Raw genomic sequence first — 57,188 nt, 5'->3', positions numbered from 1 at the left:
GTGGGGCTGCTGCTGGGGGCGGTGGCGGCCGGCGCGGGGGCGCTGGTGGCCTGGCGGGCGGGCGGGCCGCTCGGGGCGGTGACGGCGGTGGGGGTGCTCGCCGGACTGACCCGGGGGCTGCACCTGGACGGCCTGGCGGACGTCGCGGACGGGCTGGGCAGCGGCAAGCCGGCCGAGGACGCACTGCGCATCATGAAGCAGTCCGACATCGGCCCGTTCGGCGTGCTGACCCTGGTCCTCGTGCTGCTGGCCCAGGTCGCCGCGCTGGCCGGACAGTTCGGGTACTCCCCGCTGCGCGGCGCGCTCGCGGTGCTCGCCTCGGCGACGGCCGCCCGGTGCGCGCTCGCCTGGGGCTGCCTGCGCTCGGTGCCGGCCGCCCGGCCGGGTGGTCTGGGCGCGATGGTGGCGAGCACGGTGACGCCCGCCGGGGCGGTCGCCGGGACGGCCTGCGCGGCGCTCGTCCTGGCCGCGCTGGGACTGCTCGACGGGTGGTCAACTCTCCGCCTCCCGCTGGCCCTTGCGGTCGGGGTCGGCTGTGCCGGACTGCTGCTGGGGCGGTGCGTGCGGCGGTTCGGCGGGATCACCGGGGACGTGCTCGGGGCGATGGCGGAGACCGCCGCGACGGGCACGCTGTTCGCCTTGGCATTGCTGGGCTGACACCGGGCGGCGCGTGATCCCAGCATGCGGACTACCATGCCTGGAGCACCGCAGCCCTGCACCGTGGCAGGTCCTGCCCGCCCGGCGCGTACCGAGGAGCCGGGGCCTCTGGTGTGCGCGACCGCCCTGCGGTGGGCGCGCGCGCCAGGGGCCCCGGACCCGGAGGCCCGCCGGGCAGCCGGCCTGCGACGGCGGGCTGCGCCGGTGCGGCAGCCTCGCCGCGACCGGTCGTGGACCGCGAAAGAACAGGACGCATTACGTGACTGCATTGTCTGTGAGCACCTCCTCCGCCGCCTCGCTGCGCGCGGATGCCCTGGTGGTCGGTGTCGCGAAGGGCCCGAAGGGCATCGTGCCGGCCCCCGGCGCCGAGGCCGTGAACGAGGCGTTCGACGGCAAGCTGGCCGAGGTCCTCGGCACCCTGGGCGCGACCGGCGCCGAGGGCGAGGCCGTGAAGGTCCCTTCCCCCGCCGGCCTGAAGGCCGCGCTCGTGCTCGCGGTCGGCCTCGGCGAGGCCGGCGAGGAGGGCTTCGAGCTGGAGGCGCTGCGCCGCGCCGCCGGTGTCGCCGCCCGCACCCTGGCCGGCTCCAAGAAGGTCGCGCTCTCCCTGCCGGCCGAGTCCGCCGCGGAGGTCGAGGCGGTCGCGCTGGGCGGCCTGCTCGGCTCGTACGCCTTCGGCACCTACAAGGGCAACGGCAACGGCAAGGAGCCGGTCGGCGAGCTGGTCGTGCTGGCCGCCCGCAAGGGCAGCAAGGACGCCAAGGCCGCCGTGGAGCGCGCCGCCGCCATCGGCGAGGAGATGAACCGCGCCCGCGACCTGGTCAACACCGCCCCGAACGACCTGAACCCGAAGAGCTTCGCCGCGATCGCCCAGGCGGCTGGCAAGGAGCACGGCCTCAAGGTCGAGGTGCTGGACGAGAAGGCGCTGACCAAGGGCGGCTTCGGCGGCCTGCTGGGCGTCGGCAACGGCTCGGCCAACCCGCCCCGCCTGGTGAAGGTGGCCTACACCCACCCGAAGGCGAAGGCCACGCTGGCGTTCGTCGGCAAGGGCATCACCTACGACTCGGGCGGCATCTCGCTGAAGCCGGCCGGCCACAACGAGACCATGAAGTGCGACATGGCCGGCGCCGCCGCCGTGTTCGCCGCCGTGGTGGCCGCCAAGCGCCTGGGCCTGGCCGTCAACGTCACCGCCTGGCTGGCGCTGGCCGAGAACATGCCGTCCGGCTCCGCCACCCGCCCGGGCGACGTACTGCGGATGTACGGCGGCAAGACCGTCGAGGTGCTGAACACCGACGCCGAGGGCCGTCTGGTGCTGGCCGACGCCATCGTGCGGGCCGGCGAGGAGAAGCCGGACGTCATCGTCGACGTGGCCACCCTGACCGGCGCCATGGTGCTGGCCCTGGGCAACCGCACCTTCGGTGTGATGGCCAACGACGACGAGCTGCGCGACGGCCTGCACGCCCTCGCGGGCGAGGTGGGCGAGCAGTCCTGGCCGATGCCGCTGCCCGCCGACCTGCGCAAGGGCATGACCGAGTCGACCATCGCCGACCTGGCCAACATGGGCGAGCGGATGGGCGGCGGCCTGGTGGCCGGCCTGTTCCTGCAGGAGTTCGTGGCCGAGGGCATCGACTGGGCGCACCTGGACATCGCCGGCCCGGCGTTCCACGAGGGCGCTCCGTTCGGCTACACCCCGAAGGGCGGCACCGCGAGCGCGGTGCGCACCCTGGTCCGCTTCGCCGAGCAGAAGGCGAACGGCAAGGCCTGATCAGGCACCCGCTCGACGGGGCCCGGCGCGTGTGCGCCGGGCCCCGTCGGCGTTCGGGCCCGGTTACCTGCGAGTAGGCCGGGAACAGCCACCGCACCCCTGTTCGCTGCGGGCGAAACTTTGTTCCACACTGCGGAAGAGACGGCGGCGAGCGGGGCGGAAGGCGCCCGTCCGGCGGCTGTCGATACCGCACTGAGCTGCGATGATGCCCATCCGTGGGGGGTATTCCCGCCCCGGTGACCACTCCGTGGGACACCCCTGGGGTGGACCCGGACATCAGCCACCGCGAACAAGTGCGAAGATGTATTTCCGGCACGACTGGGCGCCCCACAAAGGCTTCCGACCCACCGGACCGTACCGGCCCGGCGACCCACCCCATTGCATGGAGGACGTGACGTGGCGAACGACGCCAGCACCGTTTTCGACGTAGTCATTCTCGGAGGCGGAAGCGGCGGTTACGCCGCGGCGCTCCGCGCCGCTCAGCTGGGCCTGAGCGTTGCCCTGGTCGAGAAGGGTGAGCTGGGCGGCACCTGCCTGCACCGCGGCTGCATCCCGACCAAGGCGCTGCTGCACGCCGCGGAGATCGCGGACGAGACGAAGGAGGCCGCCGAGTTCGGCGTGCTGGCCACCTTCCAGGGCATCGACATCAACGGCGTCCACAAGTACAAGGACGACGTCATCGCCGGCCTGTACAAGGGCCTGCAGGGCCTGGTGGCGTCCCGCAAGGTCACCTTCATCCAGGGCGAGGGCAAGCTCTCCTCGCAGACCTCGGTGGACGTCAACGGCCAGCGCATCGAAGGCCGCCACATCGTCCTGGCTACCGGTTCCGTGCCGCGCTCGATCCCGGGCCTGGAGATCGACGGCAACCGCGTGATCTCCTCGGACCACGCCCTCAAGCTCGACCGCATCCCGAAGTCGGCCGTCATCCTCGGTGGCGGCGTCATCGGCGTCGAGTTCGCCTCGGTCTGGAAGTCCTTCGGCGTCGAGGTCACCATCGTCGAGGCGCTGCCGCACCTCGTGCCGCTCGAGGACGAGAACTCCTCCAAGCTGCTGGAGCGCGCGTTCCGCAAGCGCGGCATCAAGTTCGAGCTGAAGGCCCGCTTCTCGGGCGTCGAGTACACCGAGACCGGTGTCCGCGTCTCCACCGAGAACGGCAAGCAGATCGACGCCGACCTGCTGCTCGTCGCCATCGGCCGCGGCCCGGTCTCGGCCGGCCTCGGCTACGAGGAGAACGGCGTCGCGATGGACCGCGGCTACGTCCTGGTCGACGAGTACATGCGCACCAACGTGCCCACCATCTCCGCCGTCGGCGACCTCGCCCCGACCCTGCAGCTGGCGCACGTCGGCTTCGCCGAGGGCATCCTGGTCGCCGAGCGCCTGGCCGGCCTCAAGCCGGTGCCGATCGACTACGACGGCGTCCCGCGCGTGACCTACTCCAACCCCGAGGTGGCCTCCGTCGGCATCTCCGAGGCCAAGGCCGTCGAGCTGTACGGCAAGGAGAAGGTCGTCACCCTCAAGTACAACCTGGCCGGCAACGGCAAGAGCAAGATCCTGAAGACCGCCGGCGAGATCAAGCTCGTCCAGGTCAAGGACGGCGCCGTGGTCGGTGTCCACATGGTCGGCGCCCGCATGGGCGAGCAGGTCGGCGAAGCCCAGCTGATCTACAACTGGGAGGCCCTGCCGGCCGAGGTCGCGCAGCTCATCCACGCGCACCCGACCCAGTCCGAGGCCCTGGGCGAGGCGCACCTGGCGCTGGCCGGCAAGCCGCTGCACGCGCACGACTGATCGCGCCCCACCCCCCTTTTCCGGTACTTCCCGTACGCAAGTACTTCCGTACGCAAGACTTGATAGGAGTCGCTGAAACCATGGCGGTCTCAGTAACACTGCCCGCGCTGGGCGAGAGCGTTTCCGAGGGCACGGTCACCCGTTGGCTGAAGGCCGAGGGTGAGCGTGTCGAGGTCGACGAGCCGCTGCTCGAGGTCTCCACCGACAAGGTCGACACCGAGATCCCGGCCCCGGCTTCCGGCATCCTCTCCTCGATCAAGGTCGGCGAGGACGAGACCGTCGAGGTCGGCGCCGAGCTGGCGATCATCGACGACGGCTCCGGCGCCCCGGCTGCCGCCCCGGCCGCCGCCGAGGCCCCGGCCGCCGCTCCGGCCCCGGTCGCCGAGGCCCCGGCTGCCGCTCCGGCCCCGGTTGCCCAGGCCCCGGCCGCCGCCCCGGCAGCTCCGGCCGCTCCGGCCGGCGACGCCACCCCGGTGCTGCTGCCCGCCCTGGGCGAGTCCGTCACCGAGGGCACCGTCACCCGCTGGCTGAAGGCCGAGGGTGAGACGGTCGAGGTCGACGAGCCGCTGCTCGAGGTCTCCACCGACAAGGTCGACACCGAGATCCCGTCGCCGGTCGCCGGCACCCTGGTGAAGATCCTGGTCGGCGAGGACGAGACCGCCGAGGTCGGCGCCCAGCTCGCGCTGATCGGCGCCGCGGGTGCCGTCGCCGCCGCTCCGGCGCCGGCCGCTGCCCCGGCTCCGGTCGCCGCCCCGGCCCCCGTTGCCGCCCCGGCCCCGGCTGCTCCGGCCGCCCCGGCTCCGGTTGCCGCCGCTCCGGCTGCTCCGGCCCCGGTCGCCGCTCCGGCTCCGGTCGCCACCCCGGCCCCCGTTGCCGCCCCGGCCCCGGTCGCCCCGGCCGCGCCCGCCGCCCCGGCTGCCCCGGCCGCCGACAACGGTGACGCCTACGTCACCCCGCTGGTGCGCAAGCTCGCCGCCGAGCACGGCGTCGCGCTGTCCTCCGTCGCCGGTACCGGCGTCGGCGGCCGCATCCGCAAGCAGGACGTCATCGCCGCCGCGGAGGCCGCCAAGGCCGCTCCGGCCCCGGCTGCCGCTGCCGCCCCGGCCGCTGCGCCGAAGGCCGCCGCCGCGCCGTCCGCCCTGCGCGGCCAGACGGTCAAGATGACCCGCATGCGCAAGGTCATCGGCGACAACATGATGAAGGCCCTGCACGAGCAGGCCCAGCTGACCAGCGTGGTCGAGGTGGACGTCACCAAGATCATGTCGCTGCGCGGCAAGGCCAAGGACTCCTTCCTCGCCCGCGAGGGCGTGAAGCTGTCCCCGATGCCGTTCTTCGTCAAGGCCGCCGCCCAGGCGCTGAAGGCCCACGCGGTCATCAACGCCCGGATCAACGAGGCCGAGGGCACCATCACCTACTTCGACACCGAGAACATCGGTATCGCGGTGGACTCCGAGAAGGGTCTGATGACCCCGGTCATCAAGGGTGCGGGCGACCTCAACATCGCCGGCATCTCGAAGAAGACCGCCGAGCTGGCCGGCAAGGTCCGCGACAGCAAGATCACCCCGGACGAGCTGTCCGGCGCCACCTTCACCATCAGCAACACCGGCTCGCGCGGTGCGCTGTTCGACACCGTGATCGTGCCGCCGAACCAGGCCGCCATCCTGGGCATCGGCGCCACCGTCAAGCGCCCGGTGGTCATCGAGGCCGACGGCGGCACCGCCATCGGCATCCGCGACATGACCTACCTGTCGCTCTCCTACGACCACCGCCTGGTGGACGGCGCCGACGCCGCCCGCTACCTGGTCGCGGTCAAGGAGATCCTGGAGGCCGGCGAGTTCGAGGTCGAGCTCGGCCTCTGACCCCTCCACGGTCCTGCGGAACCCCGCGTCGTCCCCGGACGGCGCGGGGTTCCGCCGTTCCCGCCCGGTGTTTCGCCGTTCCCGCCCGGTGTTTCGCCGGGTCGTGGCATGCGCGCGGGCACACGAACGGGGATGCTGGAGCGGTGATGGACGAGACCGACTTCTGGCAGATCATCGACGACACCCGGGACGCCGCCGACGGCGATCCCGACGAGCAGGCCGACCGGCTGGTCGAGCGGCTCGTCCAGCTGACCCCGGACGACGTGATCGACTTCGCCCGGCTCTTCGAGGCGCGGTTCCAGCGCGCCTACCGCAACGACCTGTGGGGCGCCGCCTACCTGCTGCTGGACGGCGCCTCCGAGGACACCTTCGACTACTTCCGCTGCTGGCTGATCGCCCAGGGCCGGGAGGTCTTCGAGGGCGGACTGGCCGAGCCGGACGACCTGGCCGACCTGCTGCCCGAGTTCGACGAGGAGGAGGACGGCGAGGCCGAGGACATCGGCTACGCCGCCGACGAGGCCTACGAGCAGCTGACCGGGCTGCCGCTGCCCGAGGTGGGCGGGCGGCAGCCCGGACGGCCGTCCGGGGCCGCGCTGGACTTCGACGACCCGGACGTCATGGCGAAGCGGTTCCCCAAGCTCTGGGAGCGGTACGGGGACTGAGGCCTGCGGCCCGTGCCGCCGGCCACGCCCGGCGCTCGGGTCGAACCGCCGACGCTCAGGTGGAGCTGCCGGACGAGCTGTCCTGCTTGATGCCCTTGAGGATCTGGTCCAGCACCGAGGAGTCCGGCGCGGACGGGTCGTCGTCCACGCCGCCCTCGAAGACCACGTAGCCGCCGCCCTTGGCCGGGACGGCGGCCAGCAGGACGTAGCCCTGGGTGCCGTCGGAGGTGCGGACGTGCCAGCGGGTGGCGTAGCCGAGCACGCCGGCGACGCTGACGAAGCCCGAGCCGGAGTCGGTGTGCGTGGTGATCCCGGTGAAGATCTGCCCGGCGTAGGTGGGCATCGCGGCGTCGGCGGCCGCCTTGGGGGTGGTGCCCTGGATGGTGTCCTTCTCGACCGAGAACTGGCCGCGGATGCAGGAGTTGCCGTCCGGGCAGGTGTACTTGCCGGTGCCGAGGTAGACCGTCGAGTGCGCCGGGTTGGGCGCCGCCTCCCAGCCGTCGAGGACCGGGACGGTGATCGCGTGCTGCGGGTCGGGGACAGTGCTCTTGACGACCGGTGCGGGCTTGGGCGCCGGCACCGTGGGGCTGGTGGTGGGGCGGGTCGGAGTGGGGCTCGGGGCGGGGCTGGTGCTCTGGGTGACGGTGACCGTGGGGTTCGGGGTCGGGCCCGCCTTCGGGTCGTCGCCGCCACGGCCGGAGAGCACGAGCCCGGCGATGATCCCGCCCACGGCCAGCACGGCGATCGAGATGCCGATGAGCACGCCGGTGTTGTTCTTGGCGGGGGCCGGCGGCGGGTAGCCCGGCCCGGGGTAGCCGTAGCCCGCGCCCTGCGCCGCCGGATAGCCGCCCTGGCCGGGGTAGCCGCCCTTGGCCTGGTAGGGGTCGCCCGGGTACCCGGCCTGGCCCGGGTAGCCCTCCTGGCCCGGGTAGCCGTAGCCGGGCGCCGGGGCCGCGGCGCCGCCCGGGTACCCGTAGCCGGGCTTCTGGTCGCCGGGCTGCCAGGTCTGCGTCGGCGCGTCGGCGAGCCCGCCCGCGACGCCGCCCTGCAGCGGCCGGACCTCGCTGGTCCAGGCGTTGCCGTCCCACCAGCGCTCGTGACCGGGGGTGCCGTCCGCACCCTGGACCGGGTACCACCCGGGAGGCGTCGAGTTGCTCACGGCCGTACGGTACCCGGCGTGGCGGCGGTCCAGACAGGGCGGGTGTGTCACGACTCTGCACCGCCTGCACACGGCCTCCGCACGGCTTCCCCACGCCGCCCGGGGCCCGGCGATCGCCGGGGTGCCGGCCGGGATCGCGCCGGGTTTTCGAGGCTCAGGCAGCCAGTCGGCGGGCCATCCAGATGTCGTCCACGTAGGAGCCGTCGATCAGGAACTCCTCCGCCAGCGAGCCCTCGACGGCGAAGCCGCAGCTCTCGTAGAGGCGGCGGGCCGGGGCGTTCCAGCCGAGCACCCGCAGGCTCATCTTCCGGGCACCGTCGGCGCGGGCCGCAGCGCAGGCCGCCTCGACCAGGCGGCGGCCGATGCCCCGGCCGCGGACCGTGCCGTCGACGGCCAGACCCTGGATCTGGTGCACGTGCCGGTTGCTCGCCAGCGCGGTGGGCGGGACCTGCCGGATGTAGCCGACGATCCGGCCGTCCAGCAGGGCGAGCAGGAACTGCTCGGGGCTGTGGCGCTCGTCGAAGACCGCGTCCTCGGCGGTCGGCTCCGGAAAAACGTCGGACAGCGGAGACCAGGCGGCGCGCTTGAGGACGGCGAGTTCGCGCTCGTCCTCGGGCTGCGCCGGACGGATGATCAGATCGTCATCGGGCATGCGCGCCATGCTAGGGCCCGTCTTCAAGCGCCCCGCAGACGGCAGCTTGAAGACAGGCCCCGGTGAGGCGCGTGCGAACGTGACAGGGAGATGTGGCCTGCGAGGATGGATCCCATGCGCATCGCTGTCACGGGTTCCACGGGTTTGATCGGTTCGGCGCTCGTCCGCTCCCTGCTGGCGGACGGCCATGAGGTGGTCCGGCTGGTCCGGCACCGGTCCAGGACGGGCCCGCAGCCCGACGGCAGCACGGCGATCGGCTGGAACCCGCTGCTCGGCGAGGTCGAGCGGGACGGGCTGGCCGGGGTCCAGGCGGTGGTGCACCTGGCCGGCGCCGGGGTCGGCGACCACCGCTGGACGGACGCCTACAAGCGGGAGATCCGGGAGAGCCGGGTCTACGGCACCGAGACGCTGGCCGTCGCGCTGGCCGAGCTCAAGGAGCCGCCGCAGGTCTTCGTGAGCGCCTCGGCGGTCGGCTGGTACGGGCAGACCGGCGACCGGGTCATCGACGAGGACTCCCCGGCCGGCGACGACTTCCTCGCCGAGGTCTGTCTGGACTGGGAGGCCGCCGCCAAGCCGGCCGAGCGGGCCGGGATCCGGGTCGTCCACCCGCGCACCGGAATGGTGCTGTCCTCCGCCGGCGGCGCGGGCGGGCGGCTGTTCCCGCTGTTCAAGCTGGGCCTGGGCGGGCGGCTCGGCAACGGACGGCAGTACTGGAGCTTCATCTCGCTGCACGACGAGGTCGCCGCGCTGCGCTTCCTGATCGACCACGACGACCTCTCCGGCGCCTTCAACCTGACGGCGCCGAACCCGGCGACCAACGCCGAACTGACCACCGCGCTCGGGCGGGCGCTGCGGCGGCCGACGCCGTTCCCGGTGCCGGAGGCGGTGCTCAAGGTGGTGCTCGGCGAGCTGGCGGTCGAGGTGGTCGGCAGCCACCGGGTGGTGCCCCGGCGGCTGTTGGACGCGGGGTTCCGCTTCACCCACCCGGACGTGTACTCCGCGGTGCTCGCGGCGCTGTGACGTGCGCGCCACCGGTGGCGTTCGCGCCGCCCGTGGCGTACGCGTGCGCCGAGCCCCGTACGTACCCGTGGCTACGGCATCCGCCCTGGCCAGGGGCATATGCCGGGCGGAGGGCGGGTGGACGCCGGACGGGGCTCCGGGAGGGGGCGCACGGGAGCACACGGCGGGCGCGTCGCACGCCCCCGGTGACCGTACGCGCCCGCCGACCCCCGAAGGCGGCTGCCACGGCGCACTGTCCGTGACCGCGCCCCCTTCCGGTGCCGCACAACCCCGAGCGGCCCTCGAATCCGGCTCGATGCGCTTGTCTGATGCTCACACTGACTGGGCATCACCCTCCTCGGACCGTGTCCCGGCACCCCGCAGCCTGCGTCGGCCGGAGCCCCGGAACCAGGGAGGGAGCACGCCAGTGCCCACGTACGACTTCACCCGCCGCGCCCGTCGGCCGTCCGACCCGGACGTCGTCGTGGTCGGCGCCGGACTCGCGGGCCTGGCCGCCGCCCGCGCGCTCGCCGGCCACGGCCTGACCGTTCAGGTCCTGGAGACCACCGACCGGATCGGCGGCCGGATGGCCACCCGCGAGCTGGACGGATTCCGGCTCGACGACGGCAGTCACCTGCTGAACACCGCCTACCCCGAGCTGCGCCGCGCGCTCGACCTCGACCGCCTCGACCTGCGCCCGCTCGCGCCCGGCGTACTGGTGCACAGCGGCGGCCGCCGGTACCGCACCGGGGACCCGCAGCTCACCGCCGCCCGGCAGGCCGCCACCCGGGCCCCGCTCGGCAGCCCGCTGGACAAGGCCCGGCTCGGCAGCTGGCTCGGCCGGCTCGCCACCACCCCGATCGGCCGACTGCAGGCCCGGCCGGAGACCACCGCCGCCCGCGCGCTGGCCGGCCACGGCCTCGCCCCGCGCACCGTCGACGGCTTCCTGCGCCCGCTGCTCAGCGCCCTGCTCGGCGATCCGGCGCTCGGCACCAGCAGCCGGGTCGCCGACCTGGTGCTGCGCTCGTACGCCCGCGGGCGGCTCTGTCTGCCCGCCGACGGGATCGCGGCGGTACCGGCCCAGCTGACCGCCGCCCTGCCCGTCGGCACCGTCCGCACCGGGGTGCAGGTCACCTCGATCGCCGCGGACGGCGTGGAGACCCTCCACCATGGGCGGATCGGCGCCCAGGCCGTCGTCGTCGCCACCGACGCCCGCTCCGCCGCCGAACTGCTGCCCGGACTGCGGCTGCCGGACTTCCACCCCGTCACGACCTTCTACCACGCGGCCGACCGCGCGCCGGTCGGCGAAGCCGTCCTGCTGCTCGACGGCGACCGGCCCAACGGGCACCCGCCACTGGTCTCGCACTCGCTGGTGCTCAGCGAACTGCACCCGTCCTACGCCCCGGCCGGCCAGGCGCTGGTCGCCACCACCGTGCTCGGGCGGCGCGCCTTCGACGCGAGTGGCCCCGCCGGGCTGGAACCGGCCGTCCGGGCCCGGCTCACCGACCTGTACGGCACCTCCACGGCGGGCTGGCAGTTCCTCAGCGTGCGGCACGTACCGGACGCGCTGCCCGCGATGCCGCCACCGCACAACACCCGGCGCCCGGTGCGCCTGCTGGCCGGGTTGTACGTCGCCGGGGACCACCGGGACACCAGCACCGTGCAGGGCGCGCTGGTCTCCGGGCGGCGGGCGGCGGCGGCGGTGCTGCGCGACCTCGGTGTCCCGGCGGACGCGCGGGAGGCGGAGGCGGCGGCCTGAGGGGCGGCGGCGTGACGGACGCCGGCCTGACGGGCGCCGGCCTGACGGGCTCCGGCCCCTCGCACGCCGACCCGTCGCACGTCGACGCCGCGCACGCCGACCCGTCGTACGCCCGCCCTCCTCGTCGTACACCGCCCTCCGGTGGTCAGATCACCCCCGCCTGGCGGGCCGTCTCCTCGAAGGCGCGGGCCACCGGGCTGCCGCGGTAGGGGGTGAGGCGGCGGTGGAAGTCCCGGACGTACTCCAGCGAGCGGGCCGAGCGCATCTCGCCCGCCGCCCGCAGCGCGTCGGTGGCCATGGTGCACGCCTCGTCGAGGTCCCCCATGCCGAGCCGGGCGGTGGCCAGCACCAGCCGGCAGAAGATCCGGCTGCGCGCGTAGGCGGGCGAGCGCAGCCGCAGCGACTTCTCGGCGTGCTGCGCGGCGGTGCGCCACTGCTGGAGGTCCCGGTAGCAGTGGGCGAACTCGTCGGAGAGCTGCGCCTCGTCGAAGTACCGTGCCCAGGAGGGCAGTTCGTCGCCGGTACGGGACGCCGCCAGCGCCCGCTCGGCGCGCACCAGGGCGGTGGTGCAGGACCGGACGTCGCCCAGCAGGCCGTGCCCGCGCGCCTCGGCGGCGTGCATGAGCGACTGGACCACCGGCGGCACGGCGGTGCCCACGCCCTGCTGGGCGACCCTGGCGAGCTGGACCGCCTCCCGGCCGTGGCCGAGGTGGACGGCCTGCTGGCTCATCGTCACCAGCACGTAGCCGCCGAGCGCGCGGTCCCCGGCGGCCTGGGACAGCCGCAGCGCCTGGACGAAGTAGCGCTGGGCGAGGCCGTGTGCGGCGATGTCGAAGGACGTCCAGCCCGCCAGCCGGGTCAGGTCGGCGACCGCGCCGAACAGGGCCCGGCCGATCTGCTCGCCGTAGCGGCCGCGCAGCATCGGCTCGGCCTCGCTCTCCAGGTAGCGGACCAGCGCCTGGCGGGCGTGGCCGCCACCGTAGGCGTGGTCGAGCGCGCGGAAGAGGTCGCCGACGGCGCGGATGGCGGCGATGTCGCCGCGGCCGACCCGCAGCGCGGGGCGGGACTCGCGGGCCGGGTCGGTGTACGGCGGCTCGACGGCGACCGGCGGGCGACGGCTCTGGGTGGGCACCCGCCCGATGGTGGGGGCAGTGCCGGTCGTCCCGGCCGTGCTGCGCGCGGTGGGCGCGCCGGGGCCGGTGTGCAGGGCGGCGGCACCGTGCGGGCCGGGGGCGCCGGGGGCCGGTCCGCGCGCCGCGCTCGCGGGAGACGCGCCGGGCGCGCTCTGCGCGGGCGCGCCGGTGAGGGCGCCCGGGGTCGCGCCCGGGGTGGTGCCGGCCGTCGACGGGCCGGTGGCGGTGTCCGGGCGGGCCAGGGTGGAGCCGTCCCGGGCGACCCGCTCGTCGGTGCGGCCGATCAGCCAGTCCCGGCTGGGGACGACCAGGCCGGCCGGGGTGAAGGCGATCCGGCGCAGCTCGGACTGCGGGCCGTTGTCCTTGCGCCACATGCTCGCCACGATGTCCACCGCCTCCTGCGGGGTCTCGGCGAACTCCAGCCCGGCGTACACCGGGGCGCAGGCGTCCAGACCGAGGTCCTGGGCGGTGAGGCGGCGGCCGAGGCGGCGGGTGAAGACCTCCGCGATCAGGGCCGGGGTGGCGCCGCGGGGCTGCTGGCCGCGCAGCCAGCGGGTGACCGAGGTCTTGTCGTAGCGCAGGTCGAGGCCGTGCTCCAGACCGAGCTGGTCGACCCGGCGGGCCAGGCCCGCGTGCGAGAAGCCGGCCTCCTCGATCAGCGCGGCGAGCTGTCCGTTCTGCGGGGCAGGGCCGGAGTGCCCGGTGCTCCGCGCGGGGGCGACGGGGGGCTCGTGCCGGTCGGGTGTGGCCTGCGTGGGCATCCGCCGTTCGTCGGCGGTCGGGGCGTCGGCGGTCAGCGTGTCGCCGGTCAGGGCGTTGTGAGCCAGGGTGTCGGGGGCGTCCGGAAGGGTCCGGCCGACCGGACCTCGGTGCTGGCCGAGCGGGTCGAGCGGTCCGTACGCCGGGCTGTCGGTTGCAGGCCGTTGGGGCATGTCTGTCAACACCTCTCGGACGTCGCACCGGGCTCTACCAGCACTTCGGCTGCCTGGGGCGGCGCCCCCTGTCGGGAATCGGCGTGAATGTAGCGAGCATTCGGGCGCTATGGGTGGATCTGACCGAGCAATCCTCCGAACGGGTGAAGCAACCGCGCCCATTGTGGGGAAGCGCGGTCATCATGGGTTTGGCCTTCCGCGGTCGAACCGTCGATCGAGGGTCGTAGTGGTTGCCGCCATAGCCCGGCGGGACGCTGTGGCGGCCCACCACATGGGAGCCGGACCGCCGGATTCCTACCGTTCTCGGCCATGGACACCACTACAGCCCGCCCGCTCGACGGCCGTACGGCCCTGGTGACCGGAGCCGCCTCGGGCATCGGCCGGTCCTGCGCCGAGGCCTTCGCCGCGGCCGGCGCCCGGGTCTACGTCGTCGACCTCGCGGCCGCTCCGGCCGAGGAGCTCGCGGAGCGGATCGGCGGGCACCCGATCGTCGCCGACCTCTCCGACCCCGAGGCCGTGGACGCCCTGCCGGACGACGCCGACATCGTGGTCAACAACGCCGGGCTCCAACACATCGCGCCCGTGCACGAGTTCCCGCCCGACCGCTTCACCCTCATCCAACGCGTCATGGTCGAGGCCCCGTTCCGCATCCTGCGCCGGACCCTGCCGCACATGTACGAGCGGGAGTGGGGACGGATCGTCAACGTCTCCTCCGTCCACGGCCTGCGGGCCAGTGCCTTCAAGTCCGCGTACGTCACCGCGAAGCACGCCCTGGAGGGCCTGAGCAAGACCGTCGCGCTGGAGGGCGCGCCGCACGGCGTCACCAGCAACTGCATCAACCCCGGCTACGTCCGAACTCCCCTGGTGGAGAAGCAGATCGCCGCCCAGGCACTCGCCCACGGCATCCGCGAGGACGAGGTCGTCGAGCAGATCATGCTCGACCGCACCGCCGTCAAGCGCCTCATCGAACCCGCCGAGATCGCCCAACTCGCCCTCTGGCTCTGCTCCCCCGCCGCCTCCTACATCACCGGCGCCAGCCTCCCCGTCGACGGCGGCTGGACGGCCCACTGACCCGTCTCGCCACCTCACTCCCCGCGCACAGCACACCGATCGGCCCGCGCCTCGGACGTACCGGGGGCGCGGGCCGTCGTCGTGAGTGGGCGGTGGGGGGTCGTTATGGGGTGGCCGGTCATAGCCACCCCCCGGACTGTGTGGGTCGGGCACATAGTCCCGGGGGCGCGGGGTTCCTACCTTGTGGCGACACCGTCCCCCATCTGTCCTGGAAGTGGTGGCACATGAACGCCCCTGCACGTGGTTCGGCGGCGACCGGCTCGCTCCCGAGAGTGGTGGCTGCCAGCCTGATCGGCACGACCATCGAGTGGTACGACTACTTCTTGTACGGAACGGCGGCGGCGCTGGTGTTCGGGAAGCTGTTCTTCCCGAACACCGACCCGCTGACCGGGACGCTGCTGTCGTTCCTGACGTACGCGATCGGGTTCGCGGCGCGGCCGCTCGGGGCGCTGGTGTTCGGGCACTTCGGGGACCGGGTCGGGCGCAAGAAGCTGCTGGTGGTGAGCCTGCTGCTGATGGGCGGGTCGACGACGGCGATCGGGCTGCTGCCGACGTACGACTCGGTCGGGGTCGCGGCGCCGGTGCTGCTGACCGCGCTGCGGCTGGTGCAGGGGTTCGCGCTCGGCGGCGAGTGGGGCGGGGCGGTGCTGCTGGTGTCGGAGCACGGCGACCAGCGGCGGCGGGGGTTCTGGGCGTCCTGGCCGCAGGGCGGGGCTCCCGCCGGGAACCTGCTGGCGGCGGGGGTGCTGTCGCTGATGACCTCGGTGCAGTCGGACGCGGCGTTCCTGTCGTGGGGGTGGCGGGTGCCGTTCCTGCTGTCGGCGGTGCTGGTCGCGGTCGGGATGTGGATCCGGCTGGCGGTGGACGAGTCGCCGCTGTTCCGGGCCGCGCTGGCCGCGCAGCAGAACCGGGCGACGGTCGAACAGCCGCCGCTGGTCAGCGTGTTGAGGCACCACTGGCGGGAGGTGCTGGTCGCGATGGGGGCGCGGATGGCCGAGAACATCTCGTACTACGTGATGACCACCTTTGTGCTGACGTACGCGGTCACGCACGCGCACTTCGCCAAGCAGAGCGCGCTCAACGCCGTGCTGATCGCCTCCGCGATCCAGTTCGCGCTGATCCCGGTGTTCGGCGCGCTGTCCGACCGGGTCGGGCGCAAGCCGGTGTACCTGGTGGGCGCGGCCGGGGTCGGGGTCTGGGCGTTCGTGTTCTTCGGGATGGTGGACACGCAGTCCTTCGGGTCGCTGGTGGTCGCGGTGACCGTGGGGCTGGTCTTCCACAGCGCGATGTACGCGCCGCAAGCCGCTTTCTTCTCCGAGCTGTTCGCCACCCGGATGCGCTACTCGGGCGCCTCGATCGGGGCCCAGTTCTCCTCCGTGGCAGCCGGCGCGCCCGCACCGCTGATCGCCACCGCGCTGCTCAAGGACTACGGCAGCACGACGCCGATCTCGGTGTACGTCGCCATCGCGGCCGCGATCACCGTCCTCGCGGTGCTCTGCGGACGGGAGACCAAGGGGCAGGACCTCGCGGAGGTCGAGGCGCAGGCGACGGACACCACCCCGGTCGCGAAGCCCGCCACGGCCTGAGGGCCCAGCCGTTACTATCGCGCTTCCGCCCCACTGCCGATTGGCGGCACGCACCATGACCCACCCTCACGAAAGCGCCGCGCCCGCGCTGCGGCGGCTGCTCGACCTGCTCGCCTCGGGCGCCGCCACCGAGGACTTCGCCGACGTGTCGGCCGACGCCCGCCGCCGCGGGGCGCCGGCCACCGTCCTCGCCGAGATCGACGACGCCACCTGGCAGGCCCTGCGGGTCCACCGCACCCTTCGACAACACCGGCGCCGGGAAGCCGAGTTGACCGCGCTGTTCGACACCGCCGGGGACCTCGCCGCCTCCCGGGAGCTGGACACCGTGCTCCAGGCGATCGTCCGCCGGGCCCGGATGCTGCTCGGCACGGACACCGCGTACCTGACCCTGCCGGACGAGGCCGCCGGGGACACCTACATGCGGGTCACCGACGGCTCGGTCTCCGTCCTGTTCCAGACCCTGCGGCTGAGCCTCGGCGACGGACTGGGCGGCCTGGTCGCGCAGACCGCCCGTCCGTACGCGACCCCCGACTACCGCACCGACGAACGCTTCCACCACACCGGCACCATCGACGCGGGCGTGCTGGACGAGGGCCTGGTGGCGATCATCGGGGTGCCGCTGCTGCTCGGCGGGCAGGTCATCGGCGTGCTGTTCGCCGCCGACCGCTCGCCGCGCGCCTTCTCCCCCGACGAGGTCGCGCTGCTCTGCACGCTCGCCGCGCACGCCGCGATCGCCCTGGACACCGCCAAGTCGCTGGCCGACACCCGGGCCGCGCTCGCCGAGCTGAACGCCGCCAACGAGCTGGTCCGGGCCCACTCCGCCGCCGTCCAGCGCGCCGAGCAGGCGCACGACCGGCTCACCGACCTGGTGCTGCGCGGCGCCGAGGTGCCGGACGTCGCCGCCGCCGTCGCGGCGCTGCTGGACGGGGAGATAGCGGTCCTCGACGCCGAGGGCGAGCCGCTCGCCGGACGGTCCGCGCCCGCCGCCGAGCTGGCCGGGGCGGTCACCGCCTCCCGCACCGAGGGGCGGTCCGTACGCCACGGCGAGCTGTGGGTCTGCGCCGTGCTGGCCGGACACGACACCCTCGGCACCATGGTGCTGCGCGGGCGGCCCGACCTCGACGACGCCGACCGGCGGCTGTTCGAGCGGGCCAGCGTGGTGACCGCGCTCCTCCTGCTGCTGCGCCGCTCGGTGGCCGAGACCGAGAACCGGGTCCGCGGCGAACTGCTCACCGACCTGCTCACCGCGCCCGAGCGCGACCCCGCCGCACTCACCGCGCGCGGCCGCCGGCTCGGCGTGGACCTTGCCCGCCCGCACCTGGTGCTGGTCGCCGAGCCCGCCGCCGGGACCACCGAGCCGACCGGCACCGACCGGGGACGGCTGGCGGGCGCGGCCCGGCGGTACCTGTTCGGCTCCCGGGGCGTCAGCGCCGAGCACGGCGAGGCGGTGGTGCTGCTGGTGCCCGTCGAGGCCGGCGGCACCGACGACCCGGAGGAGACCGCCCGGCAGGCCGCCGAGCGGCTGGCCCGGCTGGCCGGCTTCCCGGTCACCGTCGGCGCCGGCCGCCCCTGCGCCGGCCCGGCCGCGCTGGCCGCCTCGTACGCCGAGGGCCTGCGCTGCGTACGGGCGCTGCGGGTGCTCGGCCGCGCCGGGGAGGGCGCCTCGGCCCGCGCGCTCGGCTTCCTCGGGGTCCTGCTCGGCGACGGCCACGACGTGGACGGCTTCGTCGGCGCGACCCTCGGCCCGCTGCTCGCCTACGACGCCCGGCGCGGCACCGAGCTGGTCCGCACCCTGCGCGCCTACTTCGACTGCGGCGGCAGCCTCACCCGGGCCAAGGACGAGCTGCACGTCCACGTGAACACGGTGGTCCAGCGGCTGGACCGGGTCGAGGCGCTGCTCGGACGGGACTGGAACCACCCGGAGCGGTCGCTGGAGCTCCAGCTCGCGCTGCGGCTGCAGCTGCTCGCGGGCGGCCGAGCGGGCCGACCGGGCGGGACGAACGAGCAGGACGGCTGAAAGATCCGAACGGGCCGGGGCGTACAGTGGCCAGGTTGGTCTCGAACGCCTGGCAAGGAGCGCGATTCGGTGAGCGAGCGAAGCGAGCGGACAATCAAAGGCAGCGCGTCTCGCGAAGTGACTGCCGAGCGCGGCGAGGCGGGCGCATGAGCGAGAACGTGCGTTTTGTACACATGGGCATAGGTGAGCGCACCGTGTCCTACCAGGAGGCGTGGGAGGAGCAGCAGCGGCTGCACGCGCTGCGGGTCGCGGACGAGATCCCCGACACCGTCCTGCTCCTGGAGCACCAGTCCGTGTACACCATGGGCAAGCGCACCAACCCCGCCGACCTGCCGCTGGACGGCACCCCGGTGGTCGAGGTCAACCGGGGCGGCGAGATCACCTGGCACGGCCCCGGCCAGCTGGTCGGCTACCCGATCGTCAAGCTGCCCGACCCGATCGACGTCATCGCCTACGTCCGCCGGCTGGAGGAGGCGCTGATCCGCGCCGCCGCCGAGTTCGGCATCGGGACCACCCGGGTCGAGGGCCGCAGCGGGGTCTGGGTGCTGGGCCGGTCCATCCCGGACGCCGTGGTGGACCCGGCCCAGGTGGTGGACATCGGCAAGCTGACCCTGCGGATGGGTCTGCCGCTGGGCATCGACCCGCGGCTGGCCGGCCCCGAGTACGCGCCCTCCAACGCCGGGCAGCGCGGTGACGACCGCAAGCTCGCCGCGATCGGCGTGCGGGTCGCCCGCGGCGTGACGATGCACGGCTTCGCGCTCAACTGCGACCCGGACATGACCTGGTTCGACAAGATCGTGCCGTGCGGCATCCGGGACGCGGGCGTGGCCTCGCTCTCCGGCGAGCTGAAGCGGGGGCTCTCCGTCGCCGAGGCGGCGCCGGTGGTCGAGCGGCACCTGGCGGAGCTCTTCGCCGAGCTGCCCGAACCGGCACTGAGCCGCTGACCCGGTCGGTGCCAAGCCGGTGAACCGGCCGGTGCCGAGCCGCCGACTCGACCGGCGCTCAGCCACCGAAACCCCTGAGCACTGGGAATCTACTGACCGGTAGCCGTGTTGCCCTGCGATTGCAGGGCGGCAGGCCCGGCGAAGGCCGTACAACCACAGGCGTACCCTGGGGGTACCCCGTCTAGTTCTAGGAGTCGCACGTGTCCGCTGTCGCGCCCGACGGCAGGAAGCTGCTCCGCCTGGAGGTCCGCAACAGCGAGACCCCCATCGAGCGGAAGCCCGAGTGGATCAAGACCCGCGCGAAGATGGGCCCGGAGTACAACGCCCTCCAGTCGCTGGTGAAGAAGGAGGGGCTGCACACGGTCTGCCAGGAGGCCGGCTGCCCCAACATCTTCGAGTGCTGGGAGGACCGCGAGGCGACCTTCCTCATCGGCGGTGACCAGTGCACCCGCCGCTGCGACTTCTGCCAGATCGACACCGGCAAGCCCGCCGAGTTCGACCGCGACGAGCCGCGCCGGGTCGCCGAGTCCATCGCCACCATGGACCTCAACTACGCCACCATCACCGGCGTCGCCCGCGACGACCTGGAGGACGGCGGCGCCTGGCTGTACGCCGAGACCGTGCGCCAGGTGCACGCGATGACCGCCGACCGCGCGGCCGGCCGCACCGGCGTCGAGCTGCTCATCCCCGACTTCAACGCGGTGCCCGAGCAGCTGGCCGAGGTCTTCTCCTCCCGTCCCGAGGTGCTCGCGCACAACGTCGAGACGGTGCCGCGGATCTTCAAGCGGATCCGCCCGGCGTTCCGCTACGAGCGCTCGCTGGACGTCATCACCCAGGCCCGCGCGGCCGGGCTGGTCACCAAGTCCAACCTGATCCTGGGCATGGGCGAGACCCGCGAGGAGGTCAGCCAGGCGCTCGCCGACCTGGTCGGCGCCGGCTGCGAGCTCATCACCATCACCCAGTACCTGCGCCCCTCGCTGCGTCACCACCCGGTGGAGCGCTGGGTGAAGCCGCAGGAGTTCGTCGAGCTCCAGCAGGAGGCCGAGGAGCTGGGCTTCGCGGGTGTCATGTCGGGCCCGCTGGTGCGTTCGTCGTACCGGGCCGGCCGGCTGTACCGGCAGGCGCTGGAGCGGCGCGAGCAGGCCGCGGTCTGACCTGACCGACAGGACTGAGCCATTGGAAGGGCGGAGCGGCGGCTCCGCCCTTTCGCGTTTCACCACGCTTTGACTGCCTGGTCACGGGCTGGTAACACGGGGTGGGGATGATGGACGCCCAGCAGGCGTTCGATTCTTCTCAGCCACACGAGAGGAGCTGTTCGGCATGGAGATGCGGATCCGATCGGTGGGGGCGGCGCTGCGGTTCGCCGAGAGCGTCCTGCTGGCACCCGGCCAGCAGCACGCACGCCGCAACGCCTGGGCGGCGGTGTGCGAGAACCGCCAGTACGCGGCGGACCGCCGGCACGACGCGCCGGTGGCGACCGAGACGGCGGCCGAGGCGGTCGTGGGGACGGCAGGAACCCGGCCCGTACGGCAGTGAGGCCGCGGTCCGTTCGGCGGTGAGGCTGCGCTCCGTACAGCGGTGAGGCCACGGCGGTGACACCCCGAGGTCGGTGAGGCCCCCGATGTCGCTGTGCGCGACGGGGCACGGGCACACGGGTCACGGTTCGGTGCGAACGGGTACCCGGGCTTGGATATCCCGCACCGGTGCCACGTACCATGAGCGTTATGGCGAGGGAAACATCCGAGAACCCCGGGCGACTGAAGCAGATCCGCCTGGCGTACACCATGACCAAGAAGGTCGACACCAAGATCGGCCTGATCATCGCCGGCGTCGGCCTGCTGACCTTCGGCGTGTTCCTCGCCATCGGCTTCGCGATCGACCACCCCGTCTACCTGGGCATCCTGGGCTTCATCGTGGCCGTGCTGGCCATGGCGATCGTCTTCGGGCGCCGGGCCGAGCGCGCCGCGTTCGGGCAGATGGAGGGGCAGCCGGGCGCTGTCGCGGCGGTGCTGAACAACATCCGGCGCGGCTGGAGCTCCAGCACCACGCCGGTCGCGGTCACCCGTAACCAGGACGCGGTCTACCGCGCCGTGGGCCGGGCCGGCATCGCGCTGATCGGCGAGGGCAACCCGAACCGGGTGCGCCAGCTGCTGGCCTCCGAGAAGAAGAAGATGGCTCGTGTCGTCGGCGACGTGCCGGTACACGACATCGTGGTGGGCAACGGCGAGGGCGAGATCCCGCTGAAGAAGCTGCAGATCCACCTCATGCGCCTGCCCCGCGCCATCACCGCCGCCCAGGTCACCGAGACCAACGACCGCCTGCGCGCGCTGGGCGACCTGCTCTCCAAGGCGCCGATCCCCAAGGGCCCGATGCCCAAGGGTGCCCGGATGCCCAAGGGCGGCCAGGTCCGCTGACCCTCCCCCGACCACACCAGAACGGCCCCGCCGCGGAGCTTCCGCAGCGGGGCCGTTCCGACGTTCCGGGGCAGGAGGCGCCCCGGGCGCGGTGACTAGAGGCGGACCTCGACGGTGCCGACCGCCTTGTCGTGCAGGCCGCGGGTGTCGCGGTCCCAGACCAGCGGGGGCACCACCAGGCAGAGCAGCAGGGTGCGCAGCAGGACCTGCGGGATGGTCGCGCGGCCGCCGTCCAGACGGACCACCCGGAGGCCGAACAGCCGCTTGCCGACCGTCGTTCCGGTCGTGGAGAGCAGCAGGGCCGCGACGAGGAAGTACAGCGGGCTGGTCCACAGGTTGGCCTCGGCCTGGTCACCGCGGGCGATCAGCCCGTAGGAGATCATCGCGACCAGCCAGCCGTCCACGAACAGGGCGCCGATCCGGCGGCCGGGGCCGGCGATCGAGCCGGGGCCCTCCTCGGGCAGCCCGAGGCGCTCGCCGCGGTAGCCGAAGTCGGCGCCCATCTTCTCGGCGGCCGCCTTAGGGCCGTCGATCCACGATCCCAACGCTTCTCTGGTGTCCACGAATCCACACTAACCGGGCTCACGTCGCGCACCGCCACCGGCACCCCTCGGGGCGGGGCGCCGTCCACGACCGGGTGAATCCCGCTCGCGGGGCGTTCCCTGGCACTTTCCCAGTGGTCCAGACCACTTGCCGGAGGTCGCCCAGGTCGGCGGGGTGATTTGCCCCGTCCCGTACGTCTTTGCCACCCGCCCGGGGGGCGTGGTTAACATCTAGGAAACGAGCGGGTCACCGATTGGAAACGACCCATTCCTAGGGTGAGCCCCATTCGCACGCCGAGGAGGATGGATGTTCAACAACGCCGCCGAAGTGAAGCAGTTCATCCAGGACAACGATGTGAAGTTCGTCGACGTCCGCTTCTGCGATCTGCCGGGCGTCTTGCAGCACTTCTCCGTACCTGCGGCGACCTTCGACCCGTCCGAGATCCTGATGTTCGACGGCTCGTCGATCCGCGGCTTCCAGGCCATCCACGAGTCCGACATGGCCCTCGTCCCGGACCTCGCCACGGCCCGGCTCGACCCCTTCCGGACCGAGAAGCACCTCAACATCAACTTCTTCATCCAGGACCCGGTCACCGGCGAGGCGTACAGCCGCGACCCGCGCAACGTCGCCAAGAAGGCCGAGGCCTACCTGGCCTCCTCCGGCATCGCCGACACCGCGTTCTTCGGGCCCGAGGCCGAGTTCTACGTCTTCGACTCGGTCCGCTTCGAGACCAGCGCCAACGCGTCGTTCTACCACATCGACTCGGAGGCCGGCGCCTGGAACACCGGCGCCGCCGAGGGCGACGCGCGCGGCTACAAGGTCAAGTACAAGGGCGGCTACTTCCCCGTCCCGCCGGTCGACCACTTCGCCGACCTGCGCGCCGAGATGTCGCTGGAACTCGCCAACGCCGGGCTGGAGGTCGAGCGCCAGCACCACGAGGTCGGCACGGCCGGGCAGGCGGAGATCAACTACAAGTTCAACACCCTGCTGCACGCCGCCGACGACCTGATGCTGTTCAAGTACATCATCAAGAACGTCGCCTGGCGGAACGGCAAGACCGCCACCTTCATGCCGAAGCCGATCTTCGGCGACAACGGCTCGGGCATGCACGTCCACCAGTCGCTGTGGAGCGAGGGCTCGCCGCTGTTCTACGACGAGCAGGGCTACGCCGGGCTCTCCGACACCGCCCGCTACTACATCGGCGGTCTGCTGCGGCACGCCCCCTCGCTGCTCGCCTTCACCAACCCCTCGGTGAACTCCTACCACCGCCTGGTGCCGGGCTTCGAGGCCCCGGTCAACCTGGTCTACTCGCAGCGCAACCGCTCGGCCGCGATCCGCATCCCGATCACCGGCTCCAACGCCAAGGCCAAGCGGATCGAGTTCCGCGCACCGGACCCGTCCTCCAACCCGTACCTGGCCTTCTCCGCCATGCTGATGGCCGGCCTCGACGGCATCCGCAACAAGATCGAGCCGCTGGAGCCGGTCGACAAGGACCTCTACGAGCTGGCCCCCGAGGAGCACGCCAACGTCCCGCAGGTGCCCTCCTCGCTCCCGGCCGTCCTGGAGGCGCTGGAGGCCGACCACGAGTACCTGCTCGCGGGCAACGTGTTCACCCCGGACCTGATCGAGACCTGGATCGACTTCAAGCGCACCAACGAGATCGCCCCGATCGCGCTGCGGCCGCACCCGCACGAGTTCGAGCTGTACTACGACCTGTAGGTCGGCGACAGGGTGTTCCGTAGGGCCCGTACTCGGCGCGCACGCCGGGGACGGGCCCTACGGGCTGTCCGGGTCCTGGGTGTCCGGGGTGAGGGCGAGGACGGCGAGGTCGCCGGCGAGCAGGCCCGCGTAGCGGTGGACGTCCTCGGCCAGGAAGGAGACCAGACGGTCGGGCGCGGTGGTGCCGAGGGCGGCGAGGCGCGGGGCCAGCGGGTAGAAGGCGCCGGCGGCGTCGCGGGCCTCGCTGACGCCGTCGGTGTAGAGCAGCACGGTGTGGCCCGGCGGCAGGCGGCGATGTAGACCCAGACGTGGTGCTGCTCGTTGATGTGTCCCGCGCGCAGGGCCAGGACGAGCTGGAGCGCCAGGGAGCCGCCGGTGGCGGTGGCGGTCAGCACCGGGCCGTAGCTGAACGCGGCCACCACGGGCAGCGCGGTCAGCAGGAAACCGGCCGCCACGGCGTCCGGGACGACGGCCTCCGCCCCCAGGTCCAGCACCAGTAGGACGACCGGGAGCCACGGGACCCAGCGCGGCACCCGGGGCTCCAGCGCGGCAGGGCGCGGCATGGGGGGTGCTGTGGGCACGGCGGGACCTCCTGGGCGGCGGCCGGTCCGGGCGATCGGTCCGGGTGATCAGACCGGTGGTCGGACCAGGTGATCAGACCGGGTGATCGGACGGTGACGGGATCGGGTGACGGGATCAGTCCGGAATCGCCGGGTTCGTCCCTCCCATGCTCTCCCACGGACGGCCCTGCCACGAACGGCCGAACGTCCCGTCCCTCCGGGGCCGCCCGCGGTCAGCGGACGGTCACCGGCAGCGTCTCGTAGCCGCGCAGCACCAGGCGGTCCCGCCGGGTGGCGACGCCGCCCGGGGCGAGCCGCGGGAAGCGGTCGAGCAGGGCGGGCACCGCGACCTCCGCCTCCAGCCGGGCCAGCTGGGAGCCCAGGCAGAAGTGCTGGCCGCCGCCGAAGCTGAGCGGCTGGCTGTCGGTGCGGGTCGGGTCGAACACCTCCGGGCGCTGGTACCGGGCCGGGTCGCGGTTGGCCGCGCCGATCAGCAGGGTCACCTCGCTGCCGGGCGGGGTGGGCATCCCGTCGATGGACAGGCCGTCCTCCAGCGCGACCCGCCCGGTGGCCTGCACCGGGGAGTCGAAGCGCAGCACCTCGTCGGTGAAGCCGGCCGGGGTGAGCGCACCGTTGCGCAGCCCGGCGGCCGCCTCGGGGTGGCGGAAGAGCAGGGCGAGGCCGTTGCCGAGCAGGTTCGTGGTGGTCTCGAAGCCGGCCACCAGCAGCAGCACCAGGTTGGCCAGCAGCTCCTCGGCGGAGAGCCGCCCGCTGTCCTCGGCGGCGATCCGGACCAGGTCGCTGACCAGGTCGTCCTGCGGGCGGGCCAGCCGCTCGGCGGCCAGTTCGGTGAAGTACCGGGAGAGCTCGTCCGCGGCCCAGTCGGCCTCGGTGAGTTCGCCGAGGTCCCCGCTGATCTCCAGGACGGCGGTCAGGTCGGAGGCGAGCCCGCGGAAGCGGTAGCGGTCCCGCTCGGGGACGCCGAGCAGCTCGCAGATCACCCCGACCGGCAGCCGGAAGGCGAAGGCGTCCATGAAGTCCACCGGCGAGCCGTCGGCGCCCTGCTCGGCCATCTCGTCCAGCAGCCGGGCCACCGCCTCCTCCACCGCGGGGCGCAGCGCGGCGACCCTGCGGGCGGTGAACACCGAGGCGATCAGCGAGCGGACCCGGGGCTGGTCGGGGGCGTTGCGCTGGAGGATCGAGCGGCCGAAGAGGGCGATCGAGGAGTGCGCGAGGAACTCCGGGACCACGCCCGCCATCATGTCGGCGGTGGCGACGCCGAAGGCGGGCGTGCGCAGCACCTTGTTGACCGCCGCGTAGCCGCTCACCACGAACACCCCGTCCCCGGCCGCGGTCACCGGGCCGAGCTCGTGCGCCCTCGCGTACAGCGGGTACGGGTCGGTCCTGACCTCCGTGGTCGACAGCAACTCGATGATCGCCGCGCCGTCCATACGGTTCTCCCCTCCCGAGACCACGCTTCCTGATTCGTGAACCGGCCGCGGGGGCAGGGGAGTTCCCGCTCAGGGCGGGGTTCCGGGACCGGGTTCCGGGGCGGGGTTCCGGGGCGGGGTTCCGGAACGGGTTCCGGTACGCAGGCGGGATCGGGCAGCGGATCGGACTCGGCCGGCCGGTCGGTAGGCTGGCGGGCATGGAGATCTGGATCAACCCGCGCTGCAGCAAGTGCCGGACGGCGCTCCACGAGCTGGACGACGCCGGGGTCGAGTACACCGTGCGGCGCTACCTGGAGCAGCCGCCGACCGCGGCCGAGCTGGAGCAGGTGCTGGAGCGCCTGGGCCTGGAGCCGTGGGACATCACCCGCACCGACGAGCAGGCCGCGAAGGACCTGGGGATGAAGGACTGGCCCCGGGAGGCGGGCGAGCGGGCCCGCTGGATCGCGGCGATGGCCGAGCACCCGGTCCTGATCCAGCGCCCGATCATCACCGCGGACGACGGTCACGCCGTCGTGGCCCGCACCCCCGAGGCCCTCAAGTCCGTTCTGCCGTAGGACGCACCGGGCACCGGCCGGTCAGTGGAGCTGCGTCGTCTCCACCGGCCGGCCCGGGTGCCAGTTGTGGACCAGCAGGTGCTCACCCTCCAGGGCGGTGTGGACCACCTGCTCCAGCTCCAGCCGGAAGGCGTGGAACGGGGTGGGCGGCGGTTCGGGCAGATCGGCGGCGAACGCGGCGAGTTCCGTCTCGTCGGTGATCTCGACCGCCCGGCCGGAGACCTTGGAGTCCCCGCCGGCCATGGTCTCGTCCCCCGGGTGCGCGTGCAGGGCGAAGCGGGCGTCCCGCTGGAGGTCGCGCGCCTTCACCGCGCCGTACATCGACCCGATCCACAGGTCGTCGCCGACGAAGTCGACCTCCGTCCCGCTGACCCGGGGCGAACCGTCCTTGCGCAGCGTCGCCAGGACGTGGTGCTTGTTGGCCTCGAAGCGGGCCCGTACCAGGGGCGCCAGATCGGGAGCCTGCTGCTCGAAATCCTGCCAGGTAGCCATGGCGCCAGTCTGGCACCGGGCACTGACGACCGCCGTGCGCGAACCGCCTCCGGGGCACCGGTGGAGACCGGGCCGCTGTCGTACGCCGGTGCCACACTGGCGGGGTGACCACCACGACCACGTACATCGCGTTCCTGCGGGCCATCAACGTCGGCGGCCGCACGGTGAGGATGGAGCGGCTGCGGGCGCTCTTCGCCGAGCTGGGGCTGGGGAACGTCCGCTCGTACATCCAGAGCGGCAACGTCTTCTTCACCACCGACGGGTCCGCCACCGCGCGGGAGCGCGCCGCGCTGACCCGGCGGATCGAGGAGCACCTGGAGCAGTCGCTCGGCTACCCGGTGCCGGTGATGCTGCGGACGGTGGACGAGGTGGCCGAGCTGCTCGCCGCCGAGCCGTTCCGGGGCGTCGAGGTGACACCGGACGTCCGACTGGTCGTCGCCTTCCTCTCCGAGCCGCTGCCCGCCGAGCTCGGCCGTCCGCACCGCTCGCCCAAGGGCGACGTCGAGGTGCTCGGCGCCGATCCGGGGGCCGCGTACGTCGTGATCCACCTGCAGGACGGGAAGTGGGTCACCAAGGACATGTTCGGCAAGGGGTACCAGGGGTCGGTCACCTCCCGGTTCCTGCACACCACGGAGAAGATCCTGGCTGCCGCCCGCAAGGCCTGACGGACCGTCCGGCCTGCGGGAAGCCCGCCGGAGCCGCGGCGGAACCGCAGGGAACCGGAGGCGGAACCGCGCGGCCGGACGGGGCGTCTGGACTCCCGTGACGTACGAACCACGCGCCCGCGAACGGCGTGATCTGGACAGCCCGAGTCGGCCCGGCCGACAATTCGGCCATGACGCCTCCTGAGTACACCACCGGCCGGATCCGGCCCTCCGACGCCGAACGGGACCAGGCGCTCGGGGTGCTCAAGGACGGCGCGGGCAGCGGGCGGCTCTCGCACGAGACCTTCCTCGGCCGGATGGACATCGTCCTGCACGCCGGCAGCCGCGCCGAGTTGGACGCGGCGGTGTCCGGGCTGCCGACCGGCGGGCCGGTCGAGCGCTTCGTGCTGCGCACGGTAGGCCGGGTCTCCGGCCTCGGTGACCGGATCAACCGGGCCTGGCGCAGCGAGCGGCTGCCGGGGCTCAGCCTGCCGCAGGCCGGCGCCGGACTGCTGACGATCGGCCGGATCCCCGGTTCGGGGCTGCGACTGCACGACGCCTCGGTCTCCCGGCACCACGCCGAGCTGCGCCACGAGGACGGCGGCTGGGTGCTGTACGACCTCGGTTCGACCAACGGCACGCACGTCAACGGGCGCCGGATCGCGGGCAGCGTACGGGTCCGGCCGGGCGACCAGGTGCGGTTCGGGAACCTGGAGTTCCGGCTCGCCGCCCTCTGATACCGCCCGGCTCCGACACCGGCCCGATGCCGGCCGGCACGGCCCGGCACGGTCCGGTGCGGTCAGTGCGGGAACTGCCGGGGCGGCCGCTGCCGGGGCAGTTCGTCCTGGAACTCCGCGATGGCGGTGGCGATCTGGCGCATCAGCACGGTGTGCTCCAGCCGGTCCAGGTAGCGGTTCTCGGCGGCCAGTGCCTCGACCGTGACGCCGAAGTACATCGCCATCAGCGGATTCACGAACAGCTCGCTGCCGTCGGTCCGTTCGGTGAACCGGACGTCGCCGAACCGGCCGCGCAGCGCCGCCGCCACCGAGCCGTTGACGATGCTGGGGTGCTCGGGGAGGGCGGCCCGGGCGTGCTCGACGGCGTCCAGGTAGAGCACCGCCTCCCGGCTGTCGCGCGGGATGGAGAAGGCGCCGAGGTAGCCGCCCGCCCGGTCCAGCGCGGCCAGGTTCTCCAGCACCAGGGAGTGGTTGACGCCGTGGTAGGCGTCGACGCCGAAGCCCAGGCAGGCGACCAGCCGCTCGGGCACCTCGGTGAGGCCGGCCACCGCCGCCAGGCTGGCCATGTCCTCCTCGGGGGTGCCGAGTCCGGCCTCGTCGCCGCGCATCAGGATGTCGGTGCCGCCGTCCACCAGCAGGACGGCGTCCACGCCAAGCCTCCCGACCAACCCGCGGTAGGCCTCGCGCAGCGGCTGCACCCCCGTCGTCGGGAAGGCCCACACGGTGTCGGGCATCCCGTGCAGGTTCAGCCACCGGGCCAGGGTGCGCTCCGGGAAGTAGCCCTCGGGAGCCGGGGTGTCCGGCCGGATCCCGGCCACGTCGGGCTCGGTCCACACCTCGAGCGGCAGGCCGTAGAGGTGGGTGAAGGAGAGGTTGGCCAGGTGCACCTCCTTGCCCGCGGCCCGCAGGGCGAGGGCGATCGGCAGCCCGGCGTACACGTCGAAGCCGCCGCCGGCTCCGGCGATCAGGATGCGTTCGGCGGCCAGCAGCCGGGTGATCAGCGGGGGTTGCAGCAGAGAGCTCACCGGCGGACGGTAGCACCGGGCCGCCCGCGCAGCCCGGGCGGCCCGGGCGGCCCGGATCACGGGTCCTAGTCGCGCTCGACGTGCAGCTCGGCGAAGTGGTTGTTCTTCTCCGCCTCGCTGAGGGTGATCCGGACGTTGCCGACGGTGGTCTTGGAGTCCTTGTTGACGGTCTTCTTGTTGTCGCCGATGGTCACCTCGGCGGAGTTGTCGGTGATGTGGGCGACCGTCATGCTCATCGGGTTGTCGCCGCCGAAGACCTTGACCGTCTTGGAGGCGTTCGCGTCGTCGGTCTTCACGCCGACGACGCACTTGTGGTCGTCCAGGCAGAGCGCGACGCCGTTCTCACAGGCGGCCAGTCCGGCGCCGAGCGTCAGGACGGCGCCCGCGGCGAGGATCGCCGGGCCGAACCGGAAGCGGGTGCGGAGGCGGGTGCGGTGGGCCTTGGCAGTGCTGCTCGCTGTGGTCATGTCCTCGACGGTAGCCGGACGGGCACACCCTGCCATCAACCGTCGGCGGTAGGCCCGCCCTGGTGCAGCCCGGATCGGCCGAGGGGGTCGAACCCCGAGACGGATGGGTCGAATCCCCTAGGGGATTCCAGGAGTTGACGGGCAGTCGGCTGTCCGGCCGCCTCCAGCATATGCCAGAGGGCTGTGCCACGCGCGTAGATCGACGGCCCGCAAAAACGCCCGGCGGTCAGTCGGCGGTGATCTCCAGGCCGGCGCCCGGCCCCCACAGCGGCTCGGTGCAGCGCTGGTAGGTCGCCTGCCAGTGCGGCCAGTTGCGGGCCACGTCGTCGTCGCACTCGGCCAACAGCCGCTCCACCGCGGCCGGTTCGACGCCGTCCAGCAGCCAGGCCAGCGCGTCCGCGGTGCCCGGACCGTCCGCCGCGCGCAGCAGGTCCAGCAGCTCGCCCAGGCCGCCGAGCCGGGAGCCCTCGGCGACCACCCGGTCCATCCGGGGCAGCAACTGGCGCTCCTCGATCCGCAGATGGGTCTCCAGCCGGGCCGCCAGGTCCTCCATCGCGTACGCGACCGGCCAGGCGCTGCCGGTGTCCCGGCTGGCGATCCGGACCAGCGTGGTGACCCGGGTGAACGAGTGGTCGAGGTTGTGGTGGTCCGCCTCCAGCCAGTTGAGCAGCAGCCGCAGCTCGGGCGCGAAGCGGCGCACGATCGGCCAGATCCGGGTGTCCTGCTGCTCGTGGTGGCAGGTCAGCATCGCGGTCATGAAGTTCCAGTGCCGCAGCAGCGCCTCGCCCTTGTGCTCCTCCTCGGGCTGGAGCAGCCGCAGGGCGTTGGGCAGCCGGGCGAGGTCCCGGCGCAGCGCGGCGTGCACCAGCCGCAGCCCGGCGAACCGCACGGTGGCCGGGTCGTCGTCCGCGGACCGCCCGTACGCGTCCGCGCCCCGGGGGTCGGCGCCGGGCTGCCCCTGCGCGGGCACGGCGGGGGCGGGCTGGGGCAGCAGGTGGATGGGCATGGCACTCTCTTCACGGCTTGGGGCAGGACGGGTGGTGGCGGCCGGTGAGGACCACCCCAGCCAAGGTGCCCGCAGTCGATCAGAAGCGAATCAATGTCCGATTGACGCGCAGGTCAGGGCGTTTAACCGGGGTGGACGCAACACTCCGCGACCCCCGGCCGCGAGGACGTCCGGGAAGTCACCGTGGGCGCCGAGCCGAGCGTCTTCGTCCTGCACAGGAAGGACGGCGGCACCGTCACGACGGGCCGGCGCCCGGCCGACTGGGCCGACCCCCAGAGCGGCACGACCGTGCCACTGCCGGATCTGCTGAACCTGGCCGGACAGCCCGGTTTCGTGGAAGCCGTCCGGGACGGCTGGAACGACCCGAGCCGGCCGCCGCCGCCCCGCTGACCCCGCCGGGAACACAACAGCCGTGCACGGCTGCCGGACACGCGGTCGCGGCAGCCGTGCACGGCTCGAGGGGGGTCGGGGTGGGCCCGGGAGCGCCAGGACGGGCGCGGGCCTCAGTCGGCCGCCGGCCCCGCCAGGTTCTTGGTCAGCCACTCCAGGGTGTCCGGGATCATCTTCTTGAAGTCCGAGGTCAGGTGCTTGCCGCCGGGCTGCTCGTAGTACGTGATGCCCACCGGGGCGACGGCCTTGGCCACCCAGTTCTTGACCACCTTGGTCTCGTACGGGTTGGCCCCGCCCGCGGTAACCAGCATCTTCACGTCGGCCTTGCCCTCGGTGACCAGCACGTCGGGGTTGTTGGCGGCGCGCTCGGTCTCGTGGCCCTTCCACAGCAGCGAGTCCGGGATGAAGTAGCCGTCGATCGGCACCGCGGCCTTGTAGACGTCCGGGTACTGCAGGGCGAGCTTGGCGCTGCAGAAGCCGCCGGTGGAGGCGCCCATCACGCCCCAGCCGTCGCGGCCCTTCACGGTGCGGAAGTTGGCACGGACGAAGTCCGGGAGGTCCTGGGCCATCCAGGTGCCCATCTTGGGCTGGCCCGGGATGTCGGAGCAGTCCAGCGCGTTCTTCTCGTCGCCGTTGAAGTTCTGCACCGGCATGATCATGATGAACGGGTGGGACTTGCCCTCCTTGACCAGCCGCTCGTTCTCCTCCTGGATCGGCAGCTGGTTGTCGGTCCAGGTGTTGTAGCCGTTGCTCTGGCCGCCCGCGAAGAGGGTGAGCACGGGGAAGCCGGTCTTGGCGAACTTGGGGTCGTTGTACTCGGGCGGCAGCCAGACCCAGACCTTGCCGGAGACGCCGGACTTCGCACCGGTGACGGTGGTCACGAAGATCGGTCCGGCGGCGGTGTCCCGGGCCTTGGTGAGGTTGGCGTTCGGGCCGGTCGGCATCAGCACCTTGCCGGTGGAGGACGCCGGGGTGCCCTGGGTGCCCGAGGCGGTGCCGGTGGCGCCCGGGGTGCCCGTGGCACTGCCGGTCGAGGCCGGGGTGGCGTCCGACTTGGCGCTGTCCCCCTTCCCACCACCGGAGCTCCCGCAGGCCGCGAGCGAGGCGGCCAGGGCGAGCACGGCGGCGCCGGACAGGACGGCACGGGAACGGGACGACTGCCTAAGCACGGTGAGGACTCTCCGACCGATGTCGCGCCCGGTCCGTCTGACCGGGCGGCGGCCCCCCGGTGGGGCCGGACAGGCCCGGGAGCGCGGCGCTGGTACGGCCCCCGGAATGGGCGGCGCCCCGCCCCTCGCGGGGGCGCGCCACCCTGCGATCTTATGACGTGGGCCGGGGTGGGCCGGTTGCGCGTCGGCCACCGGAAATCCAATGTTTGTTCGCGATCAGGTAAAACCCACGACCGCGCCCGTCGAACGGCGGGGGCCGCACGGCGGGGATCACAGCCGCGAGCTCGTTCGGGCGCCGGATTTTGGGTGCTTTCGACCAGTGACGGCGGCCCGCGGATCCGGAACGATCTCTCCCAGGCCCGCCCGGGGTCCGTCCTGGCAGCCGCCACCACCGTCATCGCCACCGACACCGACACCGAGGAGAGCGCCATGCCCCAGCAGATCGCCGTCGTCACCGGAGCCGGGAGCGGCATCGGCCGGGCCGTCGCGGTGGAGCTGGCCGCGGCCGGGTGGCTGCCGGTACTGGCCGGTCGCCGGGCCGAGGCGCTGCAGGAGACCGCCCGGCTCTGCGGCGCCCCGGCCGAGGTGCTGCCGACCGACGTCACCGACCCCGCCGCCGTGGACGCGCTGTTCGCCGCGGCCGCCGAGCGCCACGGCCGGGTGGACCTGCTGTTCAACAACGCCGGCAGCTTCGGCCCGGCCGTCCCGGTGGAGGAGCTGGAGGTCGAGGCCTGGCGGGCCGTGGTCGACCTCAACCTGACCGGCGCCTTCCTCTGCGCCCGGGCGGCGTTCCGGCAGATGAAGGCCCAGGACCCGCGGGGCGGCCGGATCATCAACAACGGTTCGATCTCGGCGCACGCGCCGCGCCCGCACTCGATCGCCTACACCGCGACCAAGCACGCGGTCACCGGGCTGACCAAGTCGCTGTCCCTGGACGGCCGCCCGTACCGGATCGCCTGCGGGCAGATCGACATCGGCAACGCGGCGACCGACATGACGGCGGCGATGAGCGCGGGCGTCCGGCAGGCGGACGGCCGGATCGCCCCCGAGCCGACCATGGACGTGGCCGACGTCGCACGGACCGTACGGCACATGGCCGCGCTGCCGCTGGAGGCCAATGTGCAGTTCGCCACCGTGATGGCGACGGCCATGCCGTACATCGGACGCGGCTGAGCCTCGGCCCGCGGGCCGCTCACTCGTCGTGCGAATGCCGGTAGCGCAGCACCCCGCCGTCCTCGTCGAGCCGGTAGACGCTGGTGGTGGGCCAGTACTCGCCGCTGTCGGCGGCCGGCAGCTCGGCGCGCAGCACCATCCGCAGGGCGGGCGGCGGGCCGGCGGCGTTGACGCGCTTGCGGTGGCCGTCCCAGCGGCCGCCGCACAGTTCGAGGTCCAGGACGAGGGGGGTGGTTCCCATCCCGCGATGGTGCCAGCGGCCCACCCCCTGGAGGGGTTTGAAACCGTTCGGCCACCCCCACGAGGGAACCCCGTCAGGCCAGGCTGACGGGGTCCCCAGGGGCGCGGCTGCGACTACGGGCGCCAGCTGTCGTTCAGCGTGACGACCCCGCCCGAGGGCACCGTCGCCGTCCGGTTCGCGCCGGACTCCCAGGTCACCGCGCCGCTCGCGTCCTTGCGGACGTACTTGTACTGGAAGGAGGAGCCGGCCGGCAGCGAGAGCGCCAGCGACCACACCGGGTAGCCGGCGGACGAGAGCGGCAGCGCCTTCGCCGGGTCCCAGCCGCCGAGCGCCGCGGTGTCGCCGACCACGTGGACGTCCTGCCCGTACGCGGTGGTCGCGTTGACGTTGAACGAGGCGCCCGAGACGCTCGTACCCGGCTGGACGTACAGCGCGACCGCGTCGCCCGCGCCGACCGTCGCGGTGAACTGCCCGTTGGCGCCCACCTGGTACGTCGGGCCGGTGCAGCCGCCGCCCGCCTGCGGGTCGCCGTGCTGGACGTCGCAGTAGGTGCCGGCCGGCAGCCCGGTCTGGAAGGTCCGGGTGATCGCGCCGCTCTCGTGGTTGATCGCGACGTAGCCCTTGTTGCCGCGGCCGAAGGCGATCGCGTTGTTGCCGTTGGACCACCAGTCGGTCACCCCGGTGCCCGCCACGGCGTTGCGGAAGCCGACCATGTTGGCGACCTGCCGCCAGGCGTGGGTGCAGTTCCAGCCGTCCTGGTAGCAGGCGTTGACGGTGCCGCCGTTCGGCGGGCCGTCGTCCTTGTTGGTGAAGGAGTAGCCGGAGTAGATGTTGGGCGAGCCGTAGGTCGAGGCCAGCAGGAAGACGTTCGCCAGTGTGTAGGTGTTGCCGTAGGTGTAGTTGAGGGTGGAGCCGTTGCGCTCGGTGTCCCAGTTGTCGAGGAAGCTGCGCGCCTGGTTGCCGGGCAGGTAGCCCCAGGAGGCGCCCCAGCCGTTGAGGTTGGCGAGCTTGTCGCTGGTGAACATCCGCTTGAGGTCGGTGCCGACCCGGAACTCGTCCACGTCGCCGTTGCCGGTGTACTCGCCAGGCTGGATGGGCTCGCCGGCGCCGTAGATGACCTCCTGGACCCAGTAGGCGCCGGGGTTGGCCATCTTGGCCTTGATCGCGGCGAGGTCGGCGGCGGCGATGTGCTTGGCGGCGTCGATCCGGTAGCCGTCCACGCCGAGCGAGCCGAGGTCGTCCAGGTAGTGCGCGATGGTGGTCCGGACGGACGCACTGCCGGTGTCCAGGTCGGCGAGGTTCACCAGCTCGCAGTTCTGGACGTTCGTGCGGTCCTGGTAGTTCGTGATCGGCTGGCGGCAGGAGTGGAAGTCCTGGTCCTGGTAGGTGCCGGGGTAGTTGTACTTGGTGTAGGCGGTGCCGCCGGTGCCGGTGCCGGAGCCCGCCGACATGTGGTTGACCACCGCGTCGGCGATCACCTTGACCCCGGCCGCGTGGCAGGTGTCGACCATGTTCTTGAAGGAGGTGCGGTCGCCGAGCCGCCCGGCGATCTTGTAGCTGACCGGCTGGTAGGAGGTCCACCACTGCGGACCCTGGATGTGCTCCTGCGGCGGCGAGACCTCGACGAAGCCGTAGCCCTTCGGGCCGAGCGTCGAGGTGCAGGCCTGGGCGACGGAGTCGAAGCGCCACTCGAAGAGGGTGGCGGTGACGTCCTTGCCGTTGTTCGCGGGCGGGGAGGCCTGGGCGGCGGGGGCGCCGAGGGTGGTGCCGAGCGAGAGCGCGAGCGCCGCCGAGGCGGCGAGCGCACCGGCCGCGCGGGCGGCTCTGGCGGTCCTCCCGGCCGAAGGCTGGGGGAGGGTGGGGGCGGTGGTGACCACGTCGTCTCCTGGGGGTGGCTGGGGTGGGGCAGCCGGAGGTGAAGCCTGCAGGAAGTTTCTGTAACTTGCCGGAAACTTGCAGCGCCGAACCTAGGGTGACCGGGAGACACCGTCAAGACTTCAGGAAGATACGTTTCTGCATCGCCGGAGCAGAAACCGGAGCGGCCATCGGAGGCGGCACCGGAGCGGGCGTCGGAGCACACACCGGAGCAGGCACGGCAGGGGCCCGGAGCAGGGCGTACGACAAGGGCCCGGCAGCCGTAGCCGCCGGGCCCCTCACCTGTCCTGGTTCACCGGTCCCTCAGGGGAGCCGGTCCGGGCTCAGCCGGTCTGGACGGAGGTGTCGTCGATCACGAAGCTCGTCTGGAGCGAGGAGTCCTCGACGCCGTTGAACTTCACGGTGACCGTCTGGCCCGCGTAGGCCGACAGGTCGAAGGTGCGCTGCTGGTAGCCGGCCGCGGCGTCCACGTTGGAGTAGGTCTTCAGCGTGGTGCCGTTCACCGACACGGTCAGCTTGTCGTAGACGGTGCTGCCGGTCTCCGCGGTGTCGATGTGCAGCCAGAAGCTCAGCGTCGCCTTGCAGCCCGCCGGGATGCTCACCGTCTGCGAGAGGGTGTCGGTGTGGGCGGAGCCGTAGCCGTTGAGCCACGCCTTCCAGGAACCGCCGTGCGCGGCCTGGCTGGAGCTGTTGTCGACCACACCGGAGGTCGCCGTCCACGGCGAGGCCGTGCCGGTCTCGAAGCCCGCGTTGCCGAGCAGCTGCGCCGGGGTGCAGCTGCCGCCGCCACCGGTGGTGACGGTCCAGGTGAAGCTGGTCGAACCGGTCTTGCCGGCCGAGTCCTTGGCCGTCACGGTGACGTTCGAGGTGCCCGCGGCGGTCGGGGTGCCGGTGATCACGCCGGTGGTGGCGTTGATGACCAGGCCGGCCGGCAGGCCGGTGGCCGAGTAGGACAGCGGAGCGGTGCCGCCCGAGGCCTTGATCTGCAGGTTGACCGCGGTGCCGACGGCGGTCGACTGGTTGCCGGGGCTGGTGACGGTGACGCCGCCCGGGTTGGGCAGCGAGCCGACGTTGACGGCGGCCCAGGCGGTGGCGACCGCGTTGTACTCGGCGCTGTTCGCACCGTACAGGTCGGTGGCCGCGTCCAGGGTCGCGGTACGGGCGGCCGCGTAGTTGGTGGTCGAGGTCATGTGCGCGGTCAGCGCCTTGTACCAGACCTGCGCCGCCTTGTCCCGGCCGATGCCGGTGACGGTGATGTTGTTGACCGTCGGGCTGTTGTAGCTGACGCCGTTGATCACCTTGGCGCCGCTGCCCTCGGCCAGCAGGTAGAAGAAGTGGTTGGCGACACCGGACGAGTAGTGCACGTCCAGGTTGCCGACGCCCGAGTACCAGGAGTCGGCCGACTGGCCGTCCTTGGAGGGCTTGTCCATGTAGCGCAGCGGCGTGCCGTTGCCGTTGATGTCGATCAGCTCGCCGACCAGGTAGTCCGGCACGTCCTTGGGCAGGTTGGCGTAGAACTCGACCATGTTGCCGAAGATGTCCGAGGTGGCCTCGTTGAGGCCGCCGGACTCGCCCGAGTAGTTCAGGTTGGCGGTGGCGGCGGTGACACCGTGGCTCATCTCGTGGCCGGCCACGTCGAGTTCGGTCAGCGGGTGGGTGTCGCCCGAGCCGTCGCCGTAGGTCATGCAGAAGCAGGAGTCGTCCCAGAACGCGTTGACGTAGCCGGTGTCGTAGTGCACGCGGCTCATGGCGCCGACGCCGTCGTTGCGGATGCCGTTGCGGCCGAAGGTGTTCTTGTAGAAGTCCCAGGTGGCCGCGGCGCCGAACTGGGCGTCCACGGCGGCCGACTCGCGGTTGCTGGCCTGGCCGTTGCCCCAGGTGTCGGAGGACTTGGAGAACAGCGTGCCGTTGCCGGAGGTGCCGTTCTTCATGTCGGTGGTGTTCTGGCCGCCGCGGCTGCCGTCCTTGAGCGAGTAGGTCGAACCGCTCTGGGTGGTGGTCAGCGGGACCTGGCCGACGAAGACGCCGGTGCCGGTGCCGCGCTGGATGCCGTCGGCCTTGCTGAGGACGTCACCGGTCTTGGCGTCGGTGACGACGTGCAGCTTGCTCGGGGTGCCGTCGGACTCGCGGCCGGAGACGACGGTCTCCCAGGCGAGCTTCGGGGTGCCGTCCGCGGCCCACACCACCAGGCGCGGGGCGGTGTCGACGGCGGAGCCCGCCTCGACGGCCAGCGCGGCGGCCTGGGCCTTCGGCGCGGCCAGGGCCGGGGTGGTCTCGACGCCGGCGAGGTTGGCCTCGCTGGCCTTGGTCACGCTCTTGGTGGCACCGTTCGCGTCCTGGTGGACGATCAGGTCGCCGCCGAGGACGGGGAGTCCGGCGTAGGTGCGCTCGTAGCGCAGGTGGCGACTGCCGTTGGCGTCCTGGACGACGTCCTTGGTGACCAGCTTCTCCTGGCCGCTCAGGTTGAGGGCCTGGGCGAGCGGGGCGGTCTGCTGGTTCGCCGAGGCGATCAGCGCGGCCCGGGTGGCCTGCTGGGTGGCGACGGCGGTCGGCGCGTCCGGCGTGGCCGCCTGGGCGATAACCGGTATGCCGGTGACCAGCAGCGCGGTGGAGGCGGCCATGACGACCGCCGCCTTCCGGGCGTGAGCGTAACGGGACATGCGGACTCCTTTTCCGACCGGCGCTGGGTCGCGCACGGTGGAGAGAAACCTGGGCCGCAGGGTTGCGGCGCAGTGGGGGCCCCCGCCTGGGTACGACGGAGGTGCGGTTGCGGGTTGCGGTGCTCACAACCCGTTGCAGGGTCGGGACGCGCTGCACCTTGGCTGGAACAGCTGCACCGGGAGGTGGGGCCCCCTCGTCTGCAGCCGGAGGAATCGTGGCAGCAAACCGGCCGTTAATGACAGATGCATGCCACGGATTGGCCGATTCATTACCGAAACCGTATGCATGGCGGTCCGTCAGTTGTGTTACCCCTTTGCGAACTCGTGAACACGGTTTTCATGCCCGGAGCAAGGTTTGATCACTATCGGCGGTCACTGACCAGCAGTCGGATCCACGGTTCGTACCCGCCCGGTAGCGCCCAGCGCCGAACGGGCGCGGCACGTCACAGTTCCGGCCGTGCCGGCGTCGCGTTCCGGCCATTCTGTGGCCGGAACGGAACCGGGCCCCGCACCGCCTCGACGGCGGCACGGGGCCCGGCAATCAGTGGGACGGGTGGGTCAGTGCTGGACGAACACCGCCACAGTGCGGCCCGGCACGGTGAAGGTGCCGCTCGCGGCGTCGAAGCCGGACTGCTTCACCACCTGGTCCGCCCCGCCCGCCTGGACCGGGTGCAGCGCCTGGCTCGTCCCCTTCAGCACCGCGACGGTCTGCGTCTGCGCGGTGGGCGTGGCGTTGAAGACCACGGTGATGCCCCGCTCCGCCCCCGTCAGCCCGGTGCCGTCCAGGTGCAGGGTGATCACCCCGGGCGTCTCACCGGCGGTGCCGGAGAGCGGGTACGACAGCCGCTGCTGGACGGCCTCCGGCGTGGGCAGCGAGAACAGCGGCGAGGACTGCTTGATCCGCAGGAACTCCTGGTACTGCGCCGTCGTCGCCCGGATGTCGGCCGCGCCGACGGTCAGCTTCGGATCGGCCAGCAGGGCCTGGGCGGTGGGCCACATCGCCTTGTTGTCGGCCGCCGGCGGCAGGCCGCGTCCCCAGCCGTTGCCGTCCGCGGCGTCCCAGTGGATCGCGTTGAACCAGTCGCCCGAGTCGTAGGCGTTGGAGTCGAGCGACTTGGAGCGCAGCAGGTCGCTGCCCGCCTGGGCGAAGCCCGCGCCCTGGGTGAGCGCGGTGAGCGAGAGCCCGAGTGCCTGCATCCGGGCCCGGTCGGCGGGCGCGGTGCCGGTCGGCAGCTTGTACGCGAGCGCGTCGAAGAGGTCGGTGTTGTCGTGGGCGTCCACGTACTCCACCGCCTCGCCCGGCTTGGCCGCGTACCCGGTCGGGGCGCCGTTGTAGTCGACCTGGGCGCCGGTGACGGTCTTCCCGGAGCTGTCGGTGAAGGAGTACCCGGCCAGGTTGCCGGTCAGGCCTACCTTCAACTGGTCCATCTGGTGCAGCAGTCGGGCCTTCTGCTGGTCCGGGCTGCCGTTCGCGGGCGAGCCGTTCGGGTCGGTGAACAGGCCCGAGGCGAAGCCCTGCTGGGGCGCGGAGTCGAGCATGAAGTTGCCGCCGCGGGCGGCGTCGCGGATCCGGTCGTCGAAGGTGGCGATGCCGGTACCGGCCATGTTGAGCTGGGTGGCCTGCTCGAACCGGGCGTTGTTCGCGACGACGCCGAAGTTCCAGCCCTCGCCGTACAGGAGGACGTTCTTGCCGTCCACGCCGTCCGAGTCGGGCGTCATCTTCCGCAGCGCGGCCTGCACGTCCAGCATGGTGGACTTCGGGTCCAGACCCATCAGGTCGAAGCGGAAGCCGTCCACCTTGTACTCGCGGGCCCACAGGGTCACCGAGTCGACCACCAGCCGGTTCATCATGGCGTGCTCGGGCGCGGTGTCGGAGCAGCAACTGTCCGTCGTCACCTTGCCGTTGGCGTCCAGGCGCTGGTAGTAGCCGGGGACGACCCGGTCCAGCACCGAGTGCTCGGCCTGCCCGCTCGCGGCGGTGTGGTTGTAGACCACGTCGAGCACCACCCGCAGGCCGGCCGCGTGCATCGCCTGCACCATCTGCCGAAACTGCACGGTGCGGGCGACCCCGTTCGGGTCGGTGGCGTAGGAGCCCTCCGGCACGTTGTAGTGCAGCGGGTCGTAGCCCCAGTTGTAGGCGTCGTCGGCGGCGACGGCCGCCACGCACTCCTGCTGCTTCGGACCGTCCGCCGGAAGGGACTTGAGGTCGCAGGCGGGCAGCTTCTGGTCCGCCCGGTTCTCCCGGATGGTGGCGATGTCGAAGGTCGGCAGCAGGTGGATCGTGGTCACCCCGGCCTTGGCGAGGTCCCGCAGGTGCCGCATGCCGGCCGACTGCGACTCGGTGAACGCCAGGTAGGTGCCGCGCTCGGCGGCCGGGACGGTGGAGTCCTCCACCGAGAAGTCCCGGACGTGCAGTTCCTGGATCTGCTGCTGCGCGGGCGGGACGGCCTGCGGGCGGGCGTGGTCGTCCCAGCCCGCGGGCTTCAGCTCCTTGGCGTCGAGGTCGGCGACCAGGCTGCGCCGGGAGTCGGTCGACAGCGCCACCGAGTACGGGTCGGTGACGGTGTTGACCACCACCTGCTGCACCGAGGGCGCCCAGACCTTCACCTGGTACAGGTAGTACTTGCCGTCCAACTCGCCCTTGTCACGGACGACTTCCCAGACACCGGTCTCGTCGTCCCGCTTCAGCGGCAGCGTCTTCGGGGTGCCCCCGGTGGCGCTGTCGAAGACCTGGACGGAGACCTCCAGCGCGGTCGGCGCCCACAGGGACAGCGCCACCTTGCCGTCGTAGTAGGCCGGGCCGAAGTCGACCCTGCCGGTCCGCCCGGCGTACAGGTCGTCCAGCACGCCCGGGGTCTGCACCCCGGTGGCGGCGAGCACGGCGCCGCTGGGCAGGTGTTCGGTGAACAGCAGCTGCCCGCGCAGCGCCGCCGGGACGCGGGCGGTGTCCCGGGCGTCGACGGTGAAGGCCCGGTAGCCCGCCAGGTGCGGGTACTTCGCCTTCTGCGCGTCGGTCAGCCCGCCCTTGACCGGGGTGAGCCGCAGCCACTGGCCGGGCTTGGTCAGCACGCCCTTGTCGGCCCTGATGCCGCCGGCCGGGTCGTACACCAGCTGCGCGCTGGTCCCGCCGGCCAGGGCGGCGTCGCCCGCGCCGTAGTTCGCCGGGACGACGACGGTCCTGGCGTCGATCCACTGCGCCTTGGCGCTGCCGAGGTCGACCTGTGAGGAGGCGGCCGGGTTCTGCGGCAGCAGGTAGCCCTCGCGGCCGCCGAGGATCCAGACCTCCTTGCCGTTGACCGCGAAGTCCAGCGACTGGTCGGCGGGCAGGTCCTTGTCGTTGCCCCGGTGCAGGATGTAGCTGAGGCTGGTCGCGCCGGGGGCGAGCGGCACCTCGAAGACGGCGCCGAAGGCGTCGCGGCGGGCCGGCATCAGCGGCTTGCCCCAGTCGGTGGGGGTGGCGGCGCCGGTCCAGTCGTGCAGGCCCCAGCCGTCGTAGTCGCCGTCGGCCCGGTTGTAGTGGATGACGGCGGTGTTCGCGGGCTGCGTGTTCGCCGGGCCGGGGTCGGCGGTGCGCACCGCCGGGTCGCCCTGCTTCAGCCACACCTCGCTGGTGCTGCCGATGTCGATGTGCCGGTCGGCGTCCACGTCCTTGACGCCGTTCTTCTCCACGATGAACCCGAGGTCCGAGGCGCCCGGCTTGAGCCGCACGTAGGCGAAGGCGCCGTACGCGTCCCGCCCGGTGAAGGGGTGCCCGGCCGGCCACGGGGTGGCTTCGCCGTCGGCGAGGTCGCCCCAGGCGTAGAGGTTCCAGCCGTCGTAGTCGCCGTCCGGCCTGTTGTAGTGGACGACGGCGTACGGGCGGGCGCCGGCGGTGGGCACCGGCTTGGGTGCGGGGGTGCCGGTGGTGAAGCTCGCGGTGGCGGAGCGCAGATGCCCGCTGGAGTCCTGCACGACGGCTTTGTACCGCACGACCGTGCCGGGCGCGACCGCGCTCAGGTCCTGGGTGACGGCGTACTTCCCGGTGTCGGCGGTGCCCAGCGTCTGCCAGGGCCCGTTGCCGATCTGGGCGGCGAAGCTCACCCGGTCGAAGCCGCCACCGTCGACCTTGGCACCGACCGTGACCAGCCCGGTCGAGCCGTCCGCGGGCCGCTGCACCGCGATCTGCGGAGCCTCGTTCACCGCGGCGAGCCTGCCGCCCGCCTTGAACACGACGGAGGACAGCGCCGGCACGGTGACGGTCACCTTGCGGTCGGCACCGGACGTCAGCTTCTCCCCCGCCGCCGGGTGGATCCGGTCGAAGCCCATCCCCGCCGAGAAGGTGTCCAGCGTGACGGTCTTCGCCTCGGTGGCGTTGTTGACCGCCACCAGGTACTCGACCTGCTGCCCGGCGTCGATCCGGGAGAAGGCGTAGACGCCCGCGCCGTCGGCGGCGTAGCGCTCGATCTGGGCGCCGTCGGCCAGCGCCGGGTGGTCGCGGCGCAGCTTGGCGAGCCCCGCGATGCCCTGGTAGAGCTCGCCGCCCTGCCCGTACCGGTCCGCCGGGCCGGAGGCTCCGCCGAGCACCCGGTCGCCGTTGTAGGAGGGCGTCTTCGAGGCGAACAGGTCCTGCCGGGCGTCCTTGTCGCCGCCGGCGCCGGTGAAGCCCTGCTCGTCGCCGTAGTAGACGACGGGCTGGCCGCGGGTGAGGAACTGCAGCTCGTTGCCGAGCCGGTCCTTCCTGAGCAGGGTCGCCTCGTCGGCGCCCGGGTTGTCGGCGAGCAGGAAGGAGCCGAAGCGGCCCATGTCGTGGTTGCCGAGGAAGGTCGGCAGCTCGTACGCGTCGGTGTCGGCGCCGGTGTAGCGGTAGTCCTGGCCGTAGACGTCGGCGAGGGTCTTCGCCGAGCCGCCCTGGGAGACGTACGAGCGGGCGGCGCCCTGGAACGGGAAGTCCAGGGTGGCCTGCAGCCTGCCCTTGGTGACGTACGGCGAGGTGATCGCCGGGTCGCCGGAGTAGACCTCGCCGAACATGAAGAACTTCTTGTTGCCCTGCTTGGCCGCGAAGTCCTTGAGCGCGGGCGCCCACTGCTGCCAGAACGCCATGTTGACGTGCTTGACGGTGTCGATCCGGAAGCCGTCCACGCCGGCGTCCTTGACCCACTGCTGGTAGACCTTCTCGAAGCCCTTCACCACCCGGGGGTTCTGGGTGTCGAGGTCGTCCAGGCCGCTGAAGTCGCCCTCGGTGGCGGACTCGCCGACGAAGGTCGAGTCGCCCCGGTTGTGGTAGAGCGAGGGGTCGTTGAGCCAGGACGGGGTCTTGGCGGTGGCGTCGCCGGGGTTGCGGAACACCGGGGTGTAGGGGAAGGAGTCCTTGGTGGTCCGCGGCCAGGGCGCTCCCGCGTCGGCGACGGCGGTCTCGTCCACCGGGTTGCCGTCCGCGTCGAGCGTCGGGTAGGCGCCCGCCGAGCGGTAGCCGTGCTGCTGCTCGGCGGCGTCGATGACGTCGGCGGTGTGGTTGGTGATGACGTCGAAGAAGACCTTGATCCCGCGGGCGTGCGCCTTGGCTATCAGCTCCTTGAGCTGCTCGTTGGTGCCGAAGTGCGGGTCGACCTGGGTGAAGTCGGTGATCCAGTAGCCGTGGTAGCCGGCCGACGCGTCCGCTCCGCTGCCCTGCACGGGCTTGTTCTTGAAGATCGGCGCCATCCAGATCGCGGTGGTGCCGAGGTCCTGGATGTAGTCGAGCTTGCCGATCAGCCCGGCTAGGTCGCCGCCGTGGTAGAAGCCCTTGTCGGCGGGGTCGAAGCCGTTGTCCAGGCGCCCGCCGGTGATGCCGCCGCTGTCGTTGGCGGCGTCGCCGTTGGCGAAGCGGTCGGGCAGGACGAAGTAGAACTGCTCACGGGTGAGGTCGTGCCGGCCGGCGGTGGCCGCGAGCGCGGCGTCCGAGGGCGGCGCGGGCGGGGCGGCGGCGAAGACCGCGGGGGCGCTGCCGAGGGTGGCGGCGGTCAGTGCGGCGGCCAGCAGGACGGCCGTGCGGCCGGGTCTGCGGGGGGATCTGCTCCGTCGGGGGCGGGGCGGGGCATCGGCCACTGAGGGCTCCCTTAGGGGAAGGGGCGATCGAGTTTCCAGGAAGCTAGCGGGCTGCAATATGTTTCAGCAAGATGCAGAAACCGTTTCGTGCCGGGAAAATCCAGGTCGCGACCGTCTCCGGCCACCCCGATTACTCCCGTGGAGCGACGGGCGTGACAATGGGACGTATGTCCGTCCCACCGGTTTGCCCCAGAACCCCGAGCACCCCCCACCCCGGTGGGAGCCGGCCCCTAGCCCGCAAGGGGGACAGCCGGTGAAGAATCCACTTCCAGAGGATGAGCAGACGGCTACGAGCGATCTGGCAGACTTCTCGTCCATGGGGGAACCGACCGAGATCCAGCGAGGCGACGCCGGGCACGCCGACACGGCCAGCGGTGGCGGTTCCGGAACAGCGGCGGCCGTCCCCGGCAGTCTGCCCGACGGAGCCACCCGTGCCGCCCAGTCCCGTACCGCGGCCCTGCGCAGTCGTTTCCGCGACCAGCGCCGTTCGCCGGCCCGGCCGCGGATCTGGTTCGAGCTGGCCCTGATCGGGATCAGCTACTGGATCTACTCCATCGTCCGCAACGCGGTCCCGGAGCAGGAAGCGATAGCCCAGAAGCACGCGCGCTGGATCTGGGAGCTCGAACAGCACCTCGGCATCGCCGTCGAGCGCTCCGTCAACCACGCGGTGGACGGCGTCGGGTGGCTCATCACCGGGATGAACTACTACTACGCGACGCTGCACTTCGTGATCACGATCGGTGTGCTGGTCTGGCTCTACCGCCGCCACCCCGGCCGCTACGTCGCCGCCCGGACGGTGCTGTTCGTCACCACCGCGATCGCCCTGGTCGGCTTCTACTTCTTCCCGCTGGCCCCGCCCCGGCTGATGACCGACGGCGGCTTCATCGACACCGTGAAGACCCACAGCACCTGGGGCTCGATGGCCTCCGGCCCCGCCGCGCACGTCTCCAACCAGTACGCGGCGATGCCCTCGATGCACATCGGCTGGTCGATGTGGTGCGGCCTGGCGATCTTCTTCCTGGCCCGCCGGACCTGGGTCCGGGTGCTCGGCCTGCTGTACCCGGCCGCCACCCTGGTGGTCATCGTCTCGACCGCCAACCACTTCTGGATGGACGCCGTCGGCGGCGAGCTCTGCCTGGCGGTGGGCTTCCTCGCCGCCCGCTGGCTGTACCACGAGTGGGCCTACAGGCTTCCCAGGGTGCCCGCCCGGGAGACGGCGGCCGAGGAGCCGATCACCGTCCCGGAGCAGTGGAGCGAGCCCGCGGTCAGCACCGCCCGCCGCTAGCCGACAGCCGCAGACGAAAGGGGCCCCGACCAGGGGCCCCTTTCGCGTACCCGGGGGAAATCAGAGCCCGTAGAACAGCCGGTCCACCACCGCCCGCGCCCGCCGGGTGGTCCGCCGGTAGTCGTCCAGCAGCTCCCCGCTGTGCCCCGCGCCGTACCCGAGGTAGCGGGCCACCCCGGCCAGCTCCCTGGCCTCCCCCGGGAAGCTGTCCCCGGGCCGGCCGCGCACCAGCATCACCGCCGCCCGCACCCGGGAGGCCAGCACCCAGGCCGTGTCCAGCACCTCCGCGTCGTCCCGCCCCACCAGCCCGGCCTCCACCGCGGCCGCCAGCGCCGCCCTGGTCCGGGTGGTGCGCAGGGCCGGCAGCTCGTGCCCGTGCTGGAGCTGGAGCAGCTGCACCGTCCACTCCACGTCCGCCAGCCCGCCCCGGCCGATCTTGGTGTGGGTGGTCGGGTCGGCACCGCGCGGCAGCCGCTCGGCCTCGATCCGCGCCTTGATCCGGCGGATCTCCACCAGGTCCCGCTCCGGCACCCCGCTGCCCGGGTAGCGCATCGGGTCGATCAGCTGCCGGAACCGCGCGCCCAGCTCCTCGTCCCCGGCGACCGGCTCGGCCCGCAGCAGCGCCTGGGACTCCCAGGCGTGCGACCAGCGCCGGTAGTACGCCGTGTACGAGGCGAGGGTGCGCACCAGCGGTCCGCTGCGCCCCTCCGGCCGCAGGTCGGCGTCGACCAGCAGCGGCGGCTCGGTGGACGGCGCGCCCAGCAGGCTCCGCAGCTCGTGGCAGACCGCCTGGGCGGCCCGGGCGGCCTCCTCCTCCAGCGAGCCGAGCAGCGGCTCGTGGACGAAGAGCACGTCCGCGTCCGAGCCGTAGCCCAGCTCGTGGCCGCCGAAGCGGCCCATCGCGACCACCGAGATCCGGGTCGGCAGGTCCCCGTGCTCGGCCTCCCAGCCCGCGACGCAGGCGCGCAGCGCGCCCTGCAGGGTGGCGGCGTTGATCGCGGTGAGCGCCTCCCCCGCGGTGTCCAGCGCCTGCGCCGGGTCCTCCCCCAGCCGTCCGAGGACGTCCGCGGCAGCCGTACGGAACAGCTCCCGGCGGCGCACCGAGCGGGCGGCGGCCACGGCGGCCGTGGTGGACCCGGCCCGGCCCACGGCGGCCAGCACCTCCGACTGCAGCGCGGCCCGGCCGCGCGGCTCCAGGCCCTGCGGGTCGCCCAGCATGGCGACCGCCTCGGGGGCGCGCAGCAGCAGGTCGGGCGCGAGCCGGCCGGCCGACAGCACCCGGGCGAGCTGCTCGGCGGCGGCGCTCTCGTCCCGCAGCAGCCGCAGGTACCAGGGGGTGCGGCCGAGCGCGTCGGAGACCTGGCGGAAGTTGAGCAGCCCGGCGTCCGGGTCCGCCGAGTCGGCGAACCAGCCGAGCAGCACCGGCAGCAGGGTCCGCTGGATCGCCGCCTTGCGGCTCACCCCGGAGGCCAGCGCGCTGATGTGCCGCAGCGCGGCCGCCGGGTCCGCGTAGCCGAGCGCCTCCAGCCGGGCGCGCGCCGCGTCCGGGGACAGCCCGGTGGCGCCCGGCGGCAGCTCGGCGACGGCGTCGAGCAGCGGCCGGTAGAACAGCTTCTCGTGCAGCCGCCGGACCTCCACCGCGTGCCGCTTCCACTCGCGCTGCAGCGCGGCCACCGGGTCGGCGCGGGTGTCGTCGTTGATCAGCGTGGCCAGCGAGCGGGCCAGTCGGCGTTGGTCCTCCGCCCCGGTGGGCATCAGATGGGTGCGGCGCAGCCGGTAGAGCTGGATCCGGTGCTCCAGCGAGCGCAGGAACCGGTACGCGGTGTCCAGCGAGGCGGCGTCCGCCCGGCCGACGTACCCGCCCCGGGAGAGCGCGGCCAGTGCCTCCAGGGTGTTGCCGCTGCGCAGCGCCGGGTCGGTGCGCCCGTGCACCAGCTGCAGCAGCTGGACGGAGAACTCGACGTCGCGCAGCCCGCCCGGGCCGAGCTTGAGCTGGCGGTCCAGCTCGGTGGCGGGGATGGAGTCGATCACCCGGCGGCGCATCTGCTGCACGTCGGCGACGAAGTTCTCCCGGGCGGCGGCCTGCCAGACCAGCGGGGCGAGCGTCTCGACGTACGCGGCGCCGAGCTCGGCGTCCCCGGCGACCGGCCGGGCCTTGAGCAGGGCCTGGAACTCCCAGGTCTTGGCCCAGCGCTGGTAGTAGGCGAGGTGGCTGGCCAGGGTGCGCACCAGCGGGCCGTTGCGGCCCTCGGGCCGCAGGTTGGCGTCCACCGGCCAGATGGCGCCCTCGCCGGTGGTGTCCGCGCAGAGCCGGGTGAGGGCGGCGGCCAGCCGGGTGGCGGCCCTGAGCGCCTCCTGCTCGTCCACGCCCTCGCGGGGCTCGGCGACGAAGATGACGTCCACGTCCGAGACGTAGTTGAGTTCGCGGCCGCCGCACTTGCCCATGCCGATCACCGCGAGCCGGCAGGCCGCGGCGGCCTCCGGGTCCTGCTCGGCGGCGAGGTCCAGGGCGGTCTGCAGGGTGGCGCCGGCCAGGTCGGCGAGTTCGGCGGCAGTCCGGGCGAGGTCGGTGGTGCCGGTGAGGTCGCGGGCGGCGATGGCGAGCAGGCAGCGGCGGTAGGCGATCCGCAGCGCGTCGGCCGGGCTGCGGCCGCCGCCGTGCACGCCCTTGACGAGGGCGCGGCGGAAGTCCTCCGGGCCGGGGTGCATGTCGCGCAGCTCGAAGGTGACCAGCACGTGCCAGTCGTGCGGGTGCCGGGCCAGGTGGTCGCCGAGCGCGGTGGAGACGCCGAGCACGCCGAGCAGCCGGTCGCGCAGCGGCTTGGAGGTGGTGAGGGTGTCGCGCAGGGTGTGCCGGTCGGTCTCGTCGGCGGCCTCCATCAGCCGGGCCAGACCGAGCAGCGCGAGGTCGGGGTCGGCGGTGGCGCCGAGCGCGTCCAGCAGTACGGGGTCGTCGGCGAGCCCCTGCAGCCCGGGACCCTCCAACAGCCGCACCGCCCGCGCCGGGTCCCCGAACCCGCGCCGGACCAACCGGTTCTCCGGCCTGCTGACCCGGCTCCCGGCCCGCTGCTCGTCCACCGCCATCGGCCCCTCCATCCGTCCGCTCCAGCAGGTTACGCGCCTGCGCGGCCCGGCGCCGGGCGCGACCACGCACCGGACCCGCCCGGCTCGTGGCGTGGCGTGTCGGCTTGCCCGCCGACTCCCGGACACGGTGGAGTACCCGCATGGCCAGCCAGGACGCCCTCGACGAGGGTTCCCCCACCGCGTCCCCGCGCCGACGCCCCCTCCGGGTCGCGGCCGGTGTGCTCGGCGACCTGCTGTTCACCACCGGCGTGCTGATCGCCCTGCTGGTCGCGTACTCACTCTGGTGGACCGACCTCACGGCCGCCCGCCACGCGAGCGTCGCCACCGAGCAGTTGCGCCGGAGCTGGTCGGCGGCGGCCCCCGCGGCCCCTCCGGCCGACCCGGCGAGCCCCGCGGCCCCTCCCCCCGTCGACGCCGACGGCGGCATCGGCTTCCTGCACGTGCCCGCGATGGGCGCCGACTACCAGGTGATGATCAAGATCGGCACCGACGAGGACACCCTCGCGGAGGGCGTCGCCGGGGTCTACACGGCGCCGTACCCGGCGGCGATGCCCTGGGAGGCGCAGGGCAACTTCGCCCTCGCCGCCCACCGGGACGGCCACGGCGCGATGTTCCACGACCTGGACCTGCTCAAGCCGGGCGATCCCCTGGTCGTGGAGACCCGCGACCGCTGGTACGTCTACCGCGTCGACGCCACCCTGCCCGAGACCTCCAAGGACGACGTCGACGTCATCGCCCCGGTGCCCGCCGGCTCCCCGTACACCGCACCGGGCCGCTACATCACGCTGACGACCTGCACGCCCGTCTACACCTCGCTGTACCGCATGGCCGTGTGGGGCAGCCTGGTCCGGGAACAGCCGGTGGACCCGGGCCGTACGCCGCCCCCCGAACTGCGGAAGCCGGAACCCCCGGCGGGGTGACGCGGGCCGAGCCGATCGACGGACGGCCGCGCACAGCACGCCGCCCCGACCGTTGACCGGTCGGGGCGGCGCCCGCCTGTAGCCACTCAGGACGGCCCGTACGACACTGACCGCCGCAGCGGGGCGAGGGCTCCGCTCACGCGCGCCGGCGGCCGAACCTCATCGCTGCCGCACCCGCCGCGAGGAGCGCGGCCGAGAGCCCGAGCAGGATCGGCGTGCCCTGGGTACCCGTCTCGGCCAGCTCCCCGTGGTGGTGGTGCCCGGCCTGGTGCTCCCCGCCCGACCCGTGCTGCCCGGGCTTCGACTCGCCGTAGCCGCCGTGGTGGGACGCCTTGTGCGGCGGCCGCTCCTCCGCGACGAACTTGACCTTGTTCAGGTTGTGCGCGACGTTGCTCGAGTTGGCGGTGGAGCTGTTGTTCGCGCTGTTGTTGAGGTTGTTCTTCACGATGACGGTCACGTCGACGTGCTGGCTCTGCTGACCGTTCTGCTTCTGCTCGTTGCTCTGCCCCTGCTGCTGTCCGCCGTGGCCCTCGTGGCCCTCGTGGCCACCGTGCTCGCCGTGGCTCTCGTGACTGCCGTGACCCTCGTGGCTCTCGTGGCCCTCGTGCCCGCCATGGCCCTCGTGCCCGCCATGGCCATGGTGGCCGCCGTGGCCATGGTGGCCGCCGTGGGCGCAGGGCTTGTGGCTGCCGGCCCCCGCCCATTCGAGGTGTCCGAGCGCCGACAGCTCACCCGACGGCTGACCGCGCTCGGCGCTGTCCTCGCCCGTCTGAGCCGGCTCGCCCTGCTCGGTGGCGACGTCGGCCAGCTCCGCGGCGATGTCGGTCGTCGGCTCCGCGGCGATGTCGGTCTTCAGCTCCGCGACGATGTCGGTCGTCGGCTCCGCGGCGATGTCGGTCGTCGGCTCCGCGACGATGTCGGTCGCCGGCACCGCAGCGATGTCGGTCGCCGGCACCGCAGCGATGTCGGTCTTAGGCTCCGCGACGATGTCGGTCGCCGGCACCGCAGCGATGACGGTCTTAGGCTCCGCGACGATGTCGGTCGTCGGCACCGCGGCGTCCGACCGTACGACGCTGCGACCGGTGAAGGTCCAGGTGTTGTTGGTGGAGCCGGCGCCTTCCCCAGCCAGGCTCAGCAGGCTGTCGACCCATTCGCCCTGGGCCTCCGCCGACTCGGAGACCTTGCCGTGGTCGACGAAGGTCGAAGCGTAGGCCGTGTGACCGGCGCCCAGCACGAGGGTGGCCGAGGCCAGTCCGGACAGGACCAGGGTGGTGATTCGAGTACGCATGACACTCCAGGATGGATCCGCAAAACGGATCTTCTGAATACGTCCCAGCGCCACCCGGCCACGGTTCGCACCGCTGCAGAGTAATCACATTGGCTCAACGGATTAGCGTGCACGGGGGACGCTATCCGCACGAACGGGGCGGGCCCGCTCCGACCGGAGCGGGCCCGCCTGGTGGTCGACCGACCGTCAGAGCACCTGGAGGTTCTTCCGCAGCTCGAACGGGGTGACCTCGGAGCGGTACTCCTCCCACTCCTGGCGCTTGTTGCGCAGGAAGAAGTCGAACACGTGCTCGCCCAGGGTCTCGGCGACGAGCTCGCTGCGCTGCATCAGGTCGATCGCCTCGCCGAGGTTCTGCGGCATCGGCTGGATGCCGAGGGCGCGGCGCTCGGAGTCGGACAGCGCCCACACGTCGTCGTCGGCGCCCGGCGGGAGCTCGTAGCCCTCCTCGATGCCCTTCAGGCCGGCCGCGAGGGTGACGGCGTAGGCGAGGTAGGGGTTGCAGCCCGTGTCGAGGGAGCGGACCTCGACCCGGGTGGAGCCCTGCTTGCCCGGCTTGTACATCGGCACCCGGATCAGCGCCGAGCGGTTGTTGTGGCCCCAGCAGATGTAGGACGGGGCCTCGCCGCCGGCTCCGGCGGTGCGCTGGGAGCCGCCCCAGATCCGCTTGTAGGAGTTCACCCACTGGTTGGTGACGGCGGCGGTCTCGGCGGCGTGCTTCAGCAGCCCGGCGATGAAGGATCTGCCGACCTTGGAGAGCTGGTACTCGGCACCGGACTCGTGGAAGGCGTTGCGGTCGCCCTCGAACAGCGAGACGTGGGTGTGCATGCCGCTGCCGGGGTGCTCGGAGAAGGGCTTGGGCATGAAGCTCGCGTGCACGCCCTGCTCCAGCGCGACCTCCTTCATGACCAGACGGAAGGTCATGATGTTGTCGGCGGTGGACAGCGCGTCGGCGTAGCGCAGGTCGATCTCCTGCTGGCCGGGGGCGCCCTCGTGGTGCGAGAACTCGACCGAGATGCCCATCGACTCCAGCATGGTGATCGCCTGGCGGCGGAAGTCGTGGCCCACCCCGCGCGGGGTGTGGTCGAAGTAGCCGGACTGGTCGGCGGGGATCGGCGCGGTGCCGTCGCCGGGCAGGTTCTTCAGCAGGAAGAACTCGATCTCCGGGTGGGTGTAGAAGGTGAAGCCCAGGTCCGAGGCCTTCTCCAGGGTGCGCTTGAGCACGAACCGGGGGTCGGCGAAGGACGGCGAGCCGTCCGGCATCAGGATGTCGCAGAACATCCGGGCGGTGCCCGGGGTCTCCGAGCGCCACGGCAGGATCTGGAAGGTGGTCGGGTCCGGCTTGGCGATCATGTCGGACTCGTACACGCGGGCGAAGCCCTCGATCGCGGAGCCGTCGAAACCGATGCCCTCCTCGAAGGCCTGCTCCAGCTCGGCGGGAGCCACCGCGACCGACTTGAGGAATCCGAGCACGTCGGTGAACCACAGCCGGACGAACCGGATGTCACGCTCCTCGAGCGTTCGAAGCACGAACTGCTGCTGCTTGCCCATGGGGACAGTCTCACCTCTGCTCTTTACGCTCGTGTTACGCCCGGGAGGCCTCCGCAAGACCCCGGTGGCGAATGCCCCCATCATGGCCGATCAGCGCGGATCACGGCACTGCCGACCCCCTGGCAAGGGCCCGGACCGACCCCCTCGCGGGACATTGCGTCAGATAGACGATTACACTCGGGGACATGCCCAATCTCCGTCTCGCCCTGAGCCAGATCGACCCCTGGGTCGGTGACCTCGCCCGCAACAGCGATGAGGTGGTGCGCTGGACCAAGCAGGCCGTCGAGGCCGGCGCGCAGCTGGTCGCCTTCCCCGAGATGGCCCTCACCGGGTACCCGGTCGAGGACCTCGCCCTGCGCCGCTCCTTCGTCGAGGCCTCCCGTGGCGCGCTGGTCGAGCTGGCAGCCCGGCTGGCGGCCGAGGGACTGGGCGAGGTGCCGGTGGTGGTCGGCTACCTCGGGCGCTCCGAGCACGCCTCGCCGCGCTTCAACCGCCCGGCCGGCTCGCCGCAGAACTGCGCCGCCGTGCTGCACCGGGGCGGGGTGGTGACCCGCTTCGCCAAGCACCACCTGCCCAACTACGGCGTGTTCGACGAGTACCGCTGGTTCGTCCCGGGCGACCAGCTGCCGGTGGTCCGGGTGCACGGGGTGGACGTCGCGCTGGCGATCTGCGAGGACATCTGGCAGGACGGCGGCCGGGTCACCGCGGCCCGCGAGGCCGAGGCCGGGCTGCTGCTGGTGATCAACGGCTCGCCGTACGAGCGGAACAAGGACGACCAGCGGCTGGAGCTGGTCCGGCGGCGGGCGGCCGAGGCGGGCTGCACCCTGGCGTACGTCAACATGGTCGGCGGTCAGGACGAGCTGGTCTTCGACGGCGACTCGATCGTGGTCGGCGCGGACGGCGAGGTCATCGCCCGCTCCCCGCAGTTCGAGGAGCACCTGCTGGTGCTGGACCTCGACCTGCCGGCCGCCAGCAGCGACCACACCGACGGCCTGCTGCTGAGCGACGGGCTGCACCTGGTCCGCGCCGAGCTGGACGGCGAGCCGCGGCCCGCCCCCGCCGCTCCCCTGACCGCCGGAGTCGCGCCGCGGCTGTCCGACGAGGCCGAGATCTGGGCCGCGCTGGTCTCCGGCACCCGCGCGTACGTCGCCAAGAACGGTTTCAAGTCCGTCCTGATCGGCCTGTCCGGCGGCATCGACTCCGCCCTGGTGGCCTCGATCGCCGTGGACGCGATCGGCGCGGAGAACGTGTACTGCGTCTCGATGCCCAGCCGCTACTCCTCCGAGCACTCCAAGGACGACGCCGCCGAGCTGGCCCGCCGCACGGGACTGCACTTCCGGACCGTCTCCATCGCCCCGATGTTCGACGCCTACCTGGCCGCCACCGAGCTGACCGGACTGGCCGAGGAGAACCTGCAGTCCCGGCTGCGCGGCACCCTGCTGATGGCGATCTCCAACCAGGAGGGGCACATCGTGCTCGCGCCCGGCAACAAGAGCGAGCTGGCGGTCGGCTACTCGACCCTGTACGGCGACTCGGTGGGCGCGTTCGGGCCGATCAAGGACGTCTACAAGTCGCTGATCTTCCGGCTGGCCCGCTGGCGCAACGAGGAGGCCGGGCGGCGCGGCGAGGTGCCGCCGATCCCGGAGAACACCATCACCAAGCCGCCGTCCGCCGAGCTGCGGCCGGACCAGGTGGACAGCGACTCGCTGCCCGACTACGACCTGCTGGACAGCGTGCTGGACCGCTACATCGAGGGCGACGAGGGACGGGACGCGATCGTCGCGGCCGGCTTCGACCCGGCCGTGGTGGACCGGGTGGTGCGGCTGGTCGACACCGCCGAGTACAAGCGCCGCCAGTACCCGCCGGGCCCGAAGGTCTCGGTGAAGAACTTCGGCCGGGACCGCCGCCTGCCGATCACCAACCGCTGGCGCCGGGGCTGATCCTCAGGAGGAGAAGCGGTAGGTTGCGGCCACCGGGAGGTGGTCGCTGCCGTCCGCGGGCAGGGTGCGGGAGTCGACCGGTTCGAGCCCGCCCTTGCTCATGATCTGGTCGATCCGCGCCATCGGGAAGGACGCCGGCCAGCTGAAGCCGAAGCCGTTCCCGGCGGCGCCCTGGGCCGAGCGCATCTGCGAGGTGACCGGCGCCAGGCTGCGGTCGTTCATGGTGCCGTTGAGGTCGCCGAGCAGCAGCACCTTCTTGACCGGCTCGGCCTCGATCGCGTCGCCGAGCGCCTGCGCGCTGGCGTCCCGCTGGTTGACGGTGAAGCCGCCCTCGGCCTTCAGTCGCACCGAGGGCAGGTGCGCGACGTACACCGCGACCGGGCCCTGCGGGGTGGCGACCTGGGCCCGGAACGCCCTGGTCCAGCCCATCTTGAGGTCCACCGGCGCGACCCCGCTGATCGGGTACTTCGACCAGAGCCCGACCGTGCCCTGAACCGTGTGGTACGGGTAGGCCTCGGCGAGCCCGGTCTCGTACGAGCGCAGCGGCTTGCCGGCCAGCTCCTGCAGGGCGACGACCTGGGCGCCGGAGGCGATCAGCCCCCGGATGGTGCCCGGCACGTCGGTGTTGGCGGCGGCGACGTTGTGGCTGACCACCGTCCAGTCGCCCTTGCCGCCGCTCTTGTCGGTCAGCAGCCCGCCGAACAGGTTGGCCCAGAGCACGACGGGCAGCAGCAGGGCGATCAGCGCGGTGGCGGAGCGGCGCAGCAGCGCGGGCACCAGCAGCACCGGGACGGCCAGGCCCAGCCAGGGCAGGAAGGTCTCCAGCAGGCTGCCGAGGTTGCCCACGCTGTTGGGCACCTCGGCGTGGAAGGCGAGCAGCGCGGCGGTGAAGACGGCGAGGGCGGCGATCACCAGGCCGCGCCGCCAGGTGGTGGCGCCGCGGGCGTCCGGGCCCCAGTCCCGCAGGCCGAGGAAGCCGCCGGACCGCGCCGCGGGGGCCGAGTCCTCGGCACCTCCGGGGGCCGCGATCCGTTCGGTCCTGTCCGCCTGCGCCATTCCGTGGCTCCCGTTCGCTCGTGCAGCCCGCCGCTCCGGCGTCCGGTCCGTGGGGACGGACGCGGGACCGGACCGGTGCCGGTTCGATCGGATACCCGGCTCAGCCTATGCCGGGACAGACGTCACGTTTCCCGGAGCGGGTTCCGGCGCGGTCCGGTTTGGTGAGCCAGGCCACGTCCGGCGGGGCCGGGGACCGTCCGGCGGGGCCGGGGACCGTCCGGCGGGGTCAGGCCTGTCGTGGTGCGAGTCCTTCGAGCACGGAGTCGACCATCGCGCGGGCCAGGTCCGGGTCCTCCAGGTCGGAGTCGTCCCACAGGATGCTGCGGCAGAGGATCGGGCCCATCAGCAGGTCGCCAAGCAGGTCCGGGTCGAGGTCGGCGCGCACCACCCCCTCGTCCACGGCACGGCGGATCAGGGCCAGTCCGGCCTCGCGGCGCGGCTTGATCACCCGTTCGCGGTAGGCGTTGTGCAGTTCGGGCAGGCCGTGCATCTGGCCGAAGGCGGCCTTGAGCACCCAGCGGGAGCGCTTGGCGAGACCGCGCCGGCGCATGTTGTCGACCATCTCGATCAGGTCGGCCCGCGCGCCCTCGCCGCTCGGCTCCGGCATCGGGATCTCCAGTCGGCTGACCACGTCGACCAGCAGCGCCTCCTTGTTGGGCCAGCGCCGGTAGATGGTGGCCTTGCCGACACCGGCGGCGGTGGCGATGCCCTCGATGGTGAGCTCGGACATCGTGGTGCCACCCGCCATCAGGTCTTCGACCGCGGTGAAGATGGCCTGCTCGGCGGCCTCGCTGCGCGGTCGGCCGCGGCGTGCGGCGGCGCAGGCCTGCTCGGTGTCGGCGGTCGGCGTGTCCGTCTTCATCCCCGCTGTTCTCCTCGCTGTCCTCGGGCGCGCGGGCGCCGTCCGTGTCGTGGGCGGTCCGTACGGCGGGCGGGCCCGCCGGACCGAGGCCCTGCCGCTCCGGGCGCACCCGGGGCGGCAGGGCCATTGTCGCTCAGCCGTGATCCGTCATCCGGCCGGTCCGGCCGGCCCGGCGGCGGGTCAGGCGGCCGCGGTCTCCCGGGTCTCGTCCGGCTGCGCGGGGGCCGGGCCGGCCGGGCCGGCGGGGGCGGCCGAGCGGCGCGGCAGCAGGAACCAGGCGACCAGCGCGCCGAGCACCGAGATGCCCACCGAGAGCGAGGCGACCACGTGCATGGCGTGGATGAAGGAGTCGTTCGCCGGGCCGATCAGCGCCTTGCCGCCGGGGATCCGGTCGGCGATGGCGAGGGTGGCCTCCAGCGACTCGCCCGCCTTGTCGCGCAGGTTCTCGGGCAGCCGCTCCAGCGTGTCGGACATCCCGTCGCGGTAGACGGTGGAGAGCACCGCGCCGAGCACGGCGACCCCGAGCGAGCCGCCGACCTGGCGGAAGGTGTTGTTGACGGCCGAGCCGGCGCCCGCCTTCTCGCGGGGCAGCGAGCCCATGATCGCGACGGTGACCGGCGGCATGACGTGCGCCATGCCGGCGCCCATCACCAGGCCGAACACGATCAGCACCCAGATCGGGGTGGTGGCGGTCAGCACGGTGTAGCCGACGAAGCCGATCGCGACCAGCAGCATGCCGCCGGAGGCGGTGGCGGCGACGCCGAAGCGGTCGACCACCAGCCGGGCCCGCGGCGCGAACAGCAGCTGGGCGACGGCCAGCGGCAGCATCAGCAGACCGGCCTGCAGCGCGCTGTAGCCGCGCACGCTCTGGATGTAGAAGACGCCGAAGAACGAGACGCCCATCAGCGCGAAGAAGACCACGCCGACGACCACCACGGAGGCGCTGAACACCTTGTTGCGGAACCAGGTGACGTCCAGCGCGGGGAAGGCGGTGCGGCGCTCGAACCAGACGAAGGCGACCAGTGCGACCACGCCGACCAGGGTC

Annotated in this window: 45 protein-coding genes (2 of these 45 only partly in view); 24 read left to right on the top strand and 21 right to left on the bottom strand. The window is 72.7% G+C overall.

The window, feature by feature from the left end; all coding sequences use genetic code 11:
* From ACZ3TI_RS06675 to ACZ3TI_RS06655, 5 genes are all read left to right on the top strand, one after another.
* Positions 1-657, top strand: partial view of an adenosylcobinamide-GDP ribazoletransferase gene (locus tag ACZ3TI_RS06675; protein WP_465724087.1) — the 3' portion only. 135 nt of this gene lie to the left of the window's left edge; the window shows 657 of its 792 coding nt (coding positions 136-792); the start codon falls outside the window, past its left edge; its stop codon occupies positions 655-657.
* A gap of 259 nt (positions 658-916) precedes the next feature.
* Complete coding sequence (locus ACZ3TI_RS06670; protein ID WP_465724085.1) at positions 917-2,419, top strand: leucyl aminopeptidase; 1,503 nt, start codon at positions 917-919, stop codon at positions 2,417-2,419.
* A 396-nt stretch (positions 2,420-2,815) separates the two neighbouring features.
* Positions 2,816-4,204, top strand: coding sequence for a dihydrolipoyl dehydrogenase (gene lpdA, locus ACZ3TI_RS06665; protein ID WP_030061083.1), 1,389 nt, complete (start codon positions 2,816-2,818; stop codon positions 4,202-4,204).
* An 80-nt stretch (positions 4,205-4,284) separates the two neighbouring features.
* Positions 4,285-6,063 carry a 2-oxoglutarate dehydrogenase, E2 component, dihydrolipoamide succinyltransferase gene (sucB, locus tag ACZ3TI_RS06660; RefSeq protein WP_465724082.1) on the top strand — a complete coding sequence of 593 codons (1,779 nt, stop codon included), beginning with the start codon at positions 4,285-4,287 and terminating at the stop codon, positions 6,061-6,063.
* Between the two features lie 146 nt (positions 6,064-6,209).
* Positions 6,210-6,725: a DUF4240 domain-containing protein gene (locus tag ACZ3TI_RS06655; RefSeq protein ID WP_465724080.1), complete on the top strand. Its 516-nt coding sequence runs from the start codon at positions 6,210-6,212 to the stop codon at positions 6,723-6,725.
* A 55-nt stretch (positions 6,726-6,780) separates the two neighbouring features.
* Here ACZ3TI_RS06655 and ACZ3TI_RS06650 read toward each other — a convergent pair whose 3' ends face one another.
* Positions 6,781-7,884, bottom strand: coding sequence for a DUF2510 domain-containing protein (locus ACZ3TI_RS06650; RefSeq protein ID WP_465724078.1), 1,104 nt, complete (start codon positions 7,882-7,884; stop codon positions 6,781-6,783).
* Positions 7,885-8,038: 154 nt separating this feature from the next.
* The gene (locus ACZ3TI_RS06645) at positions 8,039-8,545 is read right to left on the bottom strand and encodes a GNAT family N-acetyltransferase (protein ID WP_465724076.1); all 507 of its coding nucleotides are present in this window, start codon (positions 8,543-8,545) and stop codon (positions 8,039-8,041) included.
* Between the two features lie 96 nt (positions 8,546-8,641).
* On the opposite strand from ACZ3TI_RS06645, the gene ACZ3TI_RS06640 reads away from it, so the two are divergent.
* Together ACZ3TI_RS06640 and ACZ3TI_RS06635 are read left to right on the top strand one after the other, a co-directional pair.
* Positions 8,642-9,556 carry a TIGR01777 family oxidoreductase gene (locus tag ACZ3TI_RS06640; protein ID WP_465724074.1) on the top strand — a complete coding sequence of 305 codons (915 nt, stop codon included), beginning with the start codon at positions 8,642-8,644 and terminating at the stop codon, positions 9,554-9,556.
* A 406-nt stretch (positions 9,557-9,962) separates the two neighbouring features.
* The gene (locus ACZ3TI_RS06635; protein WP_465724072.1) at positions 9,963-11,294 is read left to right on the top strand and encodes an NAD(P)/FAD-dependent oxidoreductase; all 1,332 of its coding nucleotides are present in this window, start codon (positions 9,963-9,965) and stop codon (positions 11,292-11,294) included.
* A 145-nt stretch (positions 11,295-11,439) separates the two neighbouring features.
* On the opposite strand, the gene ACZ3TI_RS06630 is transcribed toward ACZ3TI_RS06635, so the two are convergent.
* Positions 11,440-13,359 (bottom strand): regulator, encoded by a 1,920-nt coding sequence (locus ACZ3TI_RS06630; protein ID WP_465724070.1) that lies wholly within the window; start codon positions 13,357-13,359, stop codon positions 11,440-11,442.
* Between the two features lie 309 nt (positions 13,360-13,668).
* Here ACZ3TI_RS06630 and ACZ3TI_RS06625 point away from each other — a divergent pair, with 309 nt between their 5' ends.
* The 7 genes from ACZ3TI_RS06625 to ACZ3TI_RS06595 all read left to right on the top strand — a co-directional run bounded on the left by ACZ3TI_RS06625 (position 13,669) and on the right by ACZ3TI_RS06595 (position 21,391).
* Entirely contained in the window at positions 13,669-14,430 is a 762-nt protein-coding gene (locus ACZ3TI_RS06625; protein WP_465724068.1) for a 3-hydroxybutyrate dehydrogenase, read from the top strand.
* A 224-nt stretch (positions 14,431-14,654) separates the two neighbouring features.
* Positions 14,655-16,016 (top strand): MFS transporter, encoded by a 1,362-nt coding sequence (locus ACZ3TI_RS06620; RefSeq protein WP_465724066.1) that lies wholly within the window; start codon positions 14,655-14,657, stop codon positions 16,014-16,016.
* Between the two features lie 55 nt (positions 16,017-16,071).
* Positions 16,072-18,033: a helix-turn-helix domain-containing protein gene (locus tag ACZ3TI_RS06615; RefSeq protein ID WP_465724064.1), complete on the top strand. Its 1,962-nt coding sequence runs from the start codon at positions 16,072-16,074 to the stop codon at positions 18,031-18,033.
* Positions 18,034-18,179: 146 nt separating this feature from the next.
* Positions 18,180-18,977, top strand: coding sequence for a lipoyl(octanoyl) transferase LipB (gene lipB / locus ACZ3TI_RS06610; protein ID WP_465724062.1), 798 nt, complete (start codon positions 18,180-18,182; stop codon positions 18,975-18,977).
* A gap of 200 nt (positions 18,978-19,177) precedes the next feature.
* Complete coding sequence (gene lipA, locus ACZ3TI_RS06605; RefSeq protein WP_465724060.1) at positions 19,178-20,131, top strand: lipoyl synthase; 954 nt, start codon at positions 19,178-19,180, stop codon at positions 20,129-20,131.
* Positions 20,132-20,297: 166 nt separating this feature from the next.
* The gene (locus ACZ3TI_RS06600) at positions 20,298-20,513 is read left to right on the top strand and encodes an SCO2195 family GlnR-regulated protein (protein ID WP_465724058.1); all 216 of its coding nucleotides are present in this window, start codon (positions 20,298-20,300) and stop codon (positions 20,511-20,513) included.
* 179 nt (positions 20,514-20,692) lie between these two features.
* Positions 20,693-21,391, top strand: coding sequence for a DUF4191 domain-containing protein (locus ACZ3TI_RS06595; protein WP_465724056.1), 699 nt, complete (start codon positions 20,693-20,695; stop codon positions 21,389-21,391).
* Positions 21,392-21,486: 95 nt separating this feature from the next.
* Here ACZ3TI_RS06595 and ACZ3TI_RS06590 read toward each other — a convergent pair whose 3' ends face one another.
* Positions 21,487-21,954, bottom strand: a complete 468-nt coding sequence (locus ACZ3TI_RS06590) for an RDD family protein (protein WP_465724054.1) — start codon at positions 21,952-21,954, stop codon at positions 21,487-21,489.
* A 286-nt stretch (positions 21,955-22,240) separates the two neighbouring features.
* On the opposite strand from ACZ3TI_RS06590, the gene glnA (ACZ3TI_RS06585) reads away from it, so the two are divergent.
* Positions 22,241-23,653: a type I glutamate--ammonia ligase gene (gene glnA, locus ACZ3TI_RS06585; RefSeq protein ID WP_465724052.1), complete on the top strand. Its 1,413-nt coding sequence runs from the start codon at positions 22,241-22,243 to the stop codon at positions 23,651-23,653.
* A 57-nt stretch (positions 23,654-23,710) separates the two neighbouring features.
* Here glnA (ACZ3TI_RS06585) and ACZ3TI_RS06580 read toward each other — a convergent pair whose 3' ends face one another.
* Positions 23,711-23,941: a SpoIIE family protein phosphatase gene (locus ACZ3TI_RS06580; protein WP_465724235.1), complete on the bottom strand. Its 231-nt coding sequence runs from the start codon at positions 23,939-23,941 to the stop codon at positions 23,711-23,713.
* A gap of 23 nt (positions 23,942-23,964) precedes the next feature.
* Between ACZ3TI_RS06580 and ACZ3TI_RS06575 the strand changes: the two genes are divergently transcribed.
* On the top strand, positions 23,965-24,153 hold the full coding sequence (locus ACZ3TI_RS06575; protein ID WP_465724247.1) for a hypothetical protein: 189 nt from the start codon (positions 23,965-23,967) through the stop codon (positions 24,151-24,153).
* Between the two features lie 293 nt (positions 24,154-24,446).
* Here the strand turns inward: ACZ3TI_RS06575 and ACZ3TI_RS06570 are convergent, their stop codons facing one another.
* A complete protein-coding gene (locus ACZ3TI_RS06570) occupies positions 24,447-25,664 on the bottom strand; it encodes a cytochrome P450 (protein ID WP_465724050.1) in 1,218 nt (405 codons plus the stop codon).
* Between the two features lie 197 nt (positions 25,665-25,861).
* Here ACZ3TI_RS06570 and ACZ3TI_RS06565 point away from each other — a divergent pair, with 197 nt between their 5' ends.
* On the top strand, positions 25,862-26,218 hold the full coding sequence (locus tag ACZ3TI_RS06565) for an arsenate reductase family protein (RefSeq protein ID WP_465724048.1): 357 nt from the start codon (positions 25,862-25,864) through the stop codon (positions 26,216-26,218).
* A 21-nt stretch (positions 26,219-26,239) separates the two neighbouring features.
* Here ACZ3TI_RS06565 and ACZ3TI_RS06560 read toward each other — a convergent pair whose 3' ends face one another.
* Entirely contained in the window at positions 26,240-26,710 is a 471-nt protein-coding gene (locus ACZ3TI_RS06560) for a pyridoxamine 5'-phosphate oxidase family protein (protein WP_465724046.1), read from the bottom strand.
* A gap of 104 nt (positions 26,711-26,814) precedes the next feature.
* On the opposite strand from ACZ3TI_RS06560, the gene ACZ3TI_RS06555 reads away from it, so the two are divergent.
* On the top strand, positions 26,815-27,375 hold the full coding sequence (locus ACZ3TI_RS06555) for a DUF1697 domain-containing protein (protein ID WP_465724044.1): 561 nt from the start codon (positions 26,815-26,817) through the stop codon (positions 27,373-27,375).
* A gap of 170 nt (positions 27,376-27,545) precedes the next feature.
* Positions 27,546-28,091 (top strand): FHA domain-containing protein, encoded by a 546-nt coding sequence (locus tag ACZ3TI_RS06550; RefSeq protein WP_465724042.1) that lies wholly within the window; start codon positions 27,546-27,548, stop codon positions 28,089-28,091.
* Positions 28,092-28,153: 62 nt separating this feature from the next.
* Here ACZ3TI_RS06550 and ACZ3TI_RS06545 read toward each other — a convergent pair whose 3' ends face one another.
* From ACZ3TI_RS06545 to ACZ3TI_RS06535, 3 genes are all read right to left on the bottom strand, one after another.
* Positions 28,154-29,116 carry a DUF1152 domain-containing protein gene (locus ACZ3TI_RS06545; protein ID WP_465724040.1) on the bottom strand — a complete coding sequence of 321 codons (963 nt, stop codon included), beginning with the start codon at positions 29,114-29,116 and terminating at the stop codon, positions 28,154-28,156.
* A 65-nt stretch (positions 29,117-29,181) separates the two neighbouring features.
* Positions 29,182-29,583, bottom strand: coding sequence for a hypothetical protein (locus tag ACZ3TI_RS06540; RefSeq protein WP_465724038.1), 402 nt, complete (start codon positions 29,581-29,583; stop codon positions 29,182-29,184).
* Positions 29,584-29,809: 226 nt separating this feature from the next.
* Positions 29,810-30,589: a hemerythrin domain-containing protein gene (locus ACZ3TI_RS06535; RefSeq protein WP_465724036.1), complete on the bottom strand. Its 780-nt coding sequence runs from the start codon at positions 30,587-30,589 to the stop codon at positions 29,810-29,812.
* Positions 30,590-30,772: 183 nt separating this feature from the next.
* On the opposite strand from ACZ3TI_RS06535, the gene ACZ3TI_RS06530 reads away from it, so the two are divergent.
* Positions 30,773-30,979: a hypothetical protein gene (locus ACZ3TI_RS06530; RefSeq protein ID WP_465724034.1), complete on the top strand. Its 207-nt coding sequence runs from the start codon at positions 30,773-30,775 to the stop codon at positions 30,977-30,979.
* A gap of 113 nt (positions 30,980-31,092) precedes the next feature.
* On the opposite strand, the gene ACZ3TI_RS06525 is transcribed toward ACZ3TI_RS06530, so the two are convergent.
* Positions 31,093-32,148, bottom strand: a complete 1,056-nt coding sequence (locus ACZ3TI_RS06525; RefSeq protein WP_465724032.1) for an alpha/beta hydrolase — start codon at positions 32,146-32,148, stop codon at positions 31,093-31,095.
* Positions 32,149-32,577: 429 nt separating this feature from the next.
* Here ACZ3TI_RS06525 and ACZ3TI_RS06520 point away from each other — a divergent pair, with 429 nt between their 5' ends.
* Complete coding sequence (locus ACZ3TI_RS06520) at positions 32,578-33,321, top strand: SDR family oxidoreductase (RefSeq protein WP_465724233.1); 744 nt, start codon at positions 32,578-32,580, stop codon at positions 33,319-33,321.
* 19 nt (positions 33,322-33,340) lie between these two features.
* On the opposite strand, the gene ACZ3TI_RS06515 is transcribed toward ACZ3TI_RS06520, so the two are convergent.
* The 4 genes from ACZ3TI_RS06515 to pulA form a co-directional block, all read right to left on the bottom strand.
* Positions 33,341-33,562: a hypothetical protein gene (locus tag ACZ3TI_RS06515; protein WP_465724030.1), complete on the bottom strand. Its 222-nt coding sequence runs from the start codon at positions 33,560-33,562 to the stop codon at positions 33,341-33,343.
* A 113-nt stretch (positions 33,563-33,675) separates the two neighbouring features.
* Positions 33,676-35,439: a carbohydrate-binding module family 20 domain-containing protein gene (locus tag ACZ3TI_RS06510; RefSeq protein WP_465724028.1), complete on the bottom strand. Its 1,764-nt coding sequence runs from the start codon at positions 35,437-35,439 to the stop codon at positions 33,676-33,678.
* A 321-nt stretch (positions 35,440-35,760) separates the two neighbouring features.
* Positions 35,761-38,097, bottom strand: a complete 2,337-nt coding sequence (locus ACZ3TI_RS06505) for a M4 family metallopeptidase (RefSeq protein ID WP_465724026.1) — start codon at positions 38,095-38,097, stop codon at positions 35,761-35,763.
* A gap of 558 nt (positions 38,098-38,655) precedes the next feature.
* Positions 38,656-44,160: a pullulanase-type alpha-1,6-glucosidase gene (pulA, locus tag ACZ3TI_RS06500; protein WP_465724025.1), complete on the bottom strand. Its 5,505-nt coding sequence runs from the start codon at positions 44,158-44,160 to the stop codon at positions 38,656-38,658.
* Between the two features lie 316 nt (positions 44,161-44,476).
* Here pulA and ACZ3TI_RS06495 point away from each other — a divergent pair, with 316 nt between their 5' ends.
* Entirely contained in the window at positions 44,477-45,445 is a 969-nt protein-coding gene (locus ACZ3TI_RS06495) for a phosphatase PAP2 family protein (RefSeq protein WP_465724023.1), read from the top strand.
* A 60-nt stretch (positions 45,446-45,505) separates the two neighbouring features.
* Here the strand turns inward: ACZ3TI_RS06495 and ACZ3TI_RS06490 are convergent, their stop codons facing one another.
* The gene (locus tag ACZ3TI_RS06490; RefSeq protein ID WP_465724231.1) at positions 45,506-48,529 is read right to left on the bottom strand and encodes a bifunctional [glutamine synthetase] adenylyltransferase/[glutamine synthetase]-adenylyl-L-tyrosine phosphorylase; all 3,024 of its coding nucleotides are present in this window, start codon (positions 48,527-48,529) and stop codon (positions 45,506-45,508) included.
* Positions 48,530-48,669: 140 nt separating this feature from the next.
* Between ACZ3TI_RS06490 and ACZ3TI_RS06485 the strand changes: the two genes are divergently transcribed.
* Entirely contained in the window at positions 48,670-49,449 is a 780-nt protein-coding gene (locus tag ACZ3TI_RS06485) for a class E sortase (RefSeq protein WP_465724021.1), read from the top strand.
* Between the two features lie 136 nt (positions 49,450-49,585).
* Here ACZ3TI_RS06485 and ACZ3TI_RS06480 read toward each other — a convergent pair whose 3' ends face one another.
* Together ACZ3TI_RS06480 and glnA (ACZ3TI_RS06475) are read right to left on the bottom strand one after the other, a co-directional pair.
* A complete protein-coding gene (locus ACZ3TI_RS06480) occupies positions 49,586-50,737 on the bottom strand; it encodes a hypothetical protein (RefSeq protein ID WP_465724019.1) in 1,152 nt (383 codons plus the stop codon).
* A gap of 186 nt (positions 50,738-50,923) precedes the next feature.
* A complete protein-coding gene (gene glnA, locus ACZ3TI_RS06475; protein WP_465724017.1) occupies positions 50,924-52,285 on the bottom strand; it encodes a type I glutamate--ammonia ligase in 1,362 nt (453 codons plus the stop codon).
* A 185-nt stretch (positions 52,286-52,470) separates the two neighbouring features.
* Here glnA (ACZ3TI_RS06475) and ACZ3TI_RS06470 point away from each other — a divergent pair, with 185 nt between their 5' ends.
* Entirely contained in the window at positions 52,471-54,225 is a 1,755-nt protein-coding gene (locus ACZ3TI_RS06470; protein WP_465724015.1) for an NAD+ synthase, read from the top strand.
* A 3-nt stretch (positions 54,226-54,228) separates the two neighbouring features.
* Here ACZ3TI_RS06470 and ACZ3TI_RS06465 read toward each other — a convergent pair whose 3' ends face one another.
* The 3 genes from ACZ3TI_RS06465 to ACZ3TI_RS06455 form a co-directional block, all read right to left on the bottom strand.
* Positions 54,229-55,281 carry an endonuclease/exonuclease/phosphatase family protein gene (locus tag ACZ3TI_RS06465; protein ID WP_465724013.1) on the bottom strand — a complete coding sequence of 351 codons (1,053 nt, stop codon included), beginning with the start codon at positions 55,279-55,281 and terminating at the stop codon, positions 54,229-54,231.
* A 226-nt stretch (positions 55,282-55,507) separates the two neighbouring features.
* Positions 55,508-56,143 (bottom strand): TetR/AcrR family transcriptional regulator, encoded by a 636-nt coding sequence (locus tag ACZ3TI_RS06460; RefSeq protein ID WP_465724011.1) that lies wholly within the window; start codon positions 56,141-56,143, stop codon positions 55,508-55,510.
* A gap of 180 nt (positions 56,144-56,323) precedes the next feature.
* A protein-coding gene (locus ACZ3TI_RS06455) for an MFS transporter (RefSeq protein ID WP_465724009.1) crosses the window boundary here: on the bottom strand, positions 56,324-57,188 show its 3' portion. Its footprint extends 737 nt past the window's final position; the window shows 865 of its 1,602 coding nt (coding positions 738-1,602); the start codon falls outside the window, past its right edge; its stop codon occupies positions 56,324-56,326.

The organism is Kitasatospora sp. NPDC023120, from assembly GCF_055560835.1.
Note: the sequence above shows the minus strand (reverse complement) of the source record. Positions and strands in the feature narration are given on the sequence as shown.

Coding starts and splice junctions, on each gene's coding strand:
- ACZ3TI_RS06550 (WP_465724042.1), top strand. CDS start 27,546: ATGACGCCTCCTGAGTACACCACCGGCCGGATCCGGCCCTCCGACGCC.
- ACZ3TI_RS06460 (WP_465724011.1), bottom strand. CDS start 56,143: ATGAAGACGGACACGCCGACCGCCGACACCGAGCAGGCCTGCGCCGCC.
- ACZ3TI_RS06485 (WP_465724021.1), top strand. CDS start 48,670: ATGGCCAGCCAGGACGCCCTCGACGAGGGTTCCCCCACCGCGTCCCCG.
- ACZ3TI_RS06565 (WP_465724048.1), top strand. CDS start 25,862: ATGGAGATCTGGATCAACCCGCGCTGCAGCAAGTGCCGGACGGCGCTC.
- glnA (WP_465724017.1), bottom strand. CDS start 52,285: ATGGGCAAGCAGCAGCAGTTCGTGCTTCGAACGCTCGAGGAGCGTGAC.
- ACZ3TI_RS06625 (WP_465724068.1), top strand. CDS start 13,669: ATGGACACCACTACAGCCCGCCCGCTCGACGGCCGTACGGCCCTGGTG.
- ACZ3TI_RS06490 (WP_465724231.1), bottom strand. CDS start 48,529: ATGGCGGTGGACGAGCAGCGGGCCGGGAGCCGGGTCAGCAGGCCGGAG.
- ACZ3TI_RS06615 (WP_465724064.1), top strand. CDS start 16,072: ATGACCCACCCTCACGAAAGCGCCGCGCCCGCGCTGCGGCGGCTGCTC.
- ACZ3TI_RS06515 (WP_465724030.1), bottom strand. CDS start 33,562: ATGGGAACCACCCCCCTCGTCCTGGACCTCGAACTGTGCGGCGGCCGC.
- ACZ3TI_RS06600 (WP_465724058.1), top strand. CDS start 20,298: ATGGAGATGCGGATCCGATCGGTGGGGGCGGCGCTGCGGTTCGCCGAG.
- ACZ3TI_RS06520 (WP_465724233.1), top strand. CDS start 32,578: ATGCCCCAGCAGATCGCCGTCGTCACCGGAGCCGGGAGCGGCATCGGC.
- ACZ3TI_RS06655 (WP_465724080.1), top strand. CDS start 6,210: ATGGACGAGACCGACTTCTGGCAGATCATCGACGACACCCGGGACGCC.
- ACZ3TI_RS06570 (WP_465724050.1), bottom strand. CDS start 25,664: ATGGACGGCGCGGCGATCATCGAGTTGCTGTCGACCACGGAGGTCAGG.
- ACZ3TI_RS06595 (WP_465724056.1), top strand. CDS start 20,693: ATGAGCGTTATGGCGAGGGAAACATCCGAGAACCCCGGGCGACTGAAG.
- ACZ3TI_RS06535 (WP_465724036.1), bottom strand. CDS start 30,589: ATGCCCATCCACCTGCTGCCCCAGCCCGCCCCCGCCGTGCCCGCGCAG.
- glnA (WP_465724052.1), top strand. CDS start 22,241: ATGTTCAACAACGCCGCCGAAGTGAAGCAGTTCATCCAGGACAACGAT.
- ACZ3TI_RS06495 (WP_465724023.1), top strand. CDS start 44,477: ATGGGGGAACCGACCGAGATCCAGCGAGGCGACGCCGGGCACGCCGAC.
- ACZ3TI_RS06560 (WP_465724046.1), bottom strand. CDS start 26,710: ATGGCTACCTGGCAGGATTTCGAGCAGCAGGCTCCCGATCTGGCGCCC.
- ACZ3TI_RS06620 (WP_465724066.1), top strand. CDS start 14,655: ATGAACGCCCCTGCACGTGGTTCGGCGGCGACCGGCTCGCTCCCGAGA.
- ACZ3TI_RS06640 (WP_465724074.1), top strand. CDS start 8,642: ATGGATCCCATGCGCATCGCTGTCACGGGTTCCACGGGTTTGATCGGT.
- ACZ3TI_RS06465 (WP_465724013.1), bottom strand. CDS start 55,281: ATGGCGCAGGCGGACAGGACCGAACGGATCGCGGCCCCCGGAGGTGCC.
- ACZ3TI_RS06645 (WP_465724076.1), bottom strand. CDS start 8,545: ATGGCGCGCATGCCCGATGACGATCTGATCATCCGTCCGGCGCAGCCC.
- ACZ3TI_RS06630 (WP_465724070.1), bottom strand. CDS start 13,359: ATGCCCCAACGGCCTGCAACCGACAGCCCGGCGTACGGACCGCTCGAC.
- lipB (WP_465724062.1), top strand. CDS start 18,180: ATGAGCGAGAACGTGCGTTTTGTACACATGGGCATAGGTGAGCGCACC.
- ACZ3TI_RS06470 (WP_465724015.1), top strand. CDS start 52,471: ATGCCCAATCTCCGTCTCGCCCTGAGCCAGATCGACCCCTGGGTCGGT.
- ACZ3TI_RS06540 (WP_465724038.1), bottom strand. CDS start 29,583: ATGACCACAGCGAGCAGCACTGCCAAGGCCCACCGCACCCGCCTCCGC.
- ACZ3TI_RS06505 (WP_465724026.1), bottom strand. CDS start 38,097: ATGTCCCGTTACGCTCACGCCCGGAAGGCGGCGGTCGTCATGGCCGCC.
- sucB (WP_465724082.1), top strand. CDS start 4,285: ATGGCGGTCTCAGTAACACTGCCCGCGCTGGGCGAGAGCGTTTCCGAG.
- ACZ3TI_RS06480 (WP_465724019.1), bottom strand. CDS start 50,737: ATGCGTACTCGAATCACCACCCTGGTCCTGTCCGGACTGGCCTCGGCC.